Source organism: Aureimonas sp. AU40, assembly GCF_001463785.1.
In the GTDB taxonomy this organism is placed as follows: Bacteria; Pseudomonadota; Alphaproteobacteria; order Rhizobiales; family Rhizobiaceae; genus Aureimonas.
Genome location: NZ_BBWL01000022.1, coordinates 1 through 55,447, shown reverse-complemented (window position 1 = coordinate 55,447; position 55,447 = coordinate 1). Strand labels below are relative to the sequence as shown.

56 protein-coding genes and 1 pseudogene (1 of these 57 cut by a window edge) are annotated in these 55,447 nt (G+C 67.2%); 28 read left to right on the top strand and 29 right to left on the bottom strand.

What is annotated here, in order from left to right; all coding sequences use genetic code 11:
- Positions 1 to 232: the 5' portion of an aspartate aminotransferase family protein gene (locus AUL32_RS07530; RefSeq protein WP_062113289.1), read on the bottom strand. Its footprint begins 977 nt before the window's first position; 232 of the gene's 1,209 nt are visible here — the first part of the coding sequence; the start codon lies at positions 230 to 232; its stop codon lies beyond the left edge, outside the window.
- A 381-nt stretch (positions 233 to 613) separates the two neighbouring features.
- Here AUL32_RS07530 and AUL32_RS26420 point away from each other — a divergent pair, with 381 nt between their 5' ends.
- Both AUL32_RS26420 and AUL32_RS07520 read left to right on the top strand, forming a co-directional pair.
- Positions 614 to 1,357: a GcrA family cell cycle regulator gene (locus tag AUL32_RS26420; protein ID WP_062113286.1), complete on the top strand. Its 744-nt coding sequence runs from the start codon at positions 614 to 616 to the stop codon at positions 1,355 to 1,357.
- Positions 1,358 to 1,666: 309 nt separating this feature from the next.
- The gene (locus AUL32_RS07520) at positions 1,667 to 1,924 is read left to right on the top strand and encodes a DUF3297 family protein (protein WP_062113283.1); all 258 of its coding nucleotides are present in this window, start codon (positions 1,667 to 1,669) and stop codon (positions 1,922 to 1,924) included.
- 81 nt (positions 1,925 to 2,005) lie between these two features.
- Here the strand turns inward: AUL32_RS07520 and phoB are convergent, their stop codons facing one another.
- The 8 genes from phoB to AUL32_RS07480 all read right to left on the bottom strand — a co-directional run bounded on the left by phoB (position 2,006) and on the right by AUL32_RS07480 (position 10,830).
- Positions 2,006 to 2,737 carry a phosphate regulon transcriptional regulator PhoB gene (phoB, locus tag AUL32_RS07515; protein ID WP_061976941.1) on the bottom strand — a complete coding sequence of 244 codons (732 nt, stop codon included), beginning with the start codon at positions 2,735 to 2,737 and terminating at the stop codon, positions 2,006 to 2,008.
- Between the two features lie 5 nt (positions 2,738 to 2,742).
- A complete protein-coding gene (gene phoU / locus AUL32_RS07510; RefSeq protein WP_062113279.1) occupies positions 2,743 to 3,465 on the bottom strand; it encodes a phosphate signaling complex protein PhoU in 723 nt (240 codons plus the stop codon).
- Between the two features lie 70 nt (positions 3,466 to 3,535).
- Positions 3,536 to 4,345, bottom strand: a complete 810-nt coding sequence (pstB, locus tag AUL32_RS07505; RefSeq protein WP_061976945.1) for a phosphate ABC transporter ATP-binding protein PstB — start codon at positions 4,343 to 4,345, stop codon at positions 3,536 to 3,538.
- Between the two features lie 17 nt (positions 4,346 to 4,362).
- Positions 4,363 to 5,688 carry a phosphate ABC transporter permease PstA gene (gene pstA / locus AUL32_RS07500; protein ID WP_062113276.1) on the bottom strand — a complete coding sequence of 442 codons (1,326 nt, stop codon included), beginning with the start codon at positions 5,686 to 5,688 and terminating at the stop codon, positions 4,363 to 4,365.
- Positions 5,688 to 7,163: a phosphate ABC transporter permease subunit PstC gene (pstC, locus tag AUL32_RS07495; RefSeq protein ID WP_062113273.1), complete on the bottom strand. Its 1,476-nt coding sequence runs from the start codon at positions 7,161 to 7,163 to the stop codon at positions 5,688 to 5,690. The genes pstA and pstC overlap by 1 nt, the downstream gene beginning before the upstream one ends.
- 116 nt (positions 7,164 to 7,279) lie before the next feature.
- Positions 7,280 to 8,326, bottom strand: a complete 1,047-nt coding sequence (locus tag AUL32_RS07490) for a PstS family phosphate ABC transporter substrate-binding protein (RefSeq protein WP_061976951.1) — start codon at positions 8,324 to 8,326, stop codon at positions 7,280 to 7,282.
- 136 nt (positions 8,327 to 8,462) lie between these two features.
- Positions 8,463 to 9,752, bottom strand: a complete 1,290-nt coding sequence (locus AUL32_RS07485) for an ATP-binding protein (RefSeq protein WP_156421359.1) — start codon at positions 9,750 to 9,752, stop codon at positions 8,463 to 8,465.
- Positions 9,753 to 9,885: 133 nt separating this feature from the next.
- A complete protein-coding gene (locus AUL32_RS07480; protein WP_156421358.1) occupies positions 9,886 to 10,830 on the bottom strand; it encodes a hypothetical protein in 945 nt (314 codons plus the stop codon).
- A 240-nt stretch (positions 10,831 to 11,070) separates the two neighbouring features.
- Here AUL32_RS07480 and AUL32_RS07475 point away from each other — a divergent pair, with 240 nt between their 5' ends.
- On the top strand, positions 11,071 to 12,951 hold the full coding sequence (locus AUL32_RS07475) for a glycoside hydrolase family 15 protein (protein WP_244497711.1): 1,881 nt from the start codon (positions 11,071 to 11,073) through the stop codon (positions 12,949 to 12,951).
- A complete protein-coding gene (locus AUL32_RS07470) occupies positions 12,938 to 13,771 on the top strand; it encodes an SDR family oxidoreductase (RefSeq protein WP_062113264.1) in 834 nt (277 codons plus the stop codon). Before AUL32_RS07475 ends, AUL32_RS07470 begins: the two co-directional genes overlap by 14 nt.
- 61 nt (positions 13,772 to 13,832) lie before the next feature.
- On the opposite strand, the gene AUL32_RS07465 is transcribed toward AUL32_RS07470, so the two are convergent.
- Entirely contained in the window at positions 13,833 to 14,534 is a 702-nt protein-coding gene (locus tag AUL32_RS07465; RefSeq protein ID WP_061976959.1) for a DUF1013 domain-containing protein, read from the bottom strand.
- Positions 14,535 to 14,680: 146 nt separating this feature from the next.
- Positions 14,681 to 15,682 carry an NAD(P)H-quinone oxidoreductase gene (locus AUL32_RS07460; RefSeq protein WP_062113261.1) on the bottom strand — a complete coding sequence of 334 codons (1,002 nt, stop codon included), beginning with the start codon at positions 15,680 to 15,682 and terminating at the stop codon, positions 14,681 to 14,683.
- 364 nt (positions 15,683 to 16,046) lie between these two features.
- Between AUL32_RS07460 and rcdA the strand changes: the two genes are divergently transcribed.
- Entirely contained in the window at positions 16,047 to 16,571 is a 525-nt protein-coding gene (rcdA, locus tag AUL32_RS07455; RefSeq protein WP_061976963.1) for a protease adaptor protein RcdA, read from the top strand.
- Positions 16,572 to 16,712: 141 nt separating this feature from the next.
- Here the strand turns inward: rcdA and rpmE are convergent, their stop codons facing one another.
- Positions 16,713 to 16,934 (bottom strand): 50S ribosomal protein L31, encoded by a 222-nt coding sequence (rpmE, locus tag AUL32_RS07450; protein WP_061976965.1) that lies wholly within the window; start codon positions 16,932 to 16,934, stop codon positions 16,713 to 16,715.
- A 169-nt stretch (positions 16,935 to 17,103) separates the two neighbouring features.
- Between rpmE and AUL32_RS07445 the strand changes: the two genes are divergently transcribed.
- The gene (locus AUL32_RS07445; protein ID WP_062113258.1) at positions 17,104 to 18,915 is read left to right on the top strand and encodes an ABC transporter transmembrane domain-containing protein; all 1,812 of its coding nucleotides are present in this window, start codon (positions 17,104 to 17,106) and stop codon (positions 18,913 to 18,915) included.
- A 97-nt stretch (positions 18,916 to 19,012) separates the two neighbouring features.
- Here AUL32_RS07445 and AUL32_RS07440 read toward each other — a convergent pair whose 3' ends face one another.
- The 7 genes and pseudogenes from AUL32_RS07440 to AUL32_RS24470 form a co-directional block, all read right to left on the bottom strand.
- Positions 19,013 to 20,038: a peptidoglycan -binding protein gene (locus AUL32_RS07440; RefSeq protein ID WP_062113254.1), complete on the bottom strand. Its 1,026-nt coding sequence runs from the start codon at positions 20,036 to 20,038 to the stop codon at positions 19,013 to 19,015.
- 3 nt (positions 20,039 to 20,041) lie between these two features.
- Positions 20,042 to 21,091: a hypothetical protein gene (locus tag AUL32_RS07435; protein ID WP_062113251.1), complete on the bottom strand. Its 1,050-nt coding sequence runs from the start codon at positions 21,089 to 21,091 to the stop codon at positions 20,042 to 20,044.
- Between the two features lie 155 nt (positions 21,092 to 21,246).
- Positions 21,247 to 22,083 (bottom strand): inositol monophosphatase family protein, encoded by an 837-nt coding sequence (locus AUL32_RS07430; protein ID WP_062113248.1) that lies wholly within the window; start codon positions 22,081 to 22,083, stop codon positions 21,247 to 21,249.
- A 117-nt stretch (positions 22,084 to 22,200) separates the two neighbouring features.
- A pseudogene (gene efp, locus AUL32_RS07425) lies at positions 22,201 to 22,763 on the bottom strand (elongation factor P).
- Positions 22,764 to 22,968: 205 nt separating this feature from the next.
- On the bottom strand, positions 22,969 to 24,144 hold the full coding sequence (locus tag AUL32_RS07420; protein WP_062113245.1) for a tetratricopeptide repeat protein: 1,176 nt from the start codon (positions 24,142 to 24,144) through the stop codon (positions 22,969 to 22,971).
- Positions 24,145 to 24,146: 2 nt separating this feature from the next.
- Positions 24,147 to 24,845 (bottom strand): thiamine phosphate synthase, encoded by a 699-nt coding sequence (locus tag AUL32_RS07415; RefSeq protein ID WP_244497708.1) that lies wholly within the window; start codon positions 24,843 to 24,845, stop codon positions 24,147 to 24,149.
- 266 nt (positions 24,846 to 25,111) lie between these two features.
- Positions 25,112 to 25,285, bottom strand: coding sequence for a YdcH family protein (locus tag AUL32_RS24470; RefSeq protein ID WP_082639518.1), 174 nt, complete (start codon positions 25,283 to 25,285; stop codon positions 25,112 to 25,114).
- 239 nt (positions 25,286 to 25,524) lie between these two features.
- Here AUL32_RS24470 and AUL32_RS07410 point away from each other — a divergent pair, with 239 nt between their 5' ends.
- The 5 genes from AUL32_RS07410 (at position 25,525) to AUL32_RS07390 (ending at position 28,392) form a co-directional block, all read left to right on the top strand.
- Entirely contained in the window at positions 25,525 to 25,728 is a 204-nt protein-coding gene (locus AUL32_RS07410; RefSeq protein ID WP_061976981.1) for a YdcH family protein, read from the top strand.
- A 29-nt stretch (positions 25,729 to 25,757) separates the two neighbouring features.
- A complete protein-coding gene (gene purE / locus AUL32_RS07405) occupies positions 25,758 to 26,255 on the top strand; it encodes a 5-(carboxyamino)imidazole ribonucleotide mutase (RefSeq protein ID WP_062113317.1) in 498 nt (165 codons plus the stop codon).
- Entirely contained in the window at positions 26,252 to 27,340 is a 1,089-nt protein-coding gene (locus AUL32_RS07400; protein WP_082659379.1) for a 5-(carboxyamino)imidazole ribonucleotide synthase, read from the top strand. The genes purE and AUL32_RS07400 overlap by 4 nt, the downstream gene beginning before the upstream one ends.
- 149 nt (positions 27,341 to 27,489) lie before the next feature.
- Positions 27,490 to 27,615: a type B 50S ribosomal protein L36 gene (gene ykgO, locus AUL32_RS07395; protein ID WP_019998227.1), complete on the top strand. Its 126-nt coding sequence runs from the start codon at positions 27,490 to 27,492 to the stop codon at positions 27,613 to 27,615.
- Between the two features lie 123 nt (positions 27,616 to 27,738).
- On the top strand, positions 27,739 to 28,392 hold the full coding sequence (locus tag AUL32_RS07390; RefSeq protein ID WP_062113239.1) for a tetratricopeptide repeat protein: 654 nt from the start codon (positions 27,739 to 27,741) through the stop codon (positions 28,390 to 28,392).
- A 109-nt stretch (positions 28,393 to 28,501) separates the two neighbouring features.
- On the opposite strand, the gene pyk is transcribed toward AUL32_RS07390, so the two are convergent.
- Both pyk and AUL32_RS07380 read right to left on the bottom strand, forming a co-directional pair.
- Positions 28,502 to 29,938, bottom strand: coding sequence for a pyruvate kinase (gene pyk, locus AUL32_RS07385; protein WP_061976985.1), 1,437 nt, complete (start codon positions 29,936 to 29,938; stop codon positions 28,502 to 28,504).
- Positions 29,935 to 30,405: a DUF1036 domain-containing protein gene (locus tag AUL32_RS07380; protein WP_148640098.1), complete on the bottom strand. Its 471-nt coding sequence runs from the start codon at positions 30,403 to 30,405 to the stop codon at positions 29,935 to 29,937. Before AUL32_RS07380 ends, pyk begins: the two co-directional genes overlap by 4 nt.
- Positions 30,406 to 30,626: 221 nt before the next feature.
- Between AUL32_RS07380 and AUL32_RS07375 the strand changes: the two genes are divergently transcribed.
- Positions 30,627 to 30,944, top strand: a complete 318-nt coding sequence (locus AUL32_RS07375) for a DUF1244 domain-containing protein (RefSeq protein ID WP_062113237.1) — start codon at positions 30,627 to 30,629, stop codon at positions 30,942 to 30,944.
- Between the two features lie 158 nt (positions 30,945 to 31,102).
- On the top strand, positions 31,103 to 31,360 hold the full coding sequence (locus AUL32_RS07370; RefSeq protein ID WP_019998232.1) for a DUF2312 domain-containing protein: 258 nt from the start codon (positions 31,103 to 31,105) through the stop codon (positions 31,358 to 31,360).
- A 289-nt stretch (positions 31,361 to 31,649) separates the two neighbouring features.
- Here AUL32_RS07370 and AUL32_RS07365 read toward each other — a convergent pair whose 3' ends face one another.
- From AUL32_RS07365 to AUL32_RS07355, 3 genes are all read right to left on the bottom strand, one after another.
- The gene (locus AUL32_RS07365) at positions 31,650 to 32,078 is read right to left on the bottom strand and encodes a MucR family transcriptional regulator (RefSeq protein WP_148640099.1); all 429 of its coding nucleotides are present in this window, start codon (positions 32,076 to 32,078) and stop codon (positions 31,650 to 31,652) included.
- 696 nt (positions 32,079 to 32,774) lie between these two features.
- Entirely contained in the window at positions 32,775 to 34,661 is a 1,887-nt protein-coding gene (locus tag AUL32_RS07360) for a DUF882 domain-containing protein (RefSeq protein ID WP_062113234.1), read from the bottom strand.
- Positions 34,662 to 34,848: 187 nt separating this feature from the next.
- Positions 34,849 to 36,240 carry a sigma-54-dependent transcriptional regulator gene (locus tag AUL32_RS07355; protein ID WP_244497707.1) on the bottom strand — a complete coding sequence of 464 codons (1,392 nt, stop codon included), beginning with the start codon at positions 36,238 to 36,240 and terminating at the stop codon, positions 34,849 to 34,851.
- Positions 36,241 to 36,341: 101 nt separating this feature from the next.
- Here AUL32_RS07355 and AUL32_RS07350 point away from each other — a divergent pair, with 101 nt between their 5' ends.
- A complete protein-coding gene (locus tag AUL32_RS07350) occupies positions 36,342 to 38,171 on the top strand; it encodes a M3 family oligoendopeptidase (protein ID WP_061976993.1) in 1,830 nt (609 codons plus the stop codon).
- A gap of 17 nt (positions 38,172 to 38,188) precedes the next feature.
- Here the strand turns inward: AUL32_RS07350 and AUL32_RS07345 are convergent, their stop codons facing one another.
- Complete coding sequence (locus AUL32_RS07345) at positions 38,189 to 39,166, bottom strand: small ribosomal subunit Rsm22 family protein (RefSeq protein WP_062113228.1); 978 nt, start codon at positions 39,164 to 39,166, stop codon at positions 38,189 to 38,191.
- 184 nt (positions 39,167 to 39,350) lie between these two features.
- Here AUL32_RS07345 and AUL32_RS07340 point away from each other — a divergent pair, with 184 nt between their 5' ends.
- The 4 genes from AUL32_RS07340 (at position 39,351) to hemH (ending at position 43,027) form a co-directional block, all read left to right on the top strand.
- Positions 39,351 to 40,796, top strand: a complete 1,446-nt coding sequence (locus tag AUL32_RS07340; RefSeq protein WP_062113225.1) for a homospermidine synthase — start codon at positions 39,351 to 39,353, stop codon at positions 40,794 to 40,796.
- Positions 40,797 to 40,927: 131 nt separating this feature from the next.
- The gene (locus AUL32_RS07335) at positions 40,928 to 41,386 is read left to right on the top strand and encodes a hypothetical protein (protein WP_061977894.1); all 459 of its coding nucleotides are present in this window, start codon (positions 40,928 to 40,930) and stop codon (positions 41,384 to 41,386) included.
- Positions 41,387 to 41,466: 80 nt separating this feature from the next.
- The gene (locus AUL32_RS07330) at positions 41,467 to 41,847 is read left to right on the top strand and encodes a hypothetical protein (RefSeq protein WP_061976999.1); all 381 of its coding nucleotides are present in this window, start codon (positions 41,467 to 41,469) and stop codon (positions 41,845 to 41,847) included.
- Between the two features lie 118 nt (positions 41,848 to 41,965).
- The gene (gene hemH, locus AUL32_RS07325) at positions 41,966 to 43,027 is read left to right on the top strand and encodes a ferrochelatase (protein WP_062113313.1); all 1,062 of its coding nucleotides are present in this window, start codon (positions 41,966 to 41,968) and stop codon (positions 43,025 to 43,027) included.
- A gap of 87 nt (positions 43,028 to 43,114) precedes the next feature.
- Here the strand turns inward: hemH and AUL32_RS07320 are convergent, their stop codons facing one another.
- The 3 genes from AUL32_RS07320 to efp (AUL32_RS07310) all read right to left on the bottom strand — a co-directional run bounded on the left by AUL32_RS07320 (position 43,115) and on the right by efp (AUL32_RS07310) (position 47,484).
- Positions 43,115 to 45,121, bottom strand: a complete 2,007-nt coding sequence (locus AUL32_RS07320) for a methyl-accepting chemotaxis protein (protein ID WP_244497705.1) — start codon at positions 45,119 to 45,121, stop codon at positions 43,115 to 43,117.
- A 311-nt stretch (positions 45,122 to 45,432) separates the two neighbouring features.
- Positions 45,433 to 46,713, bottom strand: a complete 1,281-nt coding sequence (locus AUL32_RS07315) for an O-antigen ligase family protein (RefSeq protein WP_192847441.1) — start codon at positions 46,711 to 46,713, stop codon at positions 45,433 to 45,435.
- 201 nt (positions 46,714 to 46,914) lie between these two features.
- A complete protein-coding gene (gene efp / locus AUL32_RS07310) occupies positions 46,915 to 47,484 on the bottom strand; it encodes an elongation factor P (RefSeq protein WP_061977004.1) in 570 nt (189 codons plus the stop codon).
- A gap of 96 nt (positions 47,485 to 47,580) precedes the next feature.
- Between efp (AUL32_RS07310) and epmA the strand changes: the two genes are divergently transcribed.
- The 6 genes from epmA to AUL32_RS07280 all read left to right on the top strand — a co-directional run bounded on the left by epmA (position 47,581) and on the right by AUL32_RS07280 (position 51,844).
- On the top strand, positions 47,581 to 48,633 hold the full coding sequence (gene epmA / locus AUL32_RS07305) for an EF-P lysine aminoacylase EpmA (RefSeq protein WP_062113215.1): 1,053 nt from the start codon (positions 47,581 to 47,583) through the stop codon (positions 48,631 to 48,633).
- Complete coding sequence (locus tag AUL32_RS07300) at positions 48,630 to 49,679, top strand: lysine-2,3-aminomutase-like protein (RefSeq protein WP_062113211.1); 1,050 nt, start codon at positions 48,630 to 48,632, stop codon at positions 49,677 to 49,679. Before epmA ends, AUL32_RS07300 begins: the two co-directional genes overlap by 4 nt.
- Positions 49,680 to 49,733: 54 nt before the next feature.
- Complete coding sequence (locus AUL32_RS07295; RefSeq protein WP_062113208.1) at positions 49,734 to 50,006, top strand: hypothetical protein; 273 nt, start codon at positions 49,734 to 49,736, stop codon at positions 50,004 to 50,006.
- Positions 50,007 to 50,192: 186 nt separating this feature from the next.
- Complete coding sequence (locus tag AUL32_RS07290; protein ID WP_061977012.1) at positions 50,193 to 50,375, top strand: hypothetical protein; 183 nt, start codon at positions 50,193 to 50,195, stop codon at positions 50,373 to 50,375.
- A 303-nt stretch (positions 50,376 to 50,678) separates the two neighbouring features.
- On the top strand, positions 50,679 to 51,566 hold the full coding sequence (locus tag AUL32_RS07285; RefSeq protein ID WP_062113205.1) for an EamA family transporter: 888 nt from the start codon (positions 50,679 to 50,681) through the stop codon (positions 51,564 to 51,566).
- Positions 51,567 to 51,643: 77 nt separating this feature from the next.
- The gene (locus AUL32_RS07280; RefSeq protein WP_062113202.1) at positions 51,644 to 51,844 is read left to right on the top strand and encodes a hypothetical protein; all 201 of its coding nucleotides are present in this window, start codon (positions 51,644 to 51,646) and stop codon (positions 51,842 to 51,844) included.
- 127 nt (positions 51,845 to 51,971) lie between these two features.
- Here AUL32_RS07280 and AUL32_RS26245 read toward each other — a convergent pair whose 3' ends face one another.
- Positions 51,972 to 52,103 (bottom strand): hypothetical protein, encoded by a 132-nt coding sequence (locus tag AUL32_RS26245; RefSeq protein WP_274534660.1) that lies wholly within the window; start codon positions 52,101 to 52,103, stop codon positions 51,972 to 51,974.
- 420 nt (positions 52,104 to 52,523) lie between these two features.
- Between AUL32_RS26245 and AUL32_RS07275 the strand changes: the two genes are divergently transcribed.
- From AUL32_RS07275 to AUL32_RS07260, 4 genes are all read left to right on the top strand, one after another.
- Positions 52,524 to 52,733: a cold-shock protein gene (locus AUL32_RS07275; RefSeq protein WP_061977018.1), complete on the top strand. Its 210-nt coding sequence runs from the start codon at positions 52,524 to 52,526 to the stop codon at positions 52,731 to 52,733.
- Positions 52,734 to 53,363: 630 nt separating this feature from the next.
- Positions 53,364 to 54,347 (top strand): tripartite tricarboxylate transporter substrate-binding protein, encoded by a 984-nt coding sequence (locus AUL32_RS07270; protein WP_061977020.1) that lies wholly within the window; start codon positions 53,364 to 53,366, stop codon positions 54,345 to 54,347.
- A gap of 248 nt (positions 54,348 to 54,595) precedes the next feature.
- A complete protein-coding gene (locus tag AUL32_RS07265) occupies positions 54,596 to 55,063 on the top strand; it encodes a tripartite tricarboxylate transporter TctB family protein (RefSeq protein WP_062113199.1) in 468 nt (155 codons plus the stop codon).
- A 12-nt stretch (positions 55,064 to 55,075) separates the two neighbouring features.
- Positions 55,076 to 55,447: tripartite tricarboxylate transporter permease (locus AUL32_RS07260; RefSeq protein WP_192847440.1), on the top strand; the 372-nt coding region annotated here is incomplete at its 3' end.

Here is a 55,447-nt window from a genome sequence, read left to right as displayed (position 1 = left end):
GCCCGGGCACGTGGAAGAGGTTGGACGTATGCCAGAGCTTGCCCGCCTGCTCGGTGAGCGCCGCCACGAGATGGGGATGGGCGTGGCCGAGAGAGTTCACCGCGATGCCGCCGGTGAAGTCCAGGAACTTGCGCCCGTCCGACATGTGCAGCCAGACCCCCTCGCCTCGCTCCACTCGAAGGTCCGCGCGCGCGAAGGTGGCAAACAGCGGATTGTCGTGGGTCTCGGCCATGGCGATACTTCTCGTTGGCATGGACAATGGAGGGAACGGCGGCGCGAAGGCGGCCGGAGCGGCAGGCACAATAAGCCCGCGCGCAACGCGCTGCCTATACCATGGCCGGGGCGCGAATTGTCAACGAAAGCCGAAGTTTCGCCTTTTGCGAGCCTCTATGCTTCCGTAAACGTCGCTCCGCACCCATAAGCTGTTGAAAAGGGGGCGAAACGATTCGCCCGGCGGCGCCCACTCTTGCCGCCCTTCGCACTCGCGTTCTAGAACCCTCTCAGACACCAGATTTCGTGTGGGAAGTCCCGTCGATCCGCAAGGGATCGACAGGGGCTATGGATGACGGCACCGGCCGCCCTCCCGCAGCGACAGAGTACGAGGAGTCTGTTCATGAGTTGGACCGAGGAGCGCATCGAGCTGCTCACCCGCCTTTGGGGCGAAGGTCGAAGCGCCAGCCAGATCGCGGCGGAGCTCGGCGGCGTGACGCGCAACGCCGTGATCGGCAAGGTTCACCGGCTGAAGCTGGACAACCGCCCCAAGGGCGGCGCGGACGAAAGCCCGGCCGAGGCCGCCCCCGTGGCGCCGGTGCGCGTCGCGCCCGCCTTCGAGCCCGCGCCCCAGCCCGTGCCGGTCGCCGCCGCGCCCGTGCCGGAGCCGGTGGCCGCGCCGTCGATCGCGGCGGTGGAGCCGCCCGCCCCGCGCCGCGAGTTCGCGCCCGCGCCCGTCGCGGCCCCTGTAGTGACGCCCGCCTCGGCCCCCATGCAGACGCCGAGCGCAGCGCCGCGCATCCTGACGCCCTCCATGCCCACTTCCGCCCCGCCGCGCGCGCCCATGCCGCTCCGCCAGCCGATGATCCATTCGGTGGGCGCCACGGCCCTGAAGATGGACCCGGACGCCGGCGCCTTCGAGGAGGCCCAGCCATTCGGTCATTCCGAAGGCGGCGAGGTCGTGCCCATGTCGCGCAACCTGACGCTGGTGCAGCTTTCCGACCGCACCTGCAAATGGCCGCTGGGCGACCCGCTGAGCCCGGACTTCCGCTTCTGCGGAAACCATTCCCAGGACTCTTCGCCCTATTGCAAGCACCACGCGCGCATCGCCTTCCAGCCGATGTCGGAGCGCCGCCGCGTTCGCTAAGGGCACGCCCCGGCAAGGCGGAAATGCTTTTCCGAGACATGAGACGAAATCGTGGACCTTGCAGCGTTCCGGCAAGCCGGAATGCTTCAGGCGCTTTTAATCCATCGCGGTTTCGAGCCCGGCCTTCGCGCCGGGCTTTTCTTTGCGCCTGCCTCGCCCCTGCGGCCTCTCTCCCCGCCCTCCTTCTAGAAAGCGTCTCCCGCTCGCGCCTGTCCTGCGTTATGAGGCAAGCCATGCGAGCGGAAGACGCTTTCTGATCCAGGCGCCGGCCCGGCCGGCGCGCGACGCCCCTTTCGAAAAGGCCATGACATGACCGATACCCCCGCCCTTCCCGACCGTCTGGCGATCGACCCCGACAGCCCGTTCCATGACGAGGCGCTGCTGGCGCGCGGCATCGGCATCCGCTTCAACGGCAACGAGAAGACCAATGTCGAGGAATATTGCGTCAGCGAAGGCTGGGTGCGCGTCGCCGCCGGCAAGGCCAAGGACCGCCAGGGCAAGCCGCTGCTGATGAAGCTGAAGGGCACGGTCGAGCCCTATCTGAAGGACGACAGCGCCGAGGGCTGATCGCCCGCCTCCGCCAAACGAAAACGCCGCGAGCAGCCCTTTGGCTCTCGCGGCGTTTCCGTTTCATCATAAGGCGTCGCTTCAGCTCGCTTCGGCCCGCTGCTGCACGGGCCGCGCGGCGGCGGTGAAGTTCTCGTCCAGCGAATAGCCCGCCCCGCGCACGGTGCGGATCGGGTCGCGCTGGCGGCCCCGATTGATGGCCTTGCGCAGACGTCCGACATGGACGTCCACCGTGCGCTCGTCGACATAGATGTCGCGGCCCCAGACGCCGTCCAAGAGCTGCTCGCGCGAGAAGACGCGGCCGGGCGACTGCATGAGGAATTCCAGGAGGCGGAACTCGGTGGGTCCGAGCTTGACCTCGCGGCCGGCGCGGCGCACGCGATGCGTCTCGCGGTCGAGGTCGAGATCGCCCGCCACGAGCTGGCTGGAGATGCGCTCGGGCTTCACCCGGCGCAGCATGGCGCGCACGCGGGCCATGAGCTCGGGAGTCGAGAAGGGCTTCACGACATAGTCGTCCGCCCCGACCGAAAGGCCGCGCACCCGCTCGCTTTCCTCGCCGCGCGCCGTCAGCATGATGATCGGCAGGCGCTCGGTCTCGGGCCGCGTGCGCAGGCGCCGGCAAAGCTCGACGCCGGACAGGCCGGGCAGCATCCAGTCGAGCAGAAGAAGGTCGGGCACGCCCTCCTTCAGCCGCAGGTCGGCCTCGTCGCCACGCGCGATCACGTCGACGTCGTAACCCTCGGCCTCAAGATTGTAGCGAAGGAGGACGCCCAGCGCCTCCTCGTCTTCGACGACGGTGATCCGGGCGCCCATGCGACTTACCCGTTCAGGCCGGTCGAGGGCGAGGCGATCGAGGGCGTCGAGTCGCTCTTGGGCCGCTCGACCTCCATCTGTTTGCCGGTCTTGATGTAGTAGACCGTCTCGGCGATGTTGGTCGCGTGGTCGCCGATGCGCTCGATGTTCTTGGCCGAGAAGAGAAGATGCGTGCAAGCCGTGATGTTGCGCGGATCTTCCATCATGTAGGTCAGGAGCTCGCGGAAGAGCGACGTGTAGAGCGCGTCGATCTCGGCGTCCTGCGCGCGGATCTCCAGCGCCCGCACGTCGTCGCGCGTGGCATAGACGTCGAGCACGTTCTTCAGCTGGCCCAGCGCCAGTTCCGACATGTGCTCGATGCCGCGCACCAGCTGCACCGGCTGCTTGTGGTCGGTCACCGCGATCACGCGCTTGGCGATGTTCTTGCCGAGATCGCCGATGCGCTCGAGATCGTTGGAGATGCGGATGGCGCCGACGATCTCGCGCAGGTCGTGTGCCATCGGCTGGCGCTTGCCGATCGTGAGAACCGCGCGCTCGTCCACTTCGCGCTGCAGCGTGTCGAGAAGGATGTCGTCGGCAACGACGGACTGCGCCAGACCCCAATCGGAGCGGATCAGGGCGGAGACCGCCTGCTCGACCATGCGCTCGGCCTGGCCGCCCATTTCGGAAATGCGACGAAGGATGAATTTCAGTTCGTCGTCGTAGGACGAGACGATGTGATGTTCCATGAAACGAACTCTCCCTGTTTCGCGGAGAACGACTCCCGGCCCGATAAGGCTGCGGGAGCCGGGAGCGAGGTCAGCCGAAGCGGCCGGTGATGTAGTCCTGCGTGCGCTTGTCGTCGGGGTTCTGGAACATCTTTTCCGTGGAACCGACCTCGACGATCTTGCCGAGGTGGAACATCGCCGTGCGCTGCGAGACGCGGGCCGCCTGCTGCATCGAGTGGGTGACGATGACGATGGTGAAGTTCTGCTTCAGCTCGTCGATCAGTTCCTCGACCGTGGCGGTCGCGATCGGATCGAGGGCCGAGCAAGGCTCGTCCATCAGGATCACCTCGGGCGAAACGGCGATGGCGCGGGCGATGCACAGGCGCTGCTGCTGGCCGCCGGACAGGCCCGTGCCGGCGTCGTGGAGGCGGTCCTTTACCTCCTCGAAGAGGCCGGCCTTGCGCAGCGAGGTCACGACGACCTCTTCCAGGTCCGTCTTCGACTTGGCGAGACCGTGGATCTTCGGGCCGTAGGCGACGTTCTCGAAGATCGACTTCGGGAACGGGTTGGGCTTCTGGAACACCATGCCGACCCGGGCGCGCAGTTCCACCACGTCGATCTGCGGGTTGTAGATGTCCTCCCCGTCGAGCGTGATGAGGCCCTTGACCTTGGCACCCTCGACCGTGTCGTTCATGCGGTTGAGCGAACGCAGGAAGGTCGACTTGCCGCAGCCCGAAGGGCCGATCAGCGCCGTCACCTGCCGCTCGTAGACGTCGAGATTGACCTCGAACAGGGCCTGCTTCGCGCCGTAGAAGACCGAGACGTTCTCGCCCTTCATCTTGGTGGCGAGGACGGGCGCGTTGGTCTTCGGGGCGGCGGTCAAATGAAGATTGTCCATCATAAGAAATCCGTTCTTTCCTACCAGCGACGCTCGAAGCGACGACGAAGCAGAATGGCGGTGATGTTCATGACCGCCAGGAAAAGGAGAAGCACGATGATCGCGCCCGACGTGCGCTCCACGAAGGCGCGCTCGGCCTCGTTGGCCCACATGTAGATTTGCACGGGCAGAGCGGTGGCGGGGTCCATCGGCGTCGCGGGGTAGTTGGCGACGAAGGCGACCATGCCGATCAGGAGCAGCGGCGCGGTTTCGCCGAGCGCGTGGGCAAGGCCGATGATCGTGCCGGTGAGAATGCCCGGCATCGCCAGCGGCAGAACGTGATGGAACACCATCTGCATCTTGGAGGCGCCGAGGCCGAGCGCGGCGGCGCGGATCGAGGGCGGCACGGCTTTCAGCGCGGCGCGCGTTGCGATGATGATGGTCGGCAGCGTCATCAGCGTCAGCACGAGGCCGCCGACCAGCGAGGCCGAGCGCGGCAGGCCGAACCAGTTGACGAAGACCGCGAGGCCGAGAAGGCCGTAGACGATCGAGGGCACGGCCGCCAGATTGTTGATGTTCACCTCGATCAGGTCGGTGAAGCGGTTCTTGGGCGCGAACTCCTCGAGATAGATCGAGGCGGCGACGCCGATCGGCAGCGCAAGGGCGAGAACGATCGCCATCATGTAGAGCGAGCCGATCAGCGCCACGCCGACGCCGGCCGTCTCGGCGCGCGAGGAGGCGCCGAAAGTGAAGAGGCCGGTGTTGAAGCGCTGGGTCAGCTCGCCACGGCTTTCCAGCTGGCGGATCCATTCCAGCTGCTGGTCCTTGATAGGACGGCGCGCTTCGGGGATCGACAGGTCGAACTGGCCCTTCACCGCCGAGTCCACGGTGGAGTTGGCGTAGATCCAGATCTCCTGCGTGGTGCCGATGATCGAGAGATCGTCCATCACCATGTTGGCGAGCTGCGCGCGCACGCCCTGCGACAGGAGCTGCGAAGCGGCGGTGATGGCGGCGCGGTTGTTCGGGTCGATGCCGAGTTCCTTCACCAGCGCGTCCTGCACCAGGCGAGGATAGTTCGCCGTGCGCAGCACCGCCGGATCGGTCTTGGCCCGGTCGTTCGGATCGATCACGCTCTTGGAGAAAGTGATCGGCAGGCGGATCTCGGTCTGGAAGAAGGCGGTGTAGCCCTGCCCGATCACCGTCCAGAGCAGGATGGCGAGGAAGATCAGGCCGACGCCGATGGCCGAAAGGCCGTAGAGGCGGAAGCGGCGCTCGGAAGCGTAGCGGCGGCGCAGGCCGATGTCGCGACGGGCCGGACGGGCCGAGGTCGGGATGGCCGACCCTTGGGAAATCGTCGTGTCGCTCATCAGTCGTACTGCTCCCGATACTTGCGCACGATGGCAAGGGCGATGATGTTGAGGATCAGCGTCAGCACGAAGAGCGTGATGCCGAGCGCGAAGGCCACCAGACTCTGCGGCGAGGTGAAGTCGAGATCGCCGGTGAGCTGCGAGACGATCTTGACCGTGACCGTGGTCATCGCCTCGAACGGGTTGAGCGTGATGTTCGCCGCGATGCCGGCGGCCAGAACCACGATCATGGTCTCGCCGATGGCGCGCGAGGCCGTCAGCAGCAGCGCCGACACGATGCCCGGCAGGGCTGCGGGCAGCACCACCTTCTTCACCGTCTCGGACGGCGTGGCGCCGAGCCCCATCGAGCCGTCGCGCAGAGAGCGCGGCACGGCGGTGATGATGTCGTCCGACAAGGAGGACACGAAGGGGATGAGCATGATGCCCATCACCAGACCCGCCGTCAGGATCGACTGCGCCTGGATGAAGCCGACATAATTGCCGGTGAGCAGGCCGTTGATGCTGGCCGAGATGTCGCGAAGGAAGGGGCCGACGGTGATGAGCGCGAAGAAGCCGTAGACGATGGTCGGAATGCCGGCCAGGAGTTCGAGCAGCGGCTTCACCACCGAGCGCACGCGGCTGGAGGCATATTCGGCCATGTAGATGGCGGCGAAGAGGCCGACCGGCACGGCGAAGAGCATGGCCACGAAGGCGATGTAGAGCGTGCCCGCCAGAAGCGGGATCAGGCCGAACTGACCGGCGGCCTCGGAACCGGCGGCGGCGAAACGCGGCTCCCAGACCGTGCCGAAGAAGAAGTCGACCGGGCGGATGCGGCTGAAGAAGTCGAGGGACTCGAACAGCATCGAGCAGACGATGCCGACGGTGGTGAGAATGGCGATCGAGGAGCAGACCACGAGGAAGGTCTTGACCACCCGCTCGACCTGATTGCGGGCGCGAAGCCGGACCGCGATGCGCGACAGGCCGAAGAGAAGGCCGCCGATCGCGAGGACCAGAGTCACGCCTGTCAGGGCGAGCCGGCTCATGTCCTCCATGTGGTTCTTTTCGAGCGCGATGGGGATCATCGCGTCGGTCGCGCCGCCCGGCAACGGAATGCCGCGGCGCTCGAACAAAGGCTGGATGTCAGCGATGCGAGCGCTGGAAAGACCGGCCTGCTCGTCCGACGGCAAGGCGCGGATGCCCTGGCCGAGGGAGCGCACGAGCGAGCGGCCGAGCGAGACCGAGGCGGCCTGCGTGTCGGCCTCGAGGCGGCGCTCGACGGTGGCGAAGATCACTGCCGGCGAGATCGACAGCCAAAGCACCATGACGATCAGGGCGGGCACGACGGCCCAGCAGAAGACGAAGGACCCGTGATAGGTCGGGCGCGAATGCACCTTGGCGCCCGGCGAATCCGGCAGCGCGGCGCCCTTGCGGCAGCCAAGCCCATAGCCGACCAGACCGATCGCCAGGACAATCATAATCAGAGCAAATGCGGACACCGTTCGCCGTCTCCCGGGAGAATCATGAGCAGGCGCCCATTTCACGGGATGGCCGGCTCGCGGTGAATGTGAAGAAGCCGGCCCTTGTCGGGCCGGCCTCCGTCAAAGCTGAGAGATCAGCCCTTGATCGTGGTGCCGGCCTCGAAAGCCTTGCGGGCTTCCTCGCGCTGCGCATCCGGCGCCGGCACGAGACCGTACTGGGCGAGCGGGCCGCCGGGGCCGACCATCTGGTCGTCAAGGAAGAAGTTGACGAACTCCTTCAGGCCCGGAACGACGCCGAGATGCGCCTTCTTGACGTAGAAGAAGAGCGGACGCGACACGGGATACTTGCCGGAGGCGACGGTCTCGACGGACGGCGTGACGCCGGAAACGGTGGCGACCTTCAGCTTGTCCTGGTTCTGCTCGTAGAAGGCCAGACCGAATACACCGACGCCCTGCGGGTTGGCGGCGATGCGGGCGAGCGTCTCGGTGTAGTCGCCGGCGATGTCCACCGCCTTGCCGTCGTTGCGGATCTGATGGCACTGCTTCTCGGCGGCCTTGTCGTCGAGGCCCGAGGTCTTGAAGGCTTCGAGCGCGCCCGAGGCCTTGCAGCCGGCGACGACGGTCTTCTCTTCGAAGACTTCGCGCGTGCCGTGGTTCTCGGCCGGGATGAAGGCGATGATGTCCTGGTTCGGCAGCGAGGCGTCGACGTCAGACCACTTGGCGGCGGTGTTGTCGACGACCTTGCCGTCCTTCACGACCTTGCCGGCGAGCGCCTTGAAGACCTGCTCGGGGGTCAGCGCGAAGCTCGGGCCAGAAGCCGCGGAGGCGAAGACGATGCCGTCATAGCCGAAACGCACTTCCTGGATCTCGGTGACGCCGGCGCCGGTGCAGGCCTTCTTCTCGGACTCCGAGATCGGGCGCGAGGCATTGGCGATGTCGACCGTCTCCGGGCCGACGCCCGAGCAGAACTGGCGGAAGCCGCCGGATGTGCCGCCGGACTCGACCACCGGGGTCGGGAAGTCGGGGAAGATCTCGCCGAAGTTCTGCGCCACGATCTGCGCATAAGGCAGAACCGTGGACGAACCGGCCGAATGGACGGGCTGCGCGCTCTGCGCGAAAGCGGCGCCCGTCGTCATGACGGCAGCGCCCAGGGCAAGGCTGGCGAGAAGGGATTTGCTCACAGGCGTTTCTCCATCGAAACGTTTCGAATGCGAACCGCCGGGCGAACTCGATTCCGCGGCGCTGTTCATGATCGGTCTAGCGGGCCGACGCAACCTATCTATGACAAATCCACATCCGATTTATGACAGCACAACCTTATGATTTATATTGAGATTTTTCGAAGGCCCCCGGAACGCGCAAACGGAAGCGGACCGAGAAGGTCGATCCCTGGCCGGGAATCGAGCTGATCGACAGCCGCGTGTTGTGTCGGATCAGGACGTTTCGCACGATGCTGAGGCCGAGCCCGGTGCCGCGCACGCGTCCGCTTCCGTCCTCCACGCGGTAGAAGCGCTCGGTGAGGCGGGGCACGTGTTCGGGCGGAATTCCCTGCCCGAAATCGCGCACGAAAGCCTCAACCGTCTCGTCCGTCCGCGTCAGGCCGATCTGGATTCGCCCGCCGGCATCGCCGTATTTAAAGGCGTTCTCGGCGAGGTTGCCGAAGACCTGGACCAGCTCGTCATGATCGCCGTTGACCAGCGCCTCGCCCTCCTCCAGCCCGGTCAGTTCCAGGGCCAGGTTCTTCTCGGCGGCCGTGGGCGCGGCCTGCTGGGCGACGACGCGCATCACCGACACGAGATCGGTCAGCTCATTCGCCTCCAACCGCCGGCGCATCTCGATGCGCGATAAGGACAGAAGATCGTCGATCAGGCGCGACATGCGCCGGGCCTGATCCTGCATGATGTCGAGAAACTGGGCACGCGCCTTGTGATCGTCGCGCGCCGGCCCTTTCAGCGTCTCGATGAAGCCGGAAAGCGAGGCGAGCGGCGTGCGCAGCTCGTGGCTGGCATTGGCGACGAAGTCGGTGCGGATGCGCTCCAGGCGGCGCATCTGCGTGCGGTCGCGAAACAGCGCCAGAAAGAAGACCGGCCGCGCCTCGCCGGGCATCGGCATGGGCAGGATGTCCACCGCCCAGGCGCGCTCGGAGGGCGCGCGCTCGGCATATTCGGTCATCTGCGCCTCGCCGCTCTCGATCGACTCGGCCATGGCGGCAATCAGCTCGGGCGCGCGAAAGCGCATCGCGATCGGATCGCCCAGCGCCATATTGCCGAAGGTCTGGATGCCGACCGCGTTGGAAAAGCGCAAGGCGAGGTTGCGGTCGAGCACGAAGGCGGGCTCGCGCATGGCGTCCACCACGCTCTTGACGCTGGCGTTCGGCCAGAGCGGCGAGGACGCGTCGGTCTTTACCGCGTTGCGCTGGCGGGAGGCACGCGCGCCTCGCTGGATCAAGCCGACCAGGGCGGCCAGTGCCAGCGCACCGAGCGCCGGGGGGCGCGCGTCGGGCACGAGATAGGCGATCAGCGCGAGGCCGATCGCCAGGGCGATGAGCGGGAGCGAGACGGCGGCGCGGCGGCGCGAGCCTTCGAAAGGAGGGGCTGTGTCGGCCATGCCGCTGCGATTCACCGCTTCGTTTCCGCATTCGAATGGGACAAGCGACACGCTTCGCACGTTCCCTCGTCAAACGCATGACAGCGACGGCCGACAGCCGAAAGAAGCCGCGGCCGGCCGGCAAAAGATCGCCTCAGCCGAGATCGCGCAGGCGCACGGAATAGATGTCGACGTCGCTCGCCCCGGCGCCCAGACCCGGCGCGATGGCTAGGCTCGTCACGTTGCTGGCCACCGCCGGCACAGTCACGTCGAAGACGAACGCCTCTTCCGGCATGTCGGTGCTGAAGCGCTGCCGGTCGCAGATGCTCTGCTGGCCGACGAGGCAGCGCACGCCGAACTCACGCGGGCTGCCGTCCGGCGAACCGGCGACGACCTCGATGCGCACCTGCCGGCCGGCGATCTGGCGCAGCGTGCCGGGGCCGATCGTCAGAAGCGCCTCGTTCTGGCTGCCGACGGGCGCGGAAATGCGCACGGCCTCCCGCTCGTCTGACTTGGCGACCGCCTCGATGCGCCCGCCCGCCGGGGTGGAAAGCGTTTCCAGGTCGTTGCCATCGAACACGTCGATCCAGGCGAGCTTGGGCAGGCCGTCGTCGCTTTCGATCGAGCCCGTCGTCGCCGGCGCCATGTCGCCGCCGCGCAGGGCGCCGGTGATGGCATAGGCCAGAAGCGCAAGGCCGAGCGCCAGGAGAACCGCGAAGGCGGGAACCTTCCAACTGGGCTTCCGCGCGGCGACCTCACCCGGTGCGCGCACACCGCCAGGCGTCCAGCCGTCCTCGTGCCGCGTTTCCTCAACCGCCTCTCCCGTCGGGGCATGGGGCGCGTCGTCATAGGGGGCGTCGAAGACCTCCGGCGCGGGCTCGGCGGGATAGCTGTTCGCAGCGAAGTCCGCTTCGACGCGGTTGATCGTCTCGGCAAGGCGCGTGCGCTGGTCCAGCGCGCTCGCCTCGTCCGCCCCGCGCGTCTCCAGCATGCGCTCCAGCGCGCGCTCGGACGCGGCATAGATGCTTTCGCGAAAGGCGGGATCGCGCGTGTCGCCGCCTTCAAGCGCCCGTCGCAGGCTGTCTTCCATCGCGCTCATGATGTCTCCGAACTGGGCAGACAGCGGAATAAGGCAGGCTTAATTCCGCCGCTTCGAACCGTGTGGATACTGCAAAGCAGGCCGATGGAGCAATTGAAAGGCGAGCGGGGCCGACGGGAAATCTCTTCTCGGCCACTCGCCCCGCCTGCCCCTCCCTGAGGCGGAAGGCGGGACGGCGCCGGCTTTACTTCCCGGCGGAGCGACCAATCTCCCAGCGCTGTCAGACGAACAGGCCCCGCCATGCAGTCCTCCGCCTCGCCTCCCGCGCCCAATCCGATCTCGAACCATGGCGTCATCGGCGACATGAACACGCTCGCGCTCGTGGCGCAGGATGGGCGGATCGACTTCTTCTGCCATCCCAGTCTCGACTCGCCCTCGCTTTTCGCCGGGCTGCTCGACCCTGAAAAAGCCGGCGAGTTCCGCCTTTGGGCCGACGCGGACGGGCTGACCTGCCGGCAGATCTACCTGCCCGACACCAACATCCTTCTGACCCGCTTTCTCGGGCAGGATGGGATCGGCGAACTTACCGACTTCATGCCGACCGACGGGTCGGGCCGCATCGTGCGCCGCGCCAAGGCGATCATGGGGCCGGTGCGCTTTCGCGTTCTGATCCGCCCGCGCCCCGAATATGGCGCGGCCGAGCCAAGCTTCAGCGCTGTTGCCGGCGGCTTCGCGGCGAGTTGGACGCGGGCCTCGGACGGCGGGCGGGAGGAGGTCTTCTTCTATTCGTCCATACCCTTGCGCGTGGAGGACGGCAGCATTCTGGGCGAGGCGGACCTTGCCGAGGACCAGTCCATCTACGTCGTCTTCTGCCCCGGACGGGCGGACGCGCCGCCGATCCAGCCGGGCTATGCCCGCTCGGCCTTCTTCCGGACCCGGGAGTTCTGGCACCGCTGGGTGCGGCAGGGCCGCTACCCCACCTTCTGGCGCGAGCTTGTGGTGCGCTCGGCGCTGACGCTGAAGCTCCTCACCTCGGCGCGGCACGGCTCGATCGCGGCGGCCGGCACGTTCGGCCTGCCGGAAGTGGTGGGCGGCGAGCGCAACTGGGACTATCGGTTCTGCTGGGTACGCGACAGCGCGTTCACGCTCTACGCCCTGTCGCGGCTCAACTATTTCGACGAGGCGGAGGCCTTCATCCACTTCCTGATGGAGCGGATCGTCGAACCGCACGAGGACGTGCAGTCCGGCCTACAGATCATGTATGCGATGGATGGGGCCGACAAGCTGCCCGAGGTCTCGCTCGACCATCTGTCGGGCTATCGCGGCTCGCGCCCCGTGCGCGTCGGCAACGCCGCCTACAGCCAGCGGCAGATGGACATCTACGGCGAGTTCATGGACGCGGTCTATATCGCGACCAAGGCGCGGGGAAAGCCGGCCTACGCCGTCTGGACCAAGCTTTCGCGGCTGATGGACTGGCTCTGCGACCACTGGCACCTGCCCGACAAGGGCATTTGGGAAAGCCGGGGCGAGGACCGCGAATATCTCTCCTCGCGCCTGATGTGCTGGGTGGCCCTCGACCGCGGCATGAAGATCGCGAGCCGCGAGTCGCTGCCCGCCGACATCGCGCGCTGGCGCTCGGAGCGAGACGCCATCCAGCGCAGCATCCTGGAGGAGTTCTGGAACAAGGATCTCGGCGCCTTCACGCAGTTCAAGGGCTCCACGACGCTGGACGCGGTGGTGCTGCTCATGCCGCTGGTAAAGTTCATCAACCCGCGCGACCAGATGTGGACCTCGACGTTGAAGGCGGTGCAGGCCAATCTCGTCCATGACTGCCTGGTGAAGCGCTACATCAACACCGATGAGAACCATGACGGGCTGGAGGGCGAGGAAGGCTTCTTCACCATCTGCTCGTTCTGGTATGTCGAGGCGCTCGCTCGGTCCGGCTTCGTGTCGGAGGCGCGGCTCCTGTTCGAGAAGCTGCACAGCTACAGCAACCATCTCGGCCTCTACTCGGAGGAGCTTTCCTCCTCCGGCGACCATCTCGGCAATTTCCCGCAAGGGCTCACCCATCTGTCGCTGATCTCGGCCGCGATCTGGCTCGACCGCGCCCTGACCTCGACCAGCGGCGACCCCGTCAACGCCTCCCATCAAATGATCGAGGACCCCGATGGAATCTACTGACGCTTCGCCCTTTGCCGGCCTCCTCTCATTGAAAGGGCAAACCGCGCTCGTCACCGGCTCGTCTTCCGGCATCGGCGAGGCGATCGCCGTGGAACTGGCGCGCAGCGGGGCGGACATCGTCGTCAACTATCACGGCTCGGCCGACAAGGCGCAAGGCACGGTGGAGCGGATCGAGGCGCTCGGCCGGCGCGCCGTGGCCGTCCAGGCCGACGTGGCGACGGAGGCCGACGTCGCGCGCCTCTTCGACGAGGGCGAGGCGGCGCTTGGGGCCTTCGACATCGTGGTGTCGAATGCCGGGCTGCAGCGCGACGCGGCGATCTCGGACATGAGCCTCGACGACTGGAACAAGGTGATCGAGACCAACCTGACCGGCGGCTTTCTGGTCGGGCGCGAGGCGATCCGCCGCTTCCGCCGCAAGGGCCTGCGGGAGGAGGTCAGCCGGGCGCTCGGCAAGCTCCTGTTCGACAATTCCGTCCACCAGCGCATTCCCTGGGCCTTCCGCGCCAATTACGCGGCGTCCAAGGGCGGGCTGAAGCTTCTGATGGAATCGCTGGCGCAGGAGGTGGCGCCCGAGAAGATCAGGGTCAACGCGGTGGCGCCCGGCGCCATCGCCACGGCGATCAACGAGATCGAGCGCGACAAGCCGGGCGGCGTCGATGCCATGCTGAAGCTCATTCCCTATGGGCGGATCGGCGAACCCGCCGATATCGGCCGCGCCGCGGCCTTTCTCGTGTCGGACGCGGCGGACTACATCACCGGCCAGACCCTCTTCGTCGACGGCGGCATGACGCTCTATCCCGAGTTTCGCGGCAACGGTTGAGCCCCGACGAAAAAAGGCGGCCCGAGGGCCGCCCTGATTGGGTTCGCGAAGAAAGATCGGATCAGACGATCTCGTCTTCCTCGCCCTCTTCCGGCTCCTTGCGGCGCATGGAGGAGAGCTTGGCGAAGACGGCGGCGGCGTCGAGCTCCTCGTCCTCCTCGCGCGGGGCGGGGCGGTAGTTCTGGGTCTGCGCGGCCGAGAGCAGACGCTCCTCCTCGGCCAGTTCCTCGGGTCGGGGCATGCCGCGCGAGGCCTTCTCGACTTCGAGGTCGAGGTCGATCTGCGAGCAGAGACCCAGCGTCACCGGGTCCATCGGCTGAAGATTGGCCGAGTTCCAGTGCGTGCGCTCGCGGATCTGCTCGATCGTGTGCTTGGTCGTGCCGACCAGGCGCGAGATGGCGTTGTCCTTCAGCTCGGGATGGTTGCGCACCAGCCAGAGGATGGCATTGGGCCGATCCTGCCGCTTGGAAACCGGCGTGTAGCGCGGCCCCTTGCGCTTGGCCTCGGGCACGCGAACCTTCGGCGGGGCCAGCTTCAGCCGGTGGCGCCCGTCCTTCTCGGCGCGAACGATCTCGTCGCGCGTCAGCTGCCCGGTGATGATCGGGTCCATGCCCTTGATGCCCTGCGCCGCCTCGCCGTCGGCAATCGCCTTCACTTCGAGCGGGTGCAAGGTGCAGAACTCGGCGATCTGCTCGAACGACAGCGATGTGTTGTCCACCAGCCAGACGGCCGTGGCCTTCGGCATCAGGAGCTGCTGAGCCATGGGTAATAGTCTCCTAGTGGCCCACCCGGAGGAGCAGGCTGTGGTCATGCCACGAATGCGGGAATTGAAGGCGAACTATAGGGGCTACTTTTCGCAATCGCAAGGAAGTCTCCCTGGCCGGCGAGACGATCTCTCGCCCGTCCCGCCTATCGCGCATCCGGCAGCAGCACGATCTTGCCGATGTGATCGCGCTCCATGTGCCGATGCGCCTCCGCCGCCTCGTGCAGCGGGTAGGTCGCCTCGATCAGCGGCTTCACCCGGCCGGCCTCCAGAAGCGGCCAGACATGGTGCTGGAGATCGGCCGCCAGCGCCGCCTTGAAGGCGTGGTCGCGGGCGCGAAGGGTCGAGCCGGTGAGATGCAGGCGCTTCTGCATCACGAGGTTGAGGTCGATCTCCGCCTTGTTGCCCCGCAGAAAGGCGATCTGCACGATCCGCCCGTCGGGGGCGGCCGCCTTCAGGTTGCGGGTGGCGTAGTCGCCGCCCACCATGTCGAGCGTGACGTCGGCGCCCCTCCCCTCGCGCCAACCGTGCATCGCGGCCACGAAATCCTCCTGGCGATAGTCGATGGCGAGATCGGCCCCCAGGCGGCGCGCGGCCTCGGCCTTGTCCGGGCTGCCGACCGTCGTCGCCACATGCGCGCCGAAGGCGTTTGCGAGCTGGATGGCGGTCGTGCCGATGCCGGACGTGCCGCCATGGACGAGAAAAGTCTCGCCCTCTCGCAAGCCCCCGCGCTGAAAGACGTTGTGCCAGACGGTCAGGAAGGTTTCAGGGATCGCCGCAGCCTCGGGAAAGCCCATGCCCGCCGGCACGGGCAGCGCGCTGCCGGCGTCGGCCAGCGCGTACTCGGCGTATCCGCCGCCCGGCAGAAGCGCGATCACCGCGTCGCCCAAAGTCCAGGTCGTGACGCCCTCGCCCAGCGCAGCGACGAGACCCGAGACCTCCAGGCCCGGCCAATCCGGCGCGCCGGCGGGCGGGGGATAAACGCCCTGGCGCTGCAGCAGATCGGGCCGGTTGACCCCGGCAGCGCGCACCTCGATCAGAATCTGGCCGGGACCGGGCCGGGGCACCTTGGCCTCGCGCGGTACCAGAACCTCCGGCCCTCCATGGCCATCGAGGCCGACAAGCTTCATCCGGGTGGGCAGGCTCATGCGCGGCGACCTTTCTCGGGAATGGTTCCAGCCAAACTAGGGCAAGGCCAAAATTTTCCGAGAGTCGCTAACCCCGCATTTACCGAGTTCGGACAAAGCTGTGGGTGTCCAATTCGTTGGATGGCGACCCCTATGGTTGTCGACGTCTCCCTGTTGAAACTTGATAGAGCCGCCTCCGCGCGGCTCTCTTTTTCCCGTTCGAGAGCATCCCGGGACGGCCAACAAGGCGAACGGACGTTAACCAAATCGGCGCGAAGCGACTTGCGCGGGGCGAGGCTTGCGTAGAGGATTCCGGCATCAGGTTCGTCCGGCATTTCGCTGCATGGACCGTGCAACGATTCTTGCCCAGGCTGGTTGTCCCCGCATGTCACAAAAACCATCCGATCGAAGCGACTTCCAGACCGTGCGGATCGCAGAACGCCTCGCCTTCTCGGCGTCGTTCCAGCCGATCTTCGACGCTGGAATGAACTTGGTCGATGAAACCGCCGCCTATCTCGACGGCGAGGGACGGCGTGACGTGAAGACGCTGTCCAAGGGCGCGGCGACGCTCTACGCCGCCGAGTCCATGCGCCTGACGACCCGCCTCATGCAGGTCGCCTCCTGGCTTCTGCTCCAGCGCGCGGCCAACCAGGGCGACATGTCTCGATCGCAGGTCGAAGCCGAGAAGACCAAAGTGCGCCTCGACGGCAGCGCCGAAGGCGTCGATTCGCCCTTCTACGAGGAACTGCCGGCCAGCTTCCGCGGCCTCGTGGAGCGTGCCCTGCTTCTGGAGCGGCGCATCGCCATGCTGGATCGCGAGATCTACGGCTCCGCCGCCCCCTTGCAGACGATTGTGCCTAACCCGGTCGGCCAGCAGATCGACCTCTTGCGGACCGCCTTCGCGATCTGACCGCTCTTTCCCATTCGCAAGCCAACCGACGTCGCTGGAGCCTCTCCGGCGGCGTTTTCGTTTGCCCGGCAGTACACGCGCACAACAAAAAGCCCGGCGCGAAGGCCGGGCTTTTTGCAAATCGAAATCCGAGGCGATGGCTTAGATGCCCAGGCCTTCGTAGCGCTTGTTGAAGCGCGACACGCGGCCGCCGCGATCCAGCATCTGCTGGTTGCCGCCGGTCCATGCCGGGTGGCTGGTCGGGTCGATGTCGAGGTTCAGCTTGTCGCCGGCCGAGCCGTAGGTCGAGCGGGTCTGATACTCGGTGCCGTTCGTCATCACGATGGTGATCGTGTGATAGTCGGGATGGATGTTCTGCTTCATGATGCCCTCACAGACAGTAACGCGCTCGCACTCACCAAGCCCGATGGGCCGCCCCGCGAGGGAAGCGGGCCGGTCGGGCCGGAATGAGGAGCGCGATCGCTTTCAAATTCAAGGGCGAGCCTATACATGAGGGGCCGATAGCGCACAAGGCCGCAAAGGCGATCCAATCTTGGCACGTTCCGACCGCACGAGCGCGAGCGAAAAATCGTCCCGCACGCTGAAGCCCCTCGCCCGCCTCTGGCCCTATGTCCGGCGCCAGCGCGGGCTGGTGGCGGGTGCGCTGGTGTTTCTGCTTCTCGCCTCCGCCACCACCCTGTCTTTCCCGCTGGCGGTGCGGCGCGTGGTGGATCACGGCTTCATGTCGGGCGACACGGGCTTCGTGGACACCTATTTCGCCATGCTGGCGGTGCTCAGCATCGTGCTCGCGCTGGCCAGCGCCGGGCGCTACTATTTCGTCATCACGATCGGGGAGCGCATCGTCGCCGAACTGCGCAAGGACGTGTTCTCCCATGTGATGCGCCTATCGCCCGGCTTCTACGACCGCAACCTGTCGGGCGAGATCGTCTCGCGCCTCACCGCCGACACGACGCAGATCAAGTCCGCCGTCGGCGCCACCGCCTCGCTGGCCCTTCGCAACGTCATCCTCTTCGTCGGCGCCGTGGCGATGATGGCCTATACCAGCCCCAGCCTGTCGCTGATCGTGATCCTCGCCATTCCGCTCATCGTTCTGCCGCTCGTCGCCTTCGGCCGCTCCGTGCGCCGCCGCTCGCGCGCCGCGCAGGACCGGCTGGCCGGCGCCAGCGCCTATGCCGGCGAAGCCATCTCGGCGGTGCGCGCGGTGCAGGCCTTCACCGCCGAGCCCGCCGCGAACCGGCGCTTCGGCGCGGCGGTAGACGAGGCCTTCGAGGCCGCCCGTCGCTCGGTCAGCGCGCGGGCCTTTCTCACCGCCTTCGCGATCTTCCTCATCACCGTGTCGATCATCCTGGTTCTGTGGATCGGCGCTCACCGCGTGGTGGACGGCACCATGACCGCCGGCACGCTCGGCCAGTTCCTGCTCTATGCCGTGTTCGCCGCGTCGAGCCTGGGGCAGTTGTCGGAGGTCTGGGGCGATCTTACGGCGGCATCCGGCGCCACCGAGCGCCTGTCGGAGCTCTTGGACGAGACGCCCATCATCGCCTCGCCGACGAACCCCCGCGCCCTCCCCTCGCCGCCTGAAGGAGCGCTCCGCTTCGAGCGCGTCTCCTTCCGCTATCCCGGCGCGCCGGAGCGCCCCACCTTGAGCGGGATCGATCTCGACATCCGGCCGGGCGAAACGGTGGCGCTGGTCGGCGCTTCGGGCGCGGGCAAGTCCACCCTCTTCGCCCTGATCGAGCGATTCTACGATCCGAGCGAGGGGCGCATCCTCCTCGACGGCGTGGACATTCGCGATGTCGCTCTGGACGCGCTGCGCGGGCGCATCGCCTTCGTGCCGCAGGATTCCAGCATCTTCGCCGGCACGGTGGCCGAGAATATTGCCTTCGGCGCCGACGACGCGCCCCGCGCGGCAATCGTGGAGGCGGCACGAGCCGCGCAGGTCGACGGGTTCGTCAGCGCCCTGCCGGAGGGCTACGACACGTCCATTGGCGAGCGCGGCGTCACCCTGTCGGGCGGCCAGCGCCAGCGCATCGCCATCGCCCGCGCCATCCTGCGCGACGCGCCGATCCTGCTTCTGGACGAGGCGACCTCGGCGCTCGACGCAGAAAGCGAGGTTCTGGTGCAGCGCGCGCTAGAAGGGCTGATGGGCCATCGCACGACGCTGGTGATCGCCCATCGTCTGGCCACCATCCTGAAGGCCGATCGCATTCTGGTGCTGGATGGCGGGCGCGTGGTCGAGGAAGGCACCCACGCCACACTGATCGCGCGCGGCGGACTTTACTCCCGCCTCGCCCGGCTCCAGTTCGACGCGGGCCGCGAAGCCTTGGCTCCGGCGGCAGCGGAATAAAGCGAGGGCGGGACGCAAAACCCCGCCCCAGAGTTCGATCGATCACGCCGGCTTCTCCGCCTCAGATGCCGAGCGCGGGCCTTTCGCCGCCCGACTCCTATCGCTCTGTGAGCTTCAGCTCGATGCGACGATTGCGGGCCCGGGCCTCGGCATCGTCGCCCGCCGCCAGCGGCTGGAACTCGCCGAAGCCCGTGGCCGCCAGGCGCTGCGGCGGCACGCCGGCCGCCACGAGAAAGCGCACCACGGCGGCGGCGCGGGCGGTGGAAAGCTGCCAATTGTCGGCGAAGCGGCCGCTGCTCACCGGCACATTGTCCGTGTGCCCGTCAACGCGGATGATCCAGTTGATGTCGGAGGGGATCTCGCGGTTCAGCTGGATGATGGCGTCCGCCAGCTTGCGCATCTCGTCCTGGCCCGCCGGCTGCAACACGTCGGCGCCCGACGGAAAGAGCACCTCGGACTGGAACACGAAGCGATCGCCGACGATGCGGATGTTGTCGCGATCGGCCAGGATCTCGCGCAGGCGCCCGAAGAAGTCGGAGCGATAGCGCGCCAGTTCCTGCACGCGCTGCGCCAGTGCTACGTTGAGCCGGCGGCCGAGATCGGAAATCTGCGTCTGCGATTCGCGGTCGCGCTGCTCGGAGGCGCCGAGCGCGTCCTCCAGCGCTGCGATCTGCTGGCGCAGCGCCGACAATTGCTGGTTCAACAGGTCGATCTGGGCGCGCGCCTGCGCCGAAACGCGCTGCTCGCTCTGCACCTGCGCCTGGAGGTCGCCCACCGAAGCGCCGGCGACGGGCGCTGCGGACCGCCCCTCGTCCAGCGCCGTCTGGAGCCGCGAGCGCTCGGTCTCGGCGCCGGCCAGCGAAGCGCGCAGCGCTGCGATCTGATCCTGGAAATCGCCGGAATGCGAGCGCTCCAGCGCCAGAAGCTGGTTCAGCTCGGCGATCTGCGCATTGAGCCGGTCGAGCACGTTATCGCGCCCAGACAGGTCGCGGCTGAGAAGGAACTGCGCGATCACGAAGACCGACAGGAGAAACATGATGGCGAGAAGCAGGGTCGACAGCGCGTCGACGAAGCCCGGCCAATAGTCGATCTCGCGGCGGTGGCGGCGGCGCGACAGGGCCATCCGTCAGTTCCGCTCGATGTCGGACAGGGAGTGGTTCAAGCGATCCAGCGCCCGTCGCATCTCGCGCTGCTCGTCGGCCTGCGCTTCCACGAAGTCGCGCAGCATCTGCTGCTCGCCGCGCATGTGCTGGACGAGGCCCTGGATGCTTTCGGCGAGACTCGCCATGGCCGCGCTGGTGCGCGGCGCGTTGCTCTGCTCCAGCACCAGCCGGTTGATCCGGTCGGCCAGCACCCGGAACTCCTCCGCGCCGTTCGGCAGGTTCGGCATGTTGGGAAGCAGAGCGAGCGAGGTCGAGGTTTCCGCCTCGAAGGACAGGAGATCTTCCAGTTCGGTATAGAAGCGCCCCTGCGCCCGGCCGACCTGCAGGTCGAGAAAGCCGAGCACCAGCGAGCCGCTGAGGCCGAACAGCGAGGAGGAAAAGGCCGTGCCCATGCCCGACAAGGGCGCCGAGAGGCCGTTCTTGACCGAGTCCAGAACCGTCGCCGCGTCGCCCGCCGCGGGGTCGAGCGACTGGATCGTGGCGGAAATGGAGCCGATCGTCGTTAGAAGGCCCCAGAACGTGCCGAGCAGACCGAGAAAGACGAGAAGGCCGACGAGGTAGCGTGCGGTATCGCGTGCCTCGTCGAGGCGCGTCGCGACCGAATCCAGCAGCGTGCGGCCGGAGGCCAGCGGCAGGCGCGGGCGGCCGCGCCGCCCTTGCATCATCGCCTCCATCGGCGCCAAGAGCACGGGATGGCGCGTTCGCCCGCCGCGCGCGGCGGCGTCGCCCTCGCGCAGAAGCCCGTTGACCCAGCGCACCTCGCGCGCGAGCTTCAGGATCTGCCCCAGCGCCAGAAGGATGCCGATCGCGAGAACCGCAAGAATCAGCCCGTTCAGGCCGGGATTGGTGGTGAAGGCCTGCTGGACCTGACGGCCGAGGATCAACGCCACGAAGCCGGCCAGGGCCAGGAACACCAGCATCACGCCGAGATAAACCAGCGGACTGCTCAGCGGCTCCGCATGAGCGGGAGCCGCGGGAGGCGGCGCCTCGGGCGAAGGAGAGTGAACCTGCATGACGCCTCATCCGCTTGCCCGGCGGTCAAGCGCCGCGCGGCAGGACCGGAACGGTGGAACCTCCTTCTAACGCGCCAAAGGCGCGAGCGCCAGTCAATGTCGCGCTCGCACAACCCCTTGGTGAATCGGCTCTTGCCGACCCTCCCGGCCGAGGGTCAGGCCTTTTGCGCGGCCACCGGCTCGCCGCCGCCGCGATAGGCCGTGTTGGCCTTCTTCAGCTCGGTCAGAAGTTGGCGATGGATGAACTCGTTGCCGCAGGCGACATCGCCCAGCATCGGGTCGAACTTGTTACCCTCGGTATCGGTGATGAAGCCGCCGGCCTCGCGCACGAGGAGCGAGCCCGCCGCGATGTCCCAAGGCTGCAGGGCGTGCTCCCAGAACCCATCGAAGCGCCCGGCCGCGACATAGGCGAGATCGAGCGAGGCTGCGCCCATGCGGCGCACACCGGCCGTTTCGGCCATGATCTGGCGCGACTCGAACAGGAAGCGCGCATGGTCGCCATGGCCGAGGAAGGGCATGCCGGTGGCGAGCACGGTCTCGTGCAGCTTGGTGCGCGCGGCGACGCGGATGCGACGGTCGTTCAGGAAGGCGCCGCCGCCCTTTTCCGCGCTGTAGAGTTCGTCCAGCGCCGGGTTGAAGACGATCGCCGCCACGATCTGCCCGTCGCGCTCCAGCGCGATGGAGATGGCGAACATCGGAATGCCGTGGAGAAAGTTGGTGGTGCCGTCGAGCGGATCGACGATCCAGCGGTGCTGGGGGTCGCGCCCCTCGACCGCGCCGCGCTCCTCCATCAGGAAGCCCCATTCCGGCCGGGCCCGGGACAGTTCCTGGAAGACGATCTCCTCGGCCTTGCGGTCGGCGTTCGAGACGAAGTCGGCCGGCCCCTTCATGGAGACCTGAAGGTTCTGGACCTCGCCGAAATCGCGGGTCAAGGAGCGGCCGGCCTTCATGGCGGCCTGCGTCATGACGTTCATCAATGCCGAACGGGCCATGGCTGGGACAACTTTCTCTCTGTCGTGAAAAAGAACACGCGGCGCGCCGGGGGGCGCGGTCAGCGGAAGCGAAAACCGGCCGAGACCCGTCTGGGCGTCGGCCGGGCATGGAATGCGTCAGTCCGCGCGGCGGACGTAGGTGATCTCGTTCGTGTCCACCACGATGCGCTCGCCGGCGCCGACGAAGGGCGGCACCAGGACGCGCAGCCCGTTTCGGTGATGGCCGGCTTGTAGGAGGACGCGGCGGTCTGCCCCTTCACCACCGGATCGGCCTCGGCGACAGTAAGCGTCACCTGATCGGGCAGCGAGATACCGATGGGCCGGCTTTCATAGGACTGGACCGTGACCTTCATGCCGTCCTGCAGAAAGGCGGAGCGCTCGCCCACGAAGTCCTTCTGCAGTTCGAGTTGCTCGTAGCTCTCGTTGTCCATGAAGACGAGATTGTCGCCTTCCTCGTAGAGGAACTGGTAGTCCTTGAGGTCGAGATGGACGCGCTCGACGCTTTCCGAGGCGCGGAAGCGCTCGTTCAGCTTGGTGCCGTCGATGAGGTTCTTCAGCTCGACCTGATTGAACGCGCCGCCCTTGCCCGGCTTCACATGCGCCGTCTTCACGGCGGCCCAAAGCTTGCCGTCATGCTCGACGACATAGCCGGGACGGATATCGCTTCCGTTGATCTTCATGAAACGGGACGGCTTTCGGGACAGGTGCAGGAGGCCGCGAGGGGCGGCCGGAACGGGGTGAGAACCATAAAAGTCCCCCGCGTTCAAGCCCGAGCGCGCCAGCCGGGGCGTTTGCGGCGATCTCGAATTGACCGCAAAGCCTCCGCGCCTGCGATTCGGCGGCAGCGTCAGGCGGCAAGGCGTGCCCGCCTCGCCCGCGCTTGCGCTATCCCGCGCGGAACCGGTTGGCCGCCTCCAGCGCGGCCTTCTGCTCGGCCTCCGGCAGACCCCGGAACCAGCCGTCGAGGGCTGCGTCGGAGTTCGAGGCGCGGCGGGCCAGAACGGTCCATTTCGCCGCCTCGGCCCGGTCGCGGCTGGTGCCGACGCCGTCCTTGTAGAGATGGGCGATGCGGTTGACGGCGATCGGATTGCCGCGCTCCGCCGCGCCTTTCAGCCAGCGGAAGCCCTCGGCCGGGTCCGCCGCGCCGCCTCTCCCGTTGATGAGCCAGATGCCGAGTTCGATCTGCGCGAGATCGTGGCCCGAGCGCGCGGCCTCCGTCAGCCAGTGGCGCGCCTGCGTGTCGTCCTTCTCCACGCCCTTTCCATAGGCATGGAGCTGCGACAGCGCGTATTGGGCGTCCGGCACGTTCTTTTCCGCCGCCATGCGGAAATAGCCCAGCGCCTCGCCGAAGCCGCCCGTGGGAGCGGATTGGATCAGCATCTGCCCGTAGTTGAAGGCCGCCAGCGGATTGCCGGCGTCTGCCGCCGCCTTCATCAGGTCGCGCGCCGTCGCGTCGTCGCGCTCCACCGCACGCCCCTCGATCAGCAGAAGCGCATAGCGAAACTGCGCCTCGGCGACGCCCGCCTTGGCGGCGATGCCGTACCAACGCGCCGATTCCTTCTCGTCGCGCGGCACGCCGAGCCCGCGCGCGTAGATCTCGCCGAGCAGGGTCTGCGCCGCCGGATCGCCGAGATTGGCGAGCGGCTCGGCTAGCCGCAGGGCGGACAGGTAGTAGCCGCGCTGGAAGGCGCCATAGGCTTCTTCGGTCGGGGATGCGGGGGCCGCGCCGCTCGGCAGCGCCGGGGCGCTGGAGAGAGTGGCGCCGGCCAGCGCCTGGCCCGGCTCGGGCGCGGGGCCGAGCGGCGTCGGAAGAAAAACGGGAGCGGCGAGCGCGGCGGGCGTCTGCGAAGAGGGCGCTTGGGGGCCCGTCGCATCGCCGGGCGCGGCGGGCGCGAGTGTCGGGGGTAGAAGCGTGCTGGGGGGCAGAACCGCGCCATGCGCCTCGCCAGCGGAGGCGGGCGCGGCCGGCGGCGGAGCGCCACCCGCGTCTTGCGCGAAGGCCGGACCTGCCGCCATCGCGGCGAGAAGCGCGAACAGGGGAACAGGCGAGCCGGCGCGCATGGTCAGGCGGCCTCCCCTTTCGCCGCCGCATCGAACAGGCGGTTGACCTCGGCGACGCGCGCGCCGACCCCTTCGGCCTCCCCGAAGATGGCGCGTGACAGGAGAATGAACTCGGCGCGCGTCGCGATCGCCAACGGCAGCGTCGCCAGATCGGCGCCGCCCTGCAGGATGCAGGGAAGCTCTACGATCGAAGCCCACCATTCCGCGAGATCCAGATTGCGGCGATGCGGCTCGGCCTCGCCGTCGGCGCCGAGCTTTCCGAAGAGGATATAGTCGGGCATGCGCTCGCCCGCCTCCAGCGCCTCGTGGCGCGTGTTGAAGCCCGAGGCCCCGACGATGAGGCGCGGCGAGAAGCGCGCCATGGCCTCGCCCAGCGCCTCGATCGTGCCCTCGGGCGCGTGGAACCCGTCGGCCTTCACGCGGCCTGCGCAGCGCGTGTCCTCCACCACGATCGCGGCGGCGCCCGATTCCTGCACCAGCGGCACGACGGCCTCGCAGAAATCCTGGAAGGCGGCGACCTCGCGGCCGGCCGGGTCGATCAGCACGGAGGCGATGTCGCCCCCCGCGAAGGCCTCGCGAAGCCGCTCGAGCCCAGGCTCGCCATCGGGAAGCAGCGTCGTGGCGAGAACCAGTCGGGGGCGGATCGGCGCGTCGTCGGTCATGTCGTACTCACGGGCGGGCGGGCCGGGTTTGAGGCCCACGTGGCGGGCCGGGCGCCGGGCCAGGTTTTGGGCTCCTGTAGATACGCATTGCGGCAACACTACAAGAGTTTTGCCCCGGTCGGCGCGGCGCAGGCGCGAGGCGCGAGTTCGCCTTTTGGGGCCGCCGGGCGCGAAAAGGGGGCTGACGTCGAAGCGGGCGGCCGACATGGGGGTCCCGAGCGCTGTGGGCTTCGGCGCCCCCGGAATCAGAAGGGCGCGACCCTGACCGGCCGCGCCCTCCGCTTACGCAAACATTGGGGTCGTCGTCAGTGAGGGGAGGCGCGCAGGCGCTCCATCTCGTCCTTCAGAAGCAGCTTGCGCCGCTTCAGGTCCTGCAACTCGGCGTCGCTCATGGCGGGCTTCGCCTTCGCGGTTGCCAGTTCCTGCTCCAGCGCGGTGTGGCGCTGCTGCAAAGTCGCAAGATGGGCATCCAAGGACATTCTTGAGCTCCTTCTGACTTCTTTCCTTCCACCGGCTCCAAGGGGTGAAGCCGCCGTGGACGATAGGAAAGTGTCACATAAGCTTTGCACTGTCGAATGAGGATCAAGTGCCGGGTTCCGATTTTCGAGCGGGACTGGTACGAGATTTCGTGAACACCATGCGCCCGGGCGGTCGGGCGCCGCCCGAGCGACCCGGCAACCGGGCCGGCGGGCCGTGTCAAGCGTTCGAGGGGACCCGAGTGGCGGATCAGGAACAGGCCGAGCTCAGACTGCAGTTGGCGCGACTGCGGCAGGAGCACATGGATTTCGACTTGGCGATCAACGCCATGGAATCGACCGGCTGCGACAGGCTCGCCGTCCAGCGCATGAAGAAGAAGAAGCTCGCCATCAAGGATCGGCTTCAGGATATCGAGGACCAGGTCATTCCGGATCTGACCGCGTGAGCGCCGCCCCTGCCCCCGTCGCCATCATCATGGGCAGCCAGTCGGACTGGCCGACCATGAAACACGCCGCCGACACGCTGGAGGCGCTGGATATCGGTTTCGACGCCCGCATCGTCTCGGCCCACCGCACGCCCGAGCGCCTGTTCGACTTCGCCAAGGGCGCCAAGGCGGAAGGCTTTCAGGTCGTCATCGCGGGCGCGGGCGGCGCGGCGCACCTGCCGGGCATGACGGCGTCGATGACGCCGCTCCCCGTGTTCGGCGTTCCCATCGAAAGCCGCGCCCTGTCGGGGCAGGACAGCCTCCTTTCCATCGTCCAGATGCCGGCCGGCATCCCCGTCGGCACGCTCGCCATCGGCCGCGCCGGGGCGGTCAACGCCGCGCTTCTGGCCGCCAGCGTCCTCGCGCTGCACGATCCCGCCCTGGCCGAGCGGCTCGACGCCTGGCGCCGGCGCCAGACCGAGGCGGTCGCCCATCGGCCGAGTTCAGAGCCAGCATCCGAGGTCGCCAAGGCGGGAGCGGCACATTGACGAACCGGTTTCCGCTGCCTCCCGGCGCCGCGATCGGCATGATCGGCGGCGGCCAGCTCGGCCGAATGATGGCGTCCGCCGCCGCCCGGCTGGGCTATCGCATGGTCGTGCTCGATCCCGATGCCGGCTGCCCCGCCGCGCAGCTCGCCAGCGAGACGATCACCGCCGCCTATGACGACCGCGAGGCGCTGGCGCGCCTTGCCGGGCGCGTGTCGGTCGTGACCTACGAGTTCGAGAACGTGCCGGTGGAGCCGGTGCGCGCGCTCTCTCGAATCATTCCGGTCTTCCCCCCGCCCGAGGCGCTGGAAGTGGCGCAGGACCGGGTGGTGGAAAAGGCCTTCCTGAACGGCATCGGCATCCGCACCGCCCCCTGGCGCGCGGTGGACGATCCGCAGGAGCTCGACCACGCCTTTCTGGATCTCGGCGGCGACTGCATCCTGAAGACCCGGCGCCTCGGCTATGACGGCAAGGGTCAGGCGGTGCTGCGCGAGAACGCCAGCCATGGCGAGGCCTTCGACGGCTTGGGCGGCGTGCCGGCGATTCTGGAAAAGAAGATCCCCTTCGAGCGGGAGATCTCGGTGATCGCCGCGCGCGGGCAGGACGGCAGCTTCGCCGCCTTCGACCCCGCCGAGAACGTCCACGGGCTTGGCATCCTGAAAAGCTCCACGATTCCCGCCGCCGTCTCGCCCGAGCAGCGGCAGGCGGCCTGCGACATCGCGCAGAGCATTCTCGACAAGTTGACCTATGTCGGCGTCATCGGGGTCGAGTTCTTCGTGGGCAAGGACGGCGCGCTGCTGGTCAACGAGATCGCGCCGCGCGTCCACAATTCCGGCCACTGGACGGAAGCGGCCTGCACGATCTCCCAGTTCGAGCAGCATATCCGCGCCGTGGCCGGCCTGCCGCTCGGCAACCCGGCGCGCCACAGCGACGCCGTGATGGAGAATCTCATCGGCTCCGAGGTCGATCGCGCGTCCTCGCTGCTCGGCGAGGCTGGCGTGATGCTGACGCTCTACGGAAAGTCGGAAGCGCGTCCGGGGCGCAAAATGGGCCATTTCACACGGGTTTCACCCCGTTCCGAGGCGTGATAGCACGGTTCGGCCATTGTCGCATGGTTGACAGAAACCGCGACGGCCGTTATCGAACCACCCAGGCAAGCGCGCCCTCCGGGCGCGTTTTTCATTGTGCGGCAGAACGGATTTCCCGATCGTCGCCACCCTCATCGACGGTCAAACCCATGAAGATCAAGAACTCGCTGAAGTCGCTCAAGGGCCGCCACCGCGCCAACCGTCTGGTTCGTCGCAAGGGCCGCATCTACATCATCAACAAGCTGGCCCCGCGCTACAAGGCGCGCCAGGGCTGACGAGACAAAGGCCGGCTCCAGAAGCCGGCCTTTTCTTTTTGCGGCCATGCGGGCCGGCTTTCAGGGCCAGCCTTTTCTTCTGCGGGCGATTGACGACGCGGGGGGAGGGCTTACTCTCCCCCGATGCGCACGCTCCTTCGCCTCGCCCTCGCCGCCTGCCTCGTCCCCCTGCCGGCCCTTGCGCAGACGCAAGGCACCGAGCCGGCCGCCCCTGCTCCGACGCCGCCGTCCGCAGCGCCCGCCCTGCCCGCGCCCCCTGCTCCCACAGCGTCAGTCCCCGCACTCCCCGCCGACCATGCCGGGCGTCTCGACGCGCTCTTCGCGCGGCTCAAGAAGGAGAGCGATCCGGCACGCGCGGAGGGAATTGCCAATCAGATCCAGGCCGAATGGCTGCAGAGCGGCAGCGCGACGATCGACCTCCTGATGCAGCGCGCCACGCAGGCCGTCGCGGCCAAGAACACCGCGAGCGCGCTCGATCTCCTCGATCAGGCCATCGTGCTGCGCCCCGACTTTCCCGAGGCCTGGAACCGGCGCGCCACGGTTCACTATGCCGACGACCGCTACACGCTGGCGATCACCGATGTCGAGGAAACGCTGAAACGCGAGCCGCGCCACTTCGCCTCGCTCATGGGCTTGGCCGCCATGCAGGAGGAGGTCGGCCGCAGCCGCGACGCGCTCTCGACCTATTTGCGCGTGCTCGCCGTCTATCCCGCCCTAAAGGACGCCCAGGACGCCGCACTGAAGCTTTCGGACGCCTTGGCCGGGGACCGCGCCTGACCCACCGAGGCTGCGTAATCGACGAAGCCTGCGCATAAGAGAAACCTACACATGAAAAAGGCCGCGTCGGACGCGGCCTTTCCTTTGTCTCGAGCTCGGCGGGACGCGATCAGGCGGCGTGGACGCCGTCCGAGCCGATCGTCGCGATGCGGATCATGTTGGTGGCGCCCGGGGTGCCCAACGGAACGCCGGCGGTCACGATGATGCGCTCGCCCGGCTGCGCGAAGCCTTGTTCCACAGCGAGACGGCAGGCCTTGTCGACCATGTCTTCCATGTCCACCGCATCCGGCGAGATCACGCAGTGCAGGCCCCAGCCGAGGCTGAGACGGCGCACGGTGGCCTCGATCGGCGAGAGCGGCAGGATCGGGATCTGCGGGCGCTCGCGCGCCATGCGCAGGCCCGAATTGCCCGAACCCGTATAGGTCACGATCGCCGCGACCTTCAGCGTTTCGGCGATCTGGCGCGCGGCGAGCGACACGGCGTCCGCTCCGGTCGCCTCGGCCGAGGGGCGCTGCGCGAAAATGATGCCGGGATAGAGCGTGTCCTTCTCCACTTCGACCGCGATGCGATCCATCGTGGCGACGGCCTCGACCGGATACTGGCCGGCAGCCGATTCGGCCGAAAGCATGACGGCATCGGCGCCCTCGAACACGGCGATCGACACGTCGGACACCTCGGCGCGCGTCGGCACCGGGGCGGTGATCATGGATTCCAGCATCTGCGTGGCGACCACGACCGGCTTGCCGGCACGGCGTGCGGCGCGCGTCATGCGCTTCTGAATGCCAGGCACCTGCTCCAGCGGCATTTCGACGCCGAGATCGCCGCGCGCCACCATGATGGCGTCGGAGAGCTCGATGATCTCGTCCAGCCGCTCCACGGCCTGTGGCTTCTCGATCTTCGACATGATGCCGGCGCGGCCGCGCGCCAGCTTGCGCGCCTCGATCAGATCTTCGGGCCGCTGGATGAAGGACAGGGCCAGCCAGTCGACATTCTCGGACAGGACGGCTTCGAGATCGCGCCGGTCCTTCTCGGTCAGGGCGCCGCTGGTCAGCAGCGTGTCGGGCAGGCTGACGCCCTTCTTGTCGGAAATGCGCGTGCCGGCGACCACCATGCAGCGGATCGAGCGGCCGTCCGATTCCAGCGCGACGAGATGCAGCCGGCCGTCGTCGATCAGAAGCCGGTGGCCGGCGCGCACGGATTCCAAAATCTCGGGATGGGGCAGGTAGACGCGCGTCGCGTCGCCCGGCTCGGGATTGTCGTCCAGCGTGATGATGTCACCGGGGGCGAGATCGACCTTGCCTTCCTTGAACTTGCCGACGCGCAGCTTCGGGCCCTGGAGGTCGGCCAGGATGCCGATCGGGCGGCCGACATCGGCCTCGACACTGCGGATGCGCCGCACGAGCTCGCGCATCGCGTCATGCTCGGTGTGGCTCATGTTGATGCGGAAGACGTCGGCGCCCGCGTCGAAGAGCTTGCGGATCATCGCCTCTTCGGAAGAGGCAGGGCCGAGCGTGGCGAGAATCTTGACTCGTCGATTGCGTTTCATGGCTTTGGTGTCTCCCCGCGAGGCGATTCGGTGAGCTGAACCATCCAGCTTCCCTGTCCGCCGGTGTCATACTCCCGGAACCCCATCTTCTGGAACCCGCGAGCGAAGCAATCCTTGACCCCGACGATGCGGAATTCATTCTCCGCGATGCACATGTCAACCGTACCGGCCCAGCGGCCGAGCCCCTCGGCATCCTCGGCGTAGAGATAGTAGTAGCGCGAGTGCAACTCCCCCTCGACCACGGAGCGGCACGTCGTCGCCGGGATGCGCCACCAGCCCTCGCTGACCCAGCCTTCCGCCGTGCGCTGGCCAACCGCGACGCCGACCAGGGTCTGGGTGCCGTTGCAGACGCGAAAATCCGCGCGGGCGGGAGAAGACAGCGCCGGGGCGCCGAAAAACGAGGCGCCGAAGGCAAGACACAGGGCAACTGCCGGAGCACGCGGGCCCCTGAGCGAACGGAACGACATGGGCGGTCCTTGCGGGGGAGATGGGTCGAATTGTCTTCGTTCTGGCATAAGCGATCGGTCTGTCAACGCAAGGGCCGCGAGGGGGATCTGCGCCACGGGATGCGCGAGCCGGCTCGCGGACGCGTCATGCCCCGGCCACCTTGCGGCGCCCGGCCGGCGGGCCGATATGCCAGCCAGGACATATGAGCGCGCCCGCGCCCCAACCTTCAGGAAATTTTCCGATGAGACTTTCGCGCGAACAGGAAACCGAGATCGAGGCCGCCGTCTTCCGCCGCCTGCGCGACCACCTTCTGGCGCGGGGCGACGTGCAGAACATCGACCTGATGAACCTTGCCGGCTTCTGCCGCAACTGCCTGGCCAACTGGTACCGCGACGCAGCGGAGGCCGGCGGCACGGCGATGACCAAGGAGGGCGCCCGCGAGATCGTCTACGGCATGCCCTACGAGGAATGGCGCGCCCTGCACCAGAAGGACGCGACCGGCGACCAGCTCGCCGCCTTCGAGACCAACCGACCGAAGGACGAGGGACAGCACGGCTGAAAGCTGTTGCACCCGTCTCCCGCAGGACGCGGCGCGGGCGGGATCGGCGCGCTGGAGCCCGCTCGGTAAGGCTCCGGTAACCATTCCGCGTCATCGAAGAAGGAGGAAACGCGGCCGGCTCGTCCGGCGCCTTTGTCGTGATTTGAGAAGAGGCTCCCATGTCGAACGCCACCGATGACGTCGCCCAGGATCAGCTCCGCTCCTTCGTGGAACGGATCGAGCGCCTGGAAGAGGAAAAGAAGACGATCTCCGACGACATCAAGGACGTCTATGCCGAGGCCAAGGGCAACGGTTTCGACACCAAGGTGCTGCGCAAGGTGATCTCCCTGCGCAAGCAGGACGCGCAGGAGCGCCAGGAGCAGGAGGCCATTCTCGACCTGTATCTTCAGGCTCTCGGCATGGCCGCCAGCGCCTGAGCCGAACCGTCCGAAAATGGGCCGAAATGAATGCGCCGGTTATGCCGGCGTGTTCGATCCGCCAGCCGCCCGCCAACTTTGCGAACCGGACCCATCTCGATCAAACCGTCTTGGGATATGTAGCGTCAGCTTCGAGGTCATATGATGCGAGGGGCAGGACGAAGACGCATCATTTTCGACCAACCCGAACCTAAGTTCGAGCGAACGCGATGCAACAAAGCTCAGGCGGAGCGCGCATTAAGTCGCTCTACCGAAACTGGACCGTCGCGTCAGGAATTTGGCGCCGTAGTCAGCCGCGCGCGCGACGGCGCGTGTAGCCCAGGCCCATCTGCTTCGCGAGGCGCGAGCGCGCCGCAGCATAGTTCGGGGCCACCATGGGATAGTCGGCCGGCAGATCCCACTTGTCGCGGTATTCCTCGGGCGACATGTTGTAGTGGGTCATCAAGTGGCGCTTCAGCGACTTGAACTTCTTCCCGTCCTCAAGACAGATGATGTAATCGTCCGTCACCGAACGCTTCACCGACACGGCCGGCTTGGGCTTCTCGGCCTGGGGAGCGGGCGGCGCGACGCCGGCTTGGCTGAGGGCGGAATGGACGTCGAGGATCAAGGCCGGCAAGTCGCCGACCGGTAAAGAGTTCTTGCTGACATAAGCGGCAACCACTTCGGCCGTCAGCTCCATCAACATGTCCGAGTTGTCGACCTGGTCGATCTCGCTCATCTTTTCAACCTGTCTTGAGGCAACCCATCACGCTTGGAACGGCACCCATGCCCTTTACCATTCAAGCGGCTCGAACCAGCAAATATCTAGAAGCAAATCGAATGGCTTCCAGTCTATCAGCACCTGCTTTCGAGAAAAGGTGTCGGTTGCGACACCCAAGTCTTTCAAAGCGGACACGCCGTATTCAGTCAAACTTCACCCAATGTCAACGGGTGGATGACACAGGCAAGAATTTGGGGTGTCGAGCTCATATTACGGATTGGTAATCCACGCACAGCCTGCGAGAGAATTCCACATGCGTAGTGCAGGCGAAGGCCCGACGCCCGCGTTCAACTGCCACGGCGCTCGAACACAATAGAGCCGACACAGGGTACGTGTCGGATCTTCCTAAGGATGTTAGGGACCAAATATTTCCCTTGCGAGAGAAGATCGCCCTGCCTTCCCACGGCGGGCGTTCGGCCGCCCGGTCGTCTCCCTGTCCTGCGACGGTAAAGCGAAGCCTTCCATGCAACGGGAGGTTTCAAGGCGCGCCGCGCGGCGCCGTGGGATGGATCATGGGTGAGCGACGCGAGCTGCCATTCCACTCTTCGCATTGCAAAACAAAAGGGCACCCCGAGAGGTGCCCTTCGATCCATTCAGACCTCTTACCAAGGCAACGGGGTCGTGCCCCGCAGCCCGGTCGGCGGCCAGAATCGGTTAGTCGATCTTGTGGACCGGCAGGAAGTTCACGGCATTGCCTTCGAAATGCTGAGGCCCTGCCGGCGAACCGCCCTTCTGCGAGAACCCGCGCGAGAAGACGGCGCTGGGAAGATTGCCGATCAGATTGTCGGCGACGGGCCGCGTCAGCTTCTCTTCGATTGCCCGGCGCTCCGGGCTGGTGATCAGGGAAGCGATGGCGATGCGCTTGGCGATCTGATCGGGGCTTGCCTTTCGTACGGTCTTGCCGACCGCTGCTTCGGCTTCGCCCACGACACGCCCGCCCCTTGCCGTTCGCGCAGTGGACTTGGCGGCCGGCGCGGCGGACATGGCATCGGCAACGCTTGACCGGCTCGCCGGCGGCTTGGCCTCGAGCGAAGCCACGCGCAGGTTGGCATTTGCCTCCAGCGGCGGGCTCGCCGCTTCCGCCGGCCGCGCAAGCGCAGCGGCGATCGCCGATTGCGGCCGGGCGGACGGCGTCGCGACATGCTGCGCTACGGTCGTGACGGTGGCGGGAGGCGGAGCGGCGGCCGGCGTTTGCACGGGGGCACTGACCGGCGCTTCCGGCATGGCGGCGGCGATGATGGCTTCCGGCGTCAAGGCGTCGTCCGCCTCGGTGATCAGAGCCTTCTCGCTCGGCACGGCGACCGGGGAACCTCGCAACACGGCCTCGAAGGGCGGTCGCTCACGCGGCATGGGAACGGCATAGGCAAGCTGGCCCGGGGCGGCCGGCGGCGGCTCGGCCTCTTCCAGCGCGGCGACGAGCGTCGCGTCGAGCGCTTTTGCGGCGGCAGGGCGAGACGGCGCGCTGGAGGGCAAGGGAACGCGGGAGGGCGCCAGCGCGGCCACCTCGACCTCTTCCTCCTCCTCGCGGCGCGGGGGCGCGGCGGCGGGAATCGCGGCGGGCGGGGTAGAGCGACGCGGCGCCGAACTATCGAACACGTCGCGCTCGGCCATGGGAACGCCGGCCGGAAGGGCCGCTGGCGGTGCGGGACGGGTCGGCCGGACGCTCGCCACCTGGACCTCGGGCTCGGGCTGCGGCGCGGCGCGAGCCGGCGCGGGGGCACGGGCGGGCGCGGGCTTACCGACCGGCGCGGCCTGAGCCTCCGCCTCGTCCTCGGCCTCCTCGTTGCCGCCGCCGAACAGCATGGCGAGCAGCGACCTGCCGCCGCTGGAGCGCGACGAGGCGATCTGGATGTCGTTGGAGCCCTTGCGCTTGTTGTAGGAGGCGAGCGCGGTCTCGTAGCCCGGCAGCGGCTTGCCGTCGGCGGGCACATGGATCGTGTTGCCCTTCGGGAAGACGGAGGCGAGTTCCTGGCGGCTCATGCGCGGCCAGTATCGACCCTTGCCGGTGTCGTAGTGGACGAAGGGCGAGCCGGAGCGCGGATAATAGCCGACGCCGCCGATCTGCATGCGAAGGCCGATGTCACGCAGTTTCTTCAGCGGCACGTCGGGCAGATACCAGTCCACCGCCTTGCCGGCCATGTGCAGACTGTTGCCGGCAACGCCGGACGAGCGCGAGCGCAGCATGGCATTGGTGCCGGACGAGCGATAACCGCCGATGATGTGGATGTAGCTGCGCGAGCCGGACTGGCGATAGGCTTCCCAAAGCACGTCGAGAAGGTTCGGGTCCATGTTGGTCGGCTTGTTCTCGCGCCAGTCGCGCAGTGCCCAGTTGGCCTTCTTCAGACCGTCGGGCAGGAACTTGCCGTCCTTCTTGTAGGTGATCTCCGTCTTCTCGTTGAGATGGACGTGATAGAGCTTCAGGGTGCGGGTTTCGGCGCGCGCGGCCACCATTCCCGCCGAGGTCATCGCCATCAGGCCGACCAGGAAGACCACGGCGCGCTGAGCGGCGCGTCGCGATACGCATTCGGTCCATCCGAACATGCGGACAAATTCCCCCGGTGTGTGTGTCGACGCCCCTGCTGCGGTTCGTGCGACCTGTCCCCCGACCGGGCAACAGATCACAAGGGACTGCGGCATGAAAATGACACCTCTCCAATTTCTTTGCCACTACACAAGAAAATGGTTAACGACCAGTGAAAATTCTGTCTTGCCAACCCTTCGGGCAGGCTTACGCGGGTGATTCGGGCAGCGACAGCCCGTATTCCTTGAGCTTCCGATAAAGGGTCGTGCGACCGATTCTCAGCAGTCTCGCCGCCTTGGTCGGCTGGCCTTCGCAATGCTGGAGCGCGCGAAGGATATGCGCACGCTCGACTTGCGCGAGCGTTGGGAAGTCCTCGTCCGCCGTCTCCTCGATTGGAAAGGCGATGTCGGCGACCACCGATAGAGGCTCGGCTTTCTCCGGCGACCAGCCGTCCGCAAGCTCGAAATTTTCGGCCTGGAGAACCCCTCCATCGGCCATCACGGCCGCGCGCCGGATGGCGTTTTCCAACTCGCGGATGTTGCCGGGCCAGCCATGGCGCTCCAAACGCGCGAGCGCGGCCGGCGTAAGATCGGCGCGAGGCAGATGCTCGGCGGCGAAGCGTCGTGCCAGGGCGGCGATCTCCTCCCGCCGCTCGCGCAGCGGCGGAATCGAGATCGGAAAGACATGGAGGCGGTAGAACAGATCCTCGCGAAAGCGCCCCGCCGCCACGTCGGCGCCGAGGTCACGATGCGTGGCGGCGATGACGCGCACGTCCACCCGCACTGGACCGGTCGAGCCGATCGGGTCGATCTCGCCTTCCTGCAGGGCGCGCAAGAGCTTCACCTGCGTTTCGGGAGCGAGTTCGCCGACCTCGTCCAGAAACAGCGTGCCGCCGTCGGCCTGGGCGAACTTGCCGGGGCGGCTGCGCTCGGCGCCGGTGAAGGCGCCGCGCTCGAAGCCGAAGAGGATACTTTCGGAGAGATCGCGCGGAAGCGCGCCGCAATTGACCGCGACGAAGGGCTTGCTCGCCCGCGCGCTGGCGCGCGCGATGCGCCGGGCCAGCCATTCCTTGCCGACCCCGGTTTCGCCGAGCACCAGCACCGGGACCATGGAGCGCGACACGCGATCGGCCGCGTCGAGCACCGGGCGCATGGCCGGGCTCGGGGCCATCTCGGGCACGTCCGCCCCGCCATCCCTCTCGGCCTGGGCGCGGATCGCCGCCTCGATCGCGGCGCGCACCCTGGCTGGCGAAACCGGCTTCACCAGAAAATCCGTGGCCCCGGCGCGCATGGCCTCCACCGCGCGGTCGAGCCGCCCCTCCCCCGTCTGGACCACGACGGGAACGGAGTCGCCCGCGCCGCGCAACTGGCGCAGGAGATCGAGACCGTCGCCATCGGGCAGACCGAGATCGAGCAGGACGGCGGCAAAGCGCCCGCCGCCGCCTTCCCGCAGCAGCGCGCGCGCCGCCTGGAGGCTGGCGGCGGCGTCCGTCAGGCCGCCGGCGCGCGCCACATGCGCCTCGCTGAGACGCCGCTGCACGGGATCGTCGTCCACGATCAGGACACGAAACGCCCGGTCGGCAGAGGGTTCGCTTTTCACGCTCATCGCACCAATTTGACATGGCAACGATGAAGAGTTTTCTGCCACCCGAAGAGGGCGGGTTCGCCCGCCCTTCGGCTCAAGCGTTTCGCGAGGTGTTCATGACCCGATCGTCCGTTTCCCCGTCGCCCTCCGCATCGCAAGAGGAGGCGGATCTGGGCGCCCTGCCCCGCTGGAATCTGGCCGATCTCTACGCCTCGATCGACAGTCCGCAGATCTCCGCCGATATCGAACGATCCTCGGCGCGCGCCAAGGCCTTCAACGAGCGCTGGCGCGGCCGTCTTGCGGAAGAAGCTGAGAAGCCCGGCGGCGGAGAGCTCGGCGCGGCGATCGCGGAGTTCGAGGAGATCGAGGAGGTGCTCGGCCGCCTCGTCTCCTATGCCGGGCTGGTCTATTCCGGCGACACGTCCGATCCCGCCAATGCCAAGTTCTACGGCGACATCCAGGGCGAGGTGACGGACATTTCCTCCGTGCTGCTCTTCTTCGGGCTGGAGCTGAACCGGGTGGACGACGCGGCAATGGACCGCGCCATGGCCGAGAACCCCGCGCTCGGCCGCTATCGCCCCTGGATCGTGGATTTGAGGCAAGACAAGCCCTACCAGTTGGAAGACCGCGTCGAGGAGCTGTTTCACGAGAAGTCGGTGACCGGCCACGGCGCCTGGAACCGCCTGTTCGACGAGACCATGACCTCGCTGCGCTTCGAGGTGGACGGGCGCACGCTGGCGCTGGAGGAAACGCTGAACCTCCTGCAGGACGCCGACCGCGACGTCCGGCGCAAGGGCGCCGAGGCGCTGGCCAAGGTGTTCGGCGAGAACGTGCGGACCTTCGCGCTCATCACCAACACGCTCGCCAAGGACAAGGAAATCTCCGACCGCTGGCGCGGCTTCGGCGACGTGGCCGATTCACGCCACCTCGCCAACCGGGTGGAGCGCGAGGTGGTGGACGCGCTGGCCAAGGCCGTGTCGGACAGCTACGCCTCGATCTCGCATCGCTACTACGGGCTCAAGGCCCGCTGGCTGGGGCTGGACGCGCTGGAATTCTACGACCGCAACGCGCCGCTGCCCGGCGCCTCGCGCCGCACCATCCCCTGGCTGGAAGCGCGCGACACCGTGCTTTCGGCCTATCGCGGCTTCGACCCTGAAATGGCCGAGATCGCCGGCCGCTTCTTCCAGGACAATTGGATCGACGCGGGCGTGCGCCCGGGCAAGGCGCCCGGCGCCTTCTCGCACCCGACCGTGCCCTCCGCGCACCCCTATGTCCTGATGAACTATCTCGGCAAGCCGCGCGACGTGATGACCCTTGCCCACGAGCTCGGGCATGGCGTGCATCAGGTCCTGGCCGGGCCGCAGGGTGCCCTGATGGCCTCGACGCCGCTGACGCTGGCCGAGACGGCCTCGGTCTTCGGCGAGATGTTGACCTTCCGCTCGCTTCTGGAAAAGGCGCGGGACAAGGCCGAGCGGCGCACTCTGCTCGCCTCCAAGGTCGAGGACATGATCAACACGGTGATCCGCCAGATCGCCTTCTATCTCTTCGAGCGCGAGATCCACACGGAGCGGCGCAAGGGCGAGCTGACGGCCGAGCGGATCGGCCAGATCTGGGTCGAGGTGCAGACCCGGTCGCTCGGCCCCGCTGTGCGCCTCGGGCCGGGATACGAGAGCTTCTGGACCTATGTCCCGCACTTCATCCACTCGCCCTTCTATGTCTATGCCTATGCCTTCGGCGACTGCCTGGTGAACTCGCTCTACTCCGTCTACGAGCAGGCCGAGGAGGGCTTCCAGGAGCGCTATTTCGCCATGCTGCGGGCCGGCGGCACGAAGCACCATTCCGAGCTTCTGAAGCCCTTCGGCCTCGACGCTTCGGACCCGGCCTTCTGGCACCGCGGCCTTTCCATGATCTCCGGCTTCATCGACGAGCTGGAAGCGATGGACTGAGAGACCCCGGCGGGGTGTCAGGCGAGATCGATCGTCTCGCCCCAGTCGGCCCGGCGCGCGCGGCGGAAGCTTTCGCCGTCGCGCTTGGTAAGGAGCCGGCGGCGTAGGGCGCCGTCCTCCTCGCAGAGCTTCAGCGAGACCTTCCCGCTGCCGGTGTCCGGCGGGGCTAGGATACGAGCCGCGCGCGGCGCGGCGGGCGCGGCAAGCCGCGTCGCCGCCACATAGCTGAACTTCTCGTCCTCCCAGGGCACCTCGGCCGACTTGGTGCGCAGGTGGACGCGCGAGCGCGCCACGCGGCGCGAGAAATGGCACCAGTCCGGCGCCTCGACCGGGCACTCGCTCTCGTGCGGACAAGGCGCGGCGATCGCGGCGCCCGCTTCGATCAGCGCCCGGCGCGCCTCCAGGATGCGCGCCCATCCGGCGGGCGTGCCGGGCTCGACGATCAGGAGCACGCCCTGCGTGCGCGCCCAGAGAAGCGCCACCAGTGCCCGGCGCGCGGGCGGCGCCAGTTCGTCCAGCACATAGGACAGGGTCACGAGATCGGCGGCGGGCAGATCGGCGCCCGCGCGATCGATCGTACCGGCGCGCCAGTCCGGCTCGAAGCCGAACTGCCCCTGCCCCAACCTCTCCCCGAGCGCGCGGATCGGCGCGCTGGCTTCCAGCAGCGTCGCCCCTTGCAAGGTTTCGAACCGTTCGCCGGCCGCCCACAATGCGGTGCCCGGCCCGGCGCCAACGTCGAGCAGCCGTCGCGGCGCGAAATCCGGCAGGGCACTCGCGGTTTCCGCCATCGCGTCCGACAGGGCGGCGAAGGTCGCGGGCATGCGCGCGGCGACATAGGCCTTGGCGAAGAGGTCGTCGGAAAGATGCAGGCGTCCGTCGCGCGTTTCGGCCCGGTAGCGGCCGGACAGGACCTCGGAGGCCGCGCGCAGGGCTTCGGAGGGAACGCCCGACAGCTCGGCGTCGATCGCGGCGCGTAGGGGACGCGGCAGTTCCATCGGGTCGTCCTCCGGGCGGCGGGTGAAAGGCGGGCGAGCGGGCTGCAAAGCCTGACCCGGAGCCCGCAAAATGCAGCCCCGACGGGCTTGCATGGGTGCTCGGCTTCGGCCGACCCCTTTTATTTGACAGCGATCTGCTCTAGCCCGACCCGGAGACCTCAGTCCAGACCGAAAGGATTGCCGAATGGCGAACGAGAACCACCCGATCCATGCCGAGATCACCGGCCCGATCGTGATGATCGGCTTTGGCTCGATCGGGCGCGGCACGCTCCCGCTGATCGAACGTCACTTCAGCTACGACAAGTCGCGCTTCACCGTGATCGACCCGCGCGACACGCATCGGCATCTGCTCGATGAGCGCAACGTCCGCTACGTCAAGGAATCCGTCACCAAGTCGAACTATCGCGACCTGCTGACGCCCCTCCTCACCGAAGGCGGCGGCCAGGGCTTCTGCGTCAATCTTTCGGTCGACACCGGCTCGGTCGACCTGATGCGCCTGTGCCGCGAGCTCGGCGTTCTCTACATCGACACCGTGATCGAGCCCTGGCTCGGCTTCTATTTCGACGACAAGCTCTCCAACGCCGACCGCACGAACTACGCGCTGCGCGAGACGCTGCGCAAGGAGAAGCGCAAGAACCCCGGCGGCACCACGGCGGTTTCCACCTGCGGCGCCAATCCGGGCATGGTCTCCTGGTTCGTCAAGCAGGCGCTGGTCGACATCGCGCGCGACACCAATCTCGACTTCGTGGAGCCCGGTCCGAACGACCGCGAAGGCTGGGCGAAGCTGATGAAGAAGGTCGGCGTCAAGGGCATCCACATCGCCGAGCGCGACACGCAGGTTTCCGCTAAGCCCAAGCCCCGCAACGTGTTCTGGAACACCTGGTCGGTGGAAGGCTTCCTGTCGGAAGGCATGCAGCCGGCCGAGCTCGGCTGGGGCACGCACGAGAAGTGGCGCCCGAAGAACGCCAAGGACCACGAGAAGGGCTGCAAGGCGGCGATCTATCTCGACCAGCCCGGCGCCAACACGCGCGTGCGCTCCTGGTGCCCGACGCCCGGCGCGCAGTACGGCTTCCTCGTCACGCACAACGAGGCGATCTCGATCGCCGACTACTTCACGCATCGCAACAAGGAGGACGAGGTCACCTATCGTCCGACCTGTCACTACGCTTACCACCCCGCCAACGACGCGGTTCTGTCGCTGCACGAGCTGTTCGGCGCGGCCGGCAAGATCCAGCCCGAGCATCACGTTCTCGACGAGAACGAGCTGGTGGAAGGCATCGACGAGCTCGGCGTGCTGCTCTACGGCCACGAGAAGAACGCCTACTGGTACGGCTCGCAGCTCTCGCTGGAGGAAACCCGCCGCATCGCGCCCTACCAGAACGCCACCGGCATGCAGGTGACCTCGGCCGTGCTCGCCGGCATGGTCTGGGCGCTGGAAAACCCGGAGGCCGGCATCGTGGAAGCGGACGAGATCGACTATCGCCGCTGCCTCGAAGTGCAGCGTCCCTATCTCGGCCCGGTCAAGGGTTACTACACCGACTGGACGCCGCTGACCGACCGTCCGGGCCTCTTCCCGGAGGACCTGGACGAGAAGGACCCCTGGCAGTTCCGCAACATCCTCGTTCGCTGACACCCGGCCAACGAAAAGTTGGTGAAAAGCCGCGGATTCTTCCGCGGCTTTTTCTTTAGGCGCTGGTCATGACCAGGACATGCACTACCCTTTGGCTTCGGTAACTGCTTGATGCGCCTTGGGAGTTGGTCGTGGGCGAAACGTCGGACGATACCCAGCGCAAGCGGATCGTGGTGAAGGAGATCATGGACGCGGTCATGTCCGGCTCGTCCGGATCGATTTCCCGCCACTTCGCGCCAGGCGCCATCTTCTCGAACAAGAACAACGCGGGCATCTTCGACGCGCCTTGGTTCGACCGGATGGAGGGAGAATACCGCCTGAATGGGGAGGAGGAGGCCAAGTCCTTCCTCAACGAACTCCTGAAACGGGCGAGCTACATCTCCTACAAGCCGCGCGGCACGATCGTGGAGGACGAGAACGCGGCCAGTCGATGCGACTGGACGCGGCAGGACGAGAACGGCTCGCTGGTCACCGGCACGACCATGTACTGGTTCGGCTTCACCAGCGACGGCCGCATCCGCTCGATCGAGACCATCGCCTCCATCCATTCCGTCATCTCGGCGCGCCGCAACGACGCATCGGTCGCTTGACCGGCGGCGCGCAACGCGGTCTTTCGTCCGCAGTCCCAGTTCGACCTTTCAGCCCAATCTTGATCCCGGAGCTTTCGATCATGCGCCCCGCCCTCGTCCTCGCCAGCCTTGTCGGCGCCGCCAGCGCGCTTTCGGGCTGCCAGCTCGAACCGCAGAGACAGATCGCCCTCGCCCCGCCCCAGGCGGTGATCGAAGGCCAGTGGAACTCGGTGGGCGGCCCCGTCGCCTATATCTCGTCCTTCTCGGCCGGGCGCTTCACCTCCAAGACGGCGGACGGCGCGCGCGTCCTGGCGGACGGTTCCTACACCAAGACCAGCCCGACCCAGGTCGCGATCATCTTCACCTCCACGACGCGCAACACGCGGGAATCGGTGAACTGCAACCTCATGTCGGCCGAGCGGCTTGCCTGCGTCAATTCCGCCGGCGCCCGCTTCGAGCTGGCCCGCCGCGCCGGAGTCTGATCTCGCGATCATTGCCGGCCGGCAGTCCGGCTCCCATATGCCCGGCGGCACCTTCCAGAGCGGAAGGCGCCGCCGCTTTGCATTCGTCGGCCGCGCACGGCCCCTGTCCGGACCTTTCATGAACGCACCCGTTTCCCGCGCCGCCAGCACCGAAATCGGCCCCCTTCCCGTCGGCCATCCGCCGGTTCGCCCCAAGAAGATCGGCGTGCTTCTCGTCAATCTCGGCACGCCGGACGGGACCGACTTCAAGCCGATGCGCCGCTATCTCAAGGAGTTCCTGTCGGACAAGCGCGTCATCGAATGGCCGCGCGCCGCCTGGTATCCCATCCTCTACGGCATCGTGCTGAACACGCGGCCCAAGAAATCGGGCCATGCCTACGAGCAGATCTGGAACCACGAGCGCAACGAGAGCCCCTTGCGCACCTTCACGCGCGCGCAGGGCGAAAAGCTCAGCCAACGCATGGCCGGGGATGCCGGTGTGGTGGTGGACTGGGCGATGCGCTACGGCAATCCGTCCATCGCCGAGCGCATGGACGGATTGATGAGCCAAGGCTGCGAGCGCATCCTGTGCTACCCACTCTACCCACAATATTCCGCCTCCACCACGGCGACGGTGAACGACAAGTTCTTCGAGCACCTGTCGGCGCAACGCTGGATGCCGGCGTCCCGCACCGTGCCCGCCTATCACGACGATCCGGTCTATATCGACGCGCTGGCCCGCTCGATCGAGACGCATCTGGCCTCGCTCGATTTCGAGCCCGAGCGCGTGATCGCCTCCTATCACGGCATTCCGCAGAGCTATTTCCGCAAGGGCGACCCGTACCATTGCCATTGCCAGAAGACCTCCCGCCTCGTGGAGGAACGGCTCGGCTGGCCCAAGGGACGCTTCATGACGACGTTCCAATCGCGCTTCGGACCGGAGGAATGGCTGCAGCCCTACACCGACAAGACGGTGGAGGCGCTGGCCAAGGAGGGCGTGAAGCGCATCGCCGTGCTCAATCCCGGCTTCGTTTCGGACTGCCTGGAAACGCTGGAGGAGATCGCGGGCGAGGCCGGCGAAATCTTCCGCGAACATGGCGGCACGCATTTCTCGCACATCCCCTGCCTCAACGATTCCGAGCCGGGTATGGACGTGATCGAGCATATGGTGCGCCGCGAACTGCGCGGCTGGCTCGGCTAGCGCTTTTTCCGTGAACCCTGCTTCACGGGAATGGCTTCAGGACGGGGCGCGGCGAGACGGGATGCTCCGCCGCGCGCAAGCCTTCTTCTAGGCGCGGCGACGCACGGGCTCGGCGGCGGCGATCCAGGCCGGGTCTTCGGCACCTTCCAACGCCGCCTCCGCCGCACCCTGCGCTGCTCCGGCGTCTTCGGCCGGGCGCGCGGTCGGCTCGGATCGGTCGGGGTCGCCGGTTTCGTTCAAGCGGAAGAAGGTCATGGCGTCCGCGAGCTGGCCCGCCTCGTTGCTGAGGTCGCTGGCCGTCGCGGCCATCTGACCGGCGGCGCCGGCATTGGCCTGCGTCACCTGATCGAGCTGCGTGATGGCGCGCGCGATCTGCTCGATGCCGATCGACTGTTCGTGGCAGGCCGACGAGATTTCCGACACGAGGTCGGCGGTGCGGTTGATCTCGGGCAGAAGCTCGCCGAGGCGGGCCCCCGCCCCTTGCGCGACGCCCAAGGTCTCGACGGAAATCTTCGCGATGCCGGCGGCGGCGATCTGGCTGCGTTCGGCGAGCTTGCGCACCTCCGAAGCCACGACCGCGAAGCCCTTACCGTTCGTCCCGGCGCGGGCCGCCTCGATGGCGGCATTCAGCGCCAGGAGGTCGGTCTGACGCGCGATCTCCTGCACCTCCCGCACCGCCGATGCGATGGTCTTCATCGCCTCGACGGACTGCGAGACCGCCTCGTCGGTGGACACGGCGTGTTCGCGCACCCGCCGCGCGATCGTCTCCGTCACCGCCGCGTTGTCGGCGTTCTGACGGATATTGGCCGTCATTTCCTCGATCGCGGCCGAGGCCTCCTCGGACGCGGCGGCCTGACGCGCGGAGCCGGCGGACAGCGCCTCGGCCGTTTCGGTCGAGCGGTTGGAGCCGGCTGCGACGGAGGCGGACGATGCGCGAACGCCCGCCACGATATCGGCGAGCTTCGCGGTCATGCCGGCCATGGCCTTTTGCAGATCGGCGATCTCGTCCCCGCCCCTCGGCTCGACCCGCTGCGTCAGGTCGCCCGCGCCCACCGCATCGACGAGGCGCAAGGAGCGGCGCAGGCGCAGGGCGATGGAGCGGGTGAGCCAAATCAGGGTGCCGGTGCCGAACAGAAGCGCCGCGCCGACCAGCACGGCCAGCAGCGCCCGCATCCGGTGATAGGAGGCCTCCGCCTCGGCCTTGAAGCCCTCGGCGGCTTGCTGCGCCTCACGAGTCAACGCGTCGAGCCGGGTCTGGACGCGCTCGGCGGCCGGGCGCTGCACCGTGTCGAGATAGTGCGTCGCTTCCGTCGCGCGCGCCCTCATCCCCTCGTCAACGAGCGGCTGCATCTGGGCGAGAGACTGGTTCCAGCTTTCCCCGATCTGGCCGATCAGACGCTCGGTGCCGATCGGAGCAGCGCTCTTGAGATCGTCGAACTTGCGGGTGGCGAGCTTCTTCAAACTCTCGAACCGCTTGAACGCGGCCTGCCGCGTGTCGGCATCGGCCGTGGCCAGGACATCCACCAGGGAAAGCCGGGTCTCGAACATGTTGGTTTCGATGTCGGAAAGGCTCAGGCGCGCGGCGAAGCTCGCGTCGCCTTGGCCCGTGAGCTGGCTGCGCAACATGCGCAGCTTGCCGGTCAGCTCCCTTTCGATCGGCACCAGCGCCTGACGCGCGTGGGCGACGGCCCAGAGGTCGGTCACCTCCGCAAAACGGAAGGCTTCGTCGGAGACCGGGCGCAGGGTCCGCACGAGGTCGGCGAGATCCCCGCCGCCCGAGCCCGCCTCGCCGGACTTGGCGGCTTCGTAGCGCGCCAGCTGCGCCTCGAGCGAGGCCCAGGCCGCCTCGTAGTCGGCGCTCATCTCCCCCGTCTGGTCCGAGGAATAGGCGGCGCGGACGATGCGATGGATGCGCTCCAGATCGGCGGAAATTCCGACCGTCGCCTGCACCATTTCGAAGGGTCGGCGGGTGAACTCCGCCATGGTGCGGCTGCTCTGGTCGAGCGAGGTCACGCTCAACAGACCGACCCCGCCTGTCAGAAGAAGAAGAGTGCCGAACGTCGCGGCGAGCTTGGTGCCAATGGTCAGCTTCATGCGGATTTCCATCGTCTCGGACGGCCCCACGGGCTGGTGCCCCGTTGGGATTCGCATGGTGTCTGCTCCCGAAGACTTATCGCGGGATAAAAGCCTTCACCGCATTTGTCGGCATCAATCCAGATGAAATAGCGTGAAACACGTCCGCGCTTCGCGAAATCCCGACGCTTCAATGCCTTGCGTAGCGGGGCGCTGTCATGAAAGTTTAATCATGAAATCTCGGCGGCTTGGTGCCTTTTCAGGCCAAAGCGTCGCCCAAGCGGGTGTCGAACCGGAACAGTTGCACATAACGACACACAGACGTAGCGAGCCTACTCCGCGCGAAACCGTCCGAGCAGGTTGAGCCCGGCGACGCAGAAGAAGGTCATGACCCAGAGCGTGTTGGCCCGCTCGAAAAAGAAGCTTTCCAAGAGCGCGTTGAGCAGCAGGAACAGGAGCGACATCAGGAAGAAGTCGGCGAGCCGTGTGCTTTCGCGCCCCGGGCCGACGCCGAGGTAGGAGCGCATCGGCGCCCCGACCAGCACCCAGAGGGCGAGCACGAGGCCGGGCCAGCCGATCGACAGCGCGAGGTCGAGATAGCCCTGGTGCGCGTTCACCGCGCCGCGCGGGTCCCAGGCGAATTCCATCGGCACTTCGTGCTGCACCAGATTGACCGGCGTCCAGAAGGCGCCGAACCCGTAGCCCGTCCAGCCATGGCTGGCCAAGGCATCGAGGGCGAAGCGCCAGAGTTCGAGGCGGCCGGTGAAGCTGGTACCCGGCGCCACCATTTGAACCACGTCGTGCGACCAGGAAAAGATCACCGTTCCGACCGTGAACGCGGCTGCGCCCAGGAGCGCTGCGAGCGAGAGGAGGACAGGCGCGGCGCGCTGACGCAGGACATGCGCCGACATGACGATGGCGAACACGATGCCCGTGAGCCCGAGCGAGGTCTTGGACCCCGTGCGCAGAATGAACAGCGCGGAGAGAACCGCGATCAGCGCGCCGATCGTATGATTGCCCATGCGAAACATGTAGATGCCGGCGAAGAAATACACCGCCATGGCCGCGCCGGCGACGTTCTTGTGGCTGTAGACGCCGCGCCAGAGCCCGTCGTGCACATCGCCGACATGGCGCCCGAGGCTCGGCCAGACCACGACGCCGAGATAGGAAAGACCCAGGACCACCAGCACCGAGACGCCCAGCGCGATGCGGAGGGAGCGCCCGTCCGGCGGCAGGCAGAGCGCGCCCGTCGCCGCGATCATGGAAATCGTGGCGAAGACGACGCCGCGCAGCGTGTCCGGCGGATCGGCGGTCTGGAAGGCGGAGAAGGCGAACCAGGCCACCAGCAGGACCCAGCTCGGGCGCAGGAGCGACCGCACCACCCGGCGCTCGGTGAACACGAGATGCCCCACCAGTGCGACCACGGCAAGGAGCCCATAGCCCAGCTGGTTGAAGACGTTGCCGCCCGTGTCGCCGGTATAGATGGAGGCGAAGGGGGTCAGGCTGACGAAGCCGACCGTGAGGATCAGGGTCGCCAGAAGCGTGCGCAGCGCATAGACGGCTTCGACCGAAGCCTGCGAGCGCGGCCCGGCCGGAACGGCAAGCTCGCTCATGCCGCGCCTCGCGCGGCCCGCGCCGGCCCAATCCACACCGCGAACGAAGACACTTCGAAAAACCTCTTGCGCGACGGCCCGGCCCGATCGCCGATCTTCGCGCATGAGGGTTAACGCCGCCTCACCGGAGCCTAACCGATGAAGCGGCGTTCGTGAGATCGACCCGGGCCTCGGACGACCCGAGGCCGGGGCGCGGGACGATCAGTCCTTGGCGCGCTCGACATAGGAGCCGTCGGCGGTCATGACGACGATGCGCGTGCCCGTCGCAATATGCGGGGGAACGAGCGTACGCACGCCGTTGGAGAGAACGGCCGGCTTGTAGGACGAGGAGGCCGTCTGGCCCTTGGTGGTCGGCTCGGTCTCGACCACTTCGTAGATCGCGCGCTGCGGCAGCTCGATCGAGATGGCGCTGCCGTCATAGACGGACAGCTGAACGGTCATATTTTCCTGGAGATAGGGCGCGGCGTCGCCGATGACGGATTCGGGCACCGTCAGCTGGTCGAAGGATTGCGGGTTCATGAAGTGGAAGCCGTCGCCGTCCGAGTAGAGGAACGTGTGGTCGCTTTCCTCCACGAAGGCGCGCTCGACCTGCTCGGTCGTGCGGTAGCGCTCGGAAACCTTGGTGCCGTCCGAGATGCGGCGCATGTCGAGCTGGGTGACCGGGGTGCCCTTGCCAGGATGGATGTTCTCGGCAAAGAGAATGACATAGAGCTTGCCGTCTTCGCGTTCGACGACGTTCCCCTTGCGGAGCGAGCTGGCGATCACCTTCACGGGTGGTGTTCCTTCGTATGGCTTTGGTTGGGAGCGCCGTAACGCATCTTCGCCCCATCCGCCAGCCGCCATCGCCTTTTCGAGTTCCGAGCCGCCATGACCGACCGATCGCCCTGGTGGGCGCCCCATGTCCATGCCGACCGCCGTCCGCGCCTTCTGCAGCGGGGCCGGATCAAGGCTGCGATCCGCCGCCATTTCGAGGACGACGGCTTCGTGGAGGTGGAGACCGCCGCGCTTCAGGTCTCGCCCGGCAACGAGGCGCATCTCTCCGCCTTCGCCACCGAGATGCTGCGCATCGACGGCGCGCGCCAGCCGCTCTACCTCCACACCTCGCCCGAATTTGCCTGCAAGAAGCTTTTGGCCGCCGGCGAAACGCGGCTCTTCACCTTCGCCCCGGTCTATCGCAACCGGGAGCGCGGCGCCCTCCATTCGCCCGAATTCTCGATGCTCGAATGGTATCGCGCCGGCCAAAGCTACGAGAGCCTGATCGCGGACTGCGCCGCGCTCCTGCGCCTTGCCGCGCAAACCGCCGGCACGACGCAGTTCGCGTTCCGGGGGCGCACGGCCGATCCCTTTGCCGAGCCCGAACGGCTGAGCGTGTCAGAGGCATTTCGCCGTTTCGTCGGCTTCGACATTCTGGACACGGTGGATGAGGCCGGCGCCACGGATCGCGGCGTGTTGGCGGAGGCCATGCGCCAAGCGGGCCTGCGCGCGACGGCCGATGACAGTTGGGCCGATCTGTTCAGCCGCGCCCTGGTGGAGCGGGTCGAGCCAGCGATCGGCAACGGCCGCGCGACGATCCTCGACGAATATCCCGTGGCGGAAGCCGCCCTCGCCCGGCGCTCGCCGCGCGATCCGCGCGTGGCCGAGCGTTTCGAGCTTTATGCCTGCGGCGTGGAACTCGCCAACGCCTTCGGCGAGCTGACGGACGCCGCCGAGCAGCGGCGCCGGCTTCTGGCCGAGATGGACGAGAAACAGCGCGTCTATGGCGAGCGCTATCCGCTGGACGAAGATTTCCTCGCGGCGCTCGCCGTCATGCCCGAGGCGAGCGGCATCGCGCTCGGCTTCGACCGGCTGGCCATGCTGGCGCTGGGAGCCGCCCAAGTCGATGACGTGATCTGGACGCCGGTCGCGGAGTTCGGCGCGTGAGTCGGATTCTACGCTCGGCCGAGGCGCTGGTGGAGGCAGGCCTCGCGCCGGCTGAGCGGCTGGACGCCCTGTCCGCCGTCGCGGCGCGCTATGCCGTTTCGGTGACGGCCGACATGGCCGCTTTGATCGAGGCGCCGGGCGATCCGATCGCCCGCCAGTTCCTGCCCGACGAGGCCGAGCTGGTGCAGACGCCAGAGGAAGCGGCCGATCCGATCGGCGACGCGGCGCATTCGCCCGTTCCCGGCATCGTGCATCGCTATCCCGACCGGGTGCTCCTGAAGCCGCTGCATGTCTGCCCGGTTTATTGCCGCTTCTGCTTCCGGCGCGAGATGGTCGGCCCCGAAGGGCTCGGCACCTTGTCGGAGGCCGAGCTCGACGCCGCCTTCGCCTATGTCGCGAGCCGGCCCGAGATCTGGGAAGTGGTGGTGACGGGCGGCGATCCCTTCGCGCTGTCGCCGCGTCGCCTCGCCCATCTCGCCGAGCGGCTGGGTGCGATCGCGCATGTGAAGGTCCTGCGGTTTCACACGCGGGTTCCCGTGGTGGAGCCGGCGCGCGTCTCGCCCGAACTCGTCGCGGCGCTGAAGCGTTTCGGGGGCGCGGTCTTCGTCGCGCTTCACGCCAACCATGCCAGCGAGTTCACCCCCGCTGCCTGCGAGGCCGTGGCGCGTCTGGTGGATGCCGGCATTCCGTTGGTCAGTCAGAGCGTGCTCCTGCGCGGCGTCAACGACGACCCCGACGCCCTCGCCCTCCTGATGCGCCGCTTCGTGGAGAACCGCATCAAGCCCTACTATCTCCACCAAGGGGACCTCGCGCCGGGCACAGGCCATCTGCGCACAGGCCTTGCCGAGGGACAGGCGCTCATGCGCTCCTTGCGCGGGCGCATCTCGGGCCTTTGCCAGCCGACCTACGTGCTCGACATTCCCGGCGGCCACGGCAAGGTGCCGGTCGGCCCATCCTATCTCACTGAGGCGCCGGGCGGCTGGCGGGTGGAGGACCCGTCGGGTCTCTTCCACCCCTACCCTCCCACACCAGTCAAGGCGGACTGACCCGTTTCGCCGCAGCGCCTTGCGAGGGCGGCCCTCGCTTGCCAAGTTCGGCCCATGCGCGCACCCGAGCCCACAAGCTGCTGGCTCTGCGCCCGGCCGCTCGGCCGGCGCGTCGAGTGGCACCATCCCCGCCCCAAGAGCCGGGGCGGGCGCGAGACCGTGCCGGTTCATCCGATCTGCCACCGCACCATCCATGCCAATTTCACCAATGTCGAACTGGCGCGACTGGAGGCGGAGGGCGTGCCGCTGGCGAGCCATCCCAAGCTCGAGCGCTTCCTCGGCTGGATCGGCCGCAAGCCGCCCGATTTCCACGCGCCGACACGCTGACGCGCAATACGGCCGAGTCGGTTTGGCGCTTGCGCTCCCCCGTTCCAAGGCAAGTCTCGGCCCGGCGTTTTCCAACGTTTTAACCGTCGCCGCATTGCGATTTAGCCGGGGAAATCCAGGGGCGGGCAAGCCACCTGAGGGCGGCTCCATGCGATGGTCTCCACCATCAGAATCGGAGATCGAGCCATGGCGAATCCCGCCCTTCAGACCCCGGACGACCTCGACCGCACGATCGAACAGGCACTTGCCGAAGTCGACGGCGATACGCTTCAGGCGCTTCGCAATCTCGTGCGCCGCCAGCGCGAGCTGGAATTGGAACTGAGCCGCACGGTTTCGGCCGGCTATGTCCGCCGCCGCCCGGCGGCTTGAGAGCACCTGACAACAATCTTGTAGGGTCAGGGGTCTCAGTCTTTTCGTCGTGGACTTCGTCGCGAATGCTTCGCTCTGCCGTAGGCATCACTCAAGCTTCGCTCCTCGTCCTCGACGCAAATCCCTCGACCATCCTCCGCCCAAAAATCTTGTTGGCTGCTCTCAACCTCCATCCACCCCGCCGAGGGGCGCCGGGCGCCCTTCGGCCCGATCGAGCCGCGCTGTTCAAACCGGGGTGAGGCGCCTAAGAGGCGACAAGCGCAACCCGCTCTTCGGGTTTCGGGACGCTCGCAAAGGCTGGCCATGGACACGCCTCTCCTTCCGCTTCGGCATTTTCTTCTCGGCCTCGCGGTGGTCGCGATCTGGGGCACGAATTTCGTCGTGATCCATGTCGGGCTGCAGCATCTGCCGCCGCTCCTCTTCGCCGCCCTGCGCTTTCTCTTCGCCGCTTTTCCGCTCGTGTTCTTCCTCCCGCGCCCGCCCGTGCCCTGGCTGCATCTGGCGGCCTATGGCGTGTTGATCGGGGCCGGCCAGTTCGGGCTTCTCTTCGTCGCGATGCGCAGCGAGATCTCGCCCGGCCTTGCCTCGCTGGTGGTGCAGGCGCAGGTCTTCTTCACCATCGGTCTCGCCATGCGCCTGTCGGGCGAAACCGTGCGGCCCTACCAGGGCGTCGCGCTGCTCCTGGGCATTGCCGGCCTCGGGGTGATCCTCACGCGTACGGACGGCTCGACCACGCCGCTCGGCCTCGTGCTGGTGCTGCTGGCCGCCCTGTCCTGGTCCGGCGGCAACATCGTCGCGCGCGCCAGCGGGGTGACGAACATGCTGCCCTATGTCGTCTGGGCGAGCCTCTTTTCCGCCCCGCCCCTCTTCGCCCTTTCCTTCGTGTTGGAAGGCTGGCCCGCGATGCGCCGGGGGCTGGCGGCGGCCGATGGCGTCACCTGGGCCGCCGTGCTCTGGCAGACGATCGGCAACACGATGTTCGGTTATGCCGCCTGGGGCTGGCTCCTGGCGCGCCACCCTGCCGCGCTGGTCACGCCGCTGGCGCTGCTGGTGCCGCTCTTCGGCATGGGCGCCTCGGCGCTCTGGCTCGGCGAATCCCTGCCACCCTGGAAGATCGCAGCCGCCCTGCTCGTCATGAGCGGTCTGGTGATCGGCCTGCTTTATCCCCGCTGGAAGTCGGCTCGCGCCTGACACCACGAGGCTCGCGGACACTTTCGCCGCCCTTGCGCGTTGAGACCGGACAGACGGTCAGCAAGGCAGTAAGCATCATGAGCGACGAACCCAAACGCGTGTCGATCTCCGACGGCCCGAACAGCCGGCCCAGCGACACCAGCATCGCCCAAAGCGCGGGCGGGCTGCCCGACGACACGGGCCGCCCGATCCCCCTCAGTGAGGCCGAGGAGCGGCGCATGGCGGAAAAGCTGGTGGGAAAGGACGAGGACGCCGAGCCGGAGGCTCATCCGTCCTGATCGCCGGGAGCCGAAAAGCCTGCGCTTCAAACTCTTTGAGTCGTGAAAAAGATGGGAAGGGACGGAACCCCGGAGGTCTCGTCCCGTTTGGTCGGGCGAGCCGTCATGGCGCGCCCGTGTCGAAGCCTCAGCCGACCATTCGCAGGATGAACTGAGGCAGCGGCGGGAAGGCGAGACATGCGGCGGCGAAGATTCCGGCGGCCGTCAGGGCGAGAGCGGTCATGTCGACGACAAAGGTCATCACGCGATCAAGAAGCATGGTGGTCCATTCCTAGCTGGCGGACCCAAAATTCGGCCGATTCGGTTTAGGAGTGGTTAGGATCGTTGGCGGAAATCCGACATTGTTCCCCCTGTGTTCTCTGCGCCACAAGTCCCGCTCAAGCTCCAGAAATCCTTGGCGTCCAGGCGTTCGACGAGGAGATGGGCGCCCAAAGAGAGCGGACCGCGCCCCAGTCCACACGTGTCTTGGAAAGCGCTTCGGTAGGATATAAAATAAAATGGTCCCGCCGCTTGAAAAGCAGGGGACTGGTCCTCATAGTAATCGCATCGAACGATGGCCGGAAAGTTTGTCCCCGCGCTGCGGCCCAGCGCAAGACCAATCCATTTCTTCGCAGACTTCGATGCAGACGGGTGCATTTCCTGCGCCTTGAACGAACACGCCGATATAGAAAGGTATCCCATGGCTACGGGAACCGTGAAATGGTTTAATACGGACAAGGGTTACGGCTTCATCGCCCCGGACAACGGCGGTCAAGACGCATTCGTCCACATCAGCGCCGTTCAGCGCGCTGGTCTGCAGACCCTGCAGGACGGCCAGAAGGTCAGCTTCGAACTCGTCGCGGACCGTCGCACCGGCAAGATGTCGGCCGACAGCCTCAAGGCGATCTAAATCGCTTCAGGCGTCTATCCAGGTTTCGGCAAGCCGAACCGGATACCCAAGATCATCGCATCCCTCCCGCCGACCACGGATGTACTGGCGGCAGGAGGGGAGTGATAAGGCGGGTCGATCGCAAGATCCTCGCCCCCTGCGAACCCTGCGCTCACGCGAGCCGCAGGGTTTTGCTTTTTGGGCTCTCTGTTCGTGTCGGCGCCTTGATCGCGGCCCATAGCCTGCGCCCGTCGCAGCGCTTCCAGCAGCCCCAGCCTTGCGCGAGAAAGCGAGCCGACGCCGCTCCGCTTCCAATAGGCCACTTCCCGTCGCACGACTTCGAACCGCTGCTTGCCCCTTCACCAGCTTGTCGAAAACACGGCATGTCGGCGCGCCGGGGTTAACATCTTCGTGAGCTCAGACCGCAGAGGCTCACCCTTCGGTCTGGATTGCAGGAGCTAAAGCACGCCGATCCCGGCTGAAATGACATGGGATCGCGCCTCCGAGCCCGGTTCCGCCGCCTTTTCCGTTCTTCGCCGAGCCTCCTTCGCGGCAATCCGTCGATGTCGGCCCGTGGCTGGACAAGCGCATTTGCTTGCCGTCCACTTGGCGCAACGCCGCTCGGCGGAATCGACATTTCTGGGAGGAAACATGTCGTTCTCATTCAAGGGGCTCCTGGCCTCGATCGCTCTCGCGTCCACGATCGCCCTGCCGGCCGGAGCTCAAGGTTCCTATCCCCAGCAGCCCATCACGATCATCGTCCCCTTCTCCGCCGGCGGGCCGACCGACACGGTGACACGCCTCGTCGCGCAGTCCATGTCGGCCGATCTCGGCCAGCAGGTTCTGGTGCAGAATGTCGGCGGCGCCGGCGGCACGCTGGGCGCGGGCCAAGTCGCCAAGGCCAAGCCGGACGGCTACACGCTGCTGCTCCATCATATCGGCATGTCCACCGCGCCGACGCTCTATCGCAATCTCGGCTTCGACCCGCTGAAGGACTTCGCTCCCATCGGGCTCGTCACCTCCGTGCCGATGACCGTGGTGGCGCGCAAGGATTTCGCGCCCGCTAACGCCGCCGACCTCGTGGCCTATCTCAAGGAAAACGGCACCAACACAACTTACGCCAATGCCGGCATCGGCTCGGCCTCGCATCTCTGCGGCATGCTGCTGCAGGAAACGCTCGGCGTGCAGATGGTGACGGTGCCCTACCAGGGCGCCGCGCCCGCCATGACCGATATCGTGGGCGGGCAGGTCGATCTCCTGTGCGACCAGACCACCAACACGACCAACCAGATCAAGGCCGGCGAAGTGAAGGCCTATGCCGTGACCTCGCCCGAGCGCCTGGCCTCGCTGCCCGACCTGCCCACCACCAAGGAATCGGGACTGGACAAGCTCGATATCGGCGTCTGGCACGGGCTCTATGCGCCGGCCGGCGTCGATCCCGCTATCGTCGCGCGCCTGGAAGCCTCGTTGAAGAAGGCGCTGGAGAACGAGACGGTGAAGGCGCGCTTCGCCGAACTCGGCACCGCGCCCGTCCCGGCGGACCAGGCGACGCCCGAGGCGCTGAAGGCCGAGCTCACCTCCCAGATTCAGCTGTGGAAGCCGATCATCGAGGCCGCAGGCATCTACGCCAACTGACGCTCGCAAGCCGCTCGATGGGTGGGCCTCGGGGCTCGCCCTTCGAGCGGCCGGCCGGCATGGCCCTCCGACTTCGGCCCCTATGGGATCGAGGCCGGAAGACCCGCACCTTCGCCTTTGCCACGCCACGGTCGATCCATCGCAAAGGTCGGAGCCGATCCCTCGGCTCTCCCTGCCCGCCCAATCGCGGCGCGGCCAACGCCGATCCACACGCCTCTTCGCCCTCGCAAAAAGGGAAGCCGCCTCCGATGCAGACGAGCGCCGACATCCGCTCCCGCCGCGATCTCTTCGCCGCCGCGATCTTCGTCACGGTCGCCCTCGCCTTCGCGCTGGAAGCCTGGACCTATCCGATGGGCACGGCGCTGCGCATGGGGCCGGGCTTCATTCCGCTGCTCCTGGCCATCCTCCTGGCCATCCTCGGCCTCGTGATCGGCATCACCAGCCTGCGCAAGCACGAGCGCGTTGAGCGCACGCCCATTCCCTGGAAGGGCATCGCCCTCGTGTCGCTGGCGCTGGTCGTGTTCGGGGAGTTCGGCGCGGCGCTCGGCCTTGTGCCCGTGGTCTTCGTCGGCACGGCGATCGTCGCGCTGGCCTCCGCGCGCAACACGCCGGTCTCGGCGCTCGCCATCGCGGGCGCGATGAGCCTTCTGTGCTGGGTCGTGTTCAAGATCGGGCTCGGCATCACCCTGCCGACCTTCGGTCCCCTCTTTTACTGACGAGGCCAGCGCATGGAGCTTCTGTCCAATCTCGCACTCGGCTTCGAGACGGCGCTGACCCTCACCAACATCTTCTGGTGTTTCGTCGGCGTGCTGCTCGGCACGCTGGTCGGCGTCCTGCCCGGCATCGGGCCGACGGCGACGATCGCCATGCTCCTGCCGATCACCTTCACCTTCTCGCCCGTCACCGCGCTGATCATGCTATCCGGCATCTATTACGGCGCGCAGTATGGCGGCTCGACCACGGCGATCCTGATCAACCTGCCGGGCGAAAGCTCCTCGGCCGTCACCGCCATCGACGGCTACCAGATGGCGCGCCAGGGGCGGGCGGGCGCAGCGCTCGCCACCGCCGCGCTCGGCTCCTTCTTCGCCGGCTCGGTGGCG

Coding starts and splice junctions, on each gene's coding strand:
- AUL32_RS26420 (WP_062113286.1), top strand. CDS start 614: ATGAGTTGGACCGAGGAGCGCATCGAGCTGCTCACCCGCCTTTGGGGC.
- AUL32_RS07520 (WP_062113283.1), top strand. CDS start 1,667: ATGACCGATACCCCCGCCCTTCCCGACCGTCTGGCGATCGACCCCGAC.
- phoB (WP_061976941.1), bottom strand. CDS start 2,737: ATGGGCGCCCGGATCACCGTCGTCGAAGACGAGGAGGCGCTGGGCGTC.
- phoU (WP_062113279.1), bottom strand. CDS start 3,465: ATGGAACATCACATCGTCTCGTCCTACGACGACGAACTGAAATTCATC.
- pstB (WP_061976945.1), bottom strand. CDS start 4,345: ATGATGGACAATCTTCATTTGACCGCCGCCCCGAAGACCAACGCGCCC.
- pstA (WP_062113276.1), bottom strand. CDS start 5,688: ATGAGCGACACGACGATTTCCCAAGGGTCGGCCATCCCGACCTCGGCC.
- AUL32_RS07485 (WP_156421359.1), bottom strand. CDS start 9,752: ATGGCCGACACAGCCCCTCCTTTCGAAGGCTCGCGCCGCCGCGCCGCC.
- AUL32_RS07480 (WP_156421358.1), bottom strand. CDS start 10,830: ATGAGCGCGATGGAAGACAGCCTGCGACGGGCGCTTGAAGGCGGCGAC.
- AUL32_RS07475 (WP_244497711.1), top strand. CDS start 11,071: ATGCAGTCCTCCGCCTCGCCTCCCGCGCCCAATCCGATCTCGAACCAT.
- AUL32_RS07470 (WP_062113264.1), top strand. CDS start 12,938: ATGGAATCTACTGACGCTTCGCCCTTTGCCGGCCTCCTCTCATTGAAA.
- AUL32_RS07465 (WP_061976959.1), bottom strand. CDS start 14,534: ATGGCTCAGCAGCTCCTGATGCCGAAGGCCACGGCCGTCTGGCTGGTG.
- AUL32_RS07460 (WP_062113261.1), bottom strand. CDS start 15,682: ATGAGCCTGCCCACCCGGATGAAGCTTGTCGGCCTCGATGGCCATGGA.
- rcdA (WP_061976963.1), top strand. CDS start 16,047: ATGTCACAAAAACCATCCGATCGAAGCGACTTCCAGACCGTGCGGATC.
- rpmE (WP_061976965.1), bottom strand. CDS start 16,934: ATGAAGCAGAACATCCATCCCGACTATCACACGATCACCATCGTGATG.
- AUL32_RS07440 (WP_062113254.1), bottom strand. CDS start 20,038: ATGGCCCTGTCGCGCCGCCGCCACCGCCGCGAGATCGACTATTGGCCG.
- AUL32_RS07435 (WP_062113251.1), bottom strand. CDS start 21,091: ATGCAGGTTCACTCTCCTTCGCCCGAGGCGCCGCCTCCCGCGGCTCCC.
- AUL32_RS07430 (WP_062113248.1), bottom strand. CDS start 22,083: ATGGCCCGTTCGGCATTGATGAACGTCATGACGCAGGCCGCCATGAAG.
- AUL32_RS07420 (WP_062113245.1), bottom strand. CDS start 24,144: ATGCGCGCCGGCTCGCCTGTTCCCCTGTTCGCGCTTCTCGCCGCGATG.
- AUL32_RS24470 (WP_082639518.1), bottom strand. CDS start 25,285: ATGTCCTTGGATGCCCATCTTGCGACTTTGCAGCAGCGCCACACCGCG.
- purE (WP_062113317.1), top strand. CDS start 25,758: ATGGGCAGCCAGTCGGACTGGCCGACCATGAAACACGCCGCCGACACG.
- ykgO (WP_019998227.1), top strand. CDS start 27,490: ATGAAGATCAAGAACTCGCTGAAGTCGCTCAAGGGCCGCCACCGCGCC.
- AUL32_RS07390 (WP_062113239.1), top strand. CDS start 27,739: ATGCGCACGCTCCTTCGCCTCGCCCTCGCCGCCTGCCTCGTCCCCCTG.
- pyk (WP_061976985.1), bottom strand. CDS start 29,938: ATGAAACGCAATCGACGAGTCAAGATTCTCGCCACGCTCGGCCCTGCC.
- AUL32_RS07380 (WP_148640098.1), bottom strand. CDS start 30,405: ATGTCGTTCCGTTCGCTCAGGGGCCCGCGTGCTCCGGCAGTTGCCCTG.
- AUL32_RS07375 (WP_062113237.1), top strand. CDS start 30,627: ATGAGACTTTCGCGCGAACAGGAAACCGAGATCGAGGCCGCCGTCTTC.
- AUL32_RS07370 (WP_019998232.1), top strand. CDS start 31,103: ATGTCGAACGCCACCGATGACGTCGCCCAGGATCAGCTCCGCTCCTTC.
- AUL32_RS07365 (WP_148640099.1), bottom strand. CDS start 32,078: ATGAGCGAGATCGACCAGGTCGACAACTCGGACATGTTGATGGAGCTG.
- AUL32_RS07360 (WP_062113234.1), bottom strand. CDS start 34,661: ATGTTCGGATGGACCGAATGCGTATCGCGACGCGCCGCTCAGCGCGCC.
- AUL32_RS07350 (WP_061976993.1), top strand. CDS start 36,342: ATGACCCGATCGTCCGTTTCCCCGTCGCCCTCCGCATCGCAAGAGGAG.
- AUL32_RS07345 (WP_062113228.1), bottom strand. CDS start 39,166: ATGGAACTGCCGCGTCCCCTACGCGCCGCGATCGACGCCGAGCTGTCG.
- AUL32_RS07340 (WP_062113225.1), top strand. CDS start 39,351: ATGGCGAACGAGAACCACCCGATCCATGCCGAGATCACCGGCCCGATC.
- AUL32_RS07330 (WP_061976999.1), top strand. CDS start 41,467: ATGCGCCCCGCCCTCGTCCTCGCCAGCCTTGTCGGCGCCGCCAGCGCG.
- hemH (WP_062113313.1), top strand. CDS start 41,966: ATGAACGCACCCGTTTCCCGCGCCGCCAGCACCGAAATCGGCCCCCTT.
- AUL32_RS07320 (WP_244497705.1), bottom strand. CDS start 45,121: ATGAAGCTGACCATTGGCACCAAGCTCGCCGCGACGTTCGGCACTCTT.
- AUL32_RS07315 (WP_192847441.1), bottom strand. CDS start 46,713: ATGAGCGAGCTTGCCGTTCCGGCCGGGCCGCGCTCGCAGGCTTCGGTC.
- epmA (WP_062113215.1), top strand. CDS start 47,581: ATGACCGACCGATCGCCCTGGTGGGCGCCCCATGTCCATGCCGACCGC.
- AUL32_RS07295 (WP_062113208.1), top strand. CDS start 49,734: ATGCGCGCACCCGAGCCCACAAGCTGCTGGCTCTGCGCCCGGCCGCTC.
- AUL32_RS07290 (WP_061977012.1), top strand. CDS start 50,193: ATGGCGAATCCCGCCCTTCAGACCCCGGACGACCTCGACCGCACGATC.
- AUL32_RS07285 (WP_062113205.1), top strand. CDS start 50,679: ATGGACACGCCTCTCCTTCCGCTTCGGCATTTTCTTCTCGGCCTCGCG.
- AUL32_RS07280 (WP_062113202.1), top strand. CDS start 51,644: ATGAGCGACGAACCCAAACGCGTGTCGATCTCCGACGGCCCGAACAGC.
- AUL32_RS26245 (WP_274534660.1), bottom strand. CDS start 52,103: ATGCTTCTTGATCGCGTGATGACCTTTGTCGTCGACATGACCGCTCTC.
- AUL32_RS07275 (WP_061977018.1), top strand. CDS start 52,524: ATGGCTACGGGAACCGTGAAATGGTTTAATACGGACAAGGGTTACGGC.
- AUL32_RS07270 (WP_061977020.1), top strand. CDS start 53,364: ATGTCGTTCTCATTCAAGGGGCTCCTGGCCTCGATCGCTCTCGCGTCC.
- AUL32_RS07265 (WP_062113199.1), top strand. CDS start 54,596: ATGCAGACGAGCGCCGACATCCGCTCCCGCCGCGATCTCTTCGCCGCC.